This window comes from Pseudomonas sp. GW822-FHT07A10 (assembly GCF_058798795.1).
Genome location: NZ_JBXAKV010000010.1, coordinates 55522 through 110980, shown reverse-complemented (window position 1 = coordinate 110980; position 55459 = coordinate 55522). Strand labels below are relative to the sequence as shown.

The following is a 55459-nucleotide window of genomic DNA, read 5'->3' as shown; positions in this document are numbered from 1 at the left end:
CAGCACGTCGACCGCACCGTCGGTGTCGTTCCAGATTTCCGGGCCGGTGGTTTTTTCGTGGATGGCCGGGTTGGCCGGGTTTTCGAACTGCCCCGGCATGAAGTAGGTGGACGGATCACTGGCGAGGATTTCGGCGGCCTTCTCGATCGCGCCTTTCATGCCCTTGGCCGGTTCCGTCAACACCAGTTCGGCGCCAAGGGCCTTGAGCACCTTGCGTCGTTCGATGCTCATGGACGCGGGCATGGTCAACATCAACCGATAACCACGGGCGGCGGCAACGAATGCCAGGCCGATACCGGTATTGCCCGAGGTCGGTTCGATGATGGTCATGCCGGGCTTGAGTTTACCGCTGCTTTCAGCATCCCAGATCATGTTCGCGCCAATTCGGCACTTGACCGAATAACCAGGGTTGCGCCCTTCGATCTTGGCCAGAATGGTGACACCGCGCGGGGCGATACGGTTGATCTGCACCAGCGGCGTATTGCCGATGGAGTGGGCGTTGTCAGCATAGATACGGCTCATGGCTGGGTCCTTATACAGCGTTGAATTAGCCCACCAAGGTATGCCTGTTGCTCGTGGTCGTCCAGTCAGTCGAACGTCCGGCGGCCACAGCAGTCAACCGCTTTACATCGCCAGAGATTTACCGCCATGAAGCGTCGATACAGTTGGCCCCTGCTGACCCTCGCCGGCCTCCTCATGCTGCTGGTTGCCGCGCACATCGCCCTGCCCTATGTCGTGCGTGACTATCTGAACGAGCGATTGGCCAACATGGGCGACTATCGCGGGCAGATTACCGACGTGGACCTGGCCCTGTGGCGCGGCGCCTACAAAATCAACGGCCTGAAAATCGTCAAGGTCGAAGGCAAGGTCCCGGTGCCATTCGTCAACGCGCCATTGATCGACCTCTCCGTCAGCTGGCACTCGCTCTGGTACGACCACGCCGTGGTGGGCAAGGCCCGGTTCGACAGGCCCGAGGTGAACTTTGTCGACGGTGGTGCCAACAAGAAAAACTCCCAGACCGGTGAAGGCACCGATTGGCGGGCTCAATTGGAGAAACTGCTGCCGATCACCCTGAACGAAGTACGGATCAACGATGGCCGGATCACCTTTCGTAACTTCAATTCAAAACCGCCTGTCAATATGAATGCCACCCAGGTCAGTGCCACCATTTACAACCTGACCAACGTGGTCGACAAAAAAGGCAAACGCGACGCACGTTTCGACGGCAAGGCCCTGTTGCTCGGGGATGCGCCGCTGGAAACCACGGCAACTTTTGATCCATTGAGCGACTTCCAGAACTTCCAATTCCGCCTGCGCGTCAAGGACCTCGAACTCAAACGCATGAACGACTTCGCCGCGGCCTATGGCAAGTTCGACTTCAATGCCGGCCATGGCGATCTGGTCATCGAAGCCGAGGCCAACAAGGGTCAACTCACTGGCTACATCAAACCGCTATTGCACGACGTCGATGTGTTCAATTGGCAACAGGACGTGGAAAACAAAGATAAAGGGCTTTTCCGTTCCATCTGGGAAGCGCTCGTCGGAGGCACCGAGAACGTGCTGAAGAACCAGCAGAAAAACCAGTTCGCCACTCGCGTCGAGCTCAAGGGCAACGTGCATCAGCGAGATATCAGCGCGTTCGAGGCTTTTTTGCAGATTTTACGTAATGGTTTCATTGAAGCATTCAATGCCCAGTACGAACGATCCAAGCCGGATTCCGGCTAAGATTTTCGTGTAACGGTGTAACGACCGGTTTCTTCCGCCGCCCGCGCCGGGTTCGATTGCTGCTGCAAAAAGTCCCAACCCAGACAAGCCAACGCCAGCGACCGAGGCACTGCTTCACGACCGCTGCTGTAGCGACTAATACTGCGGGCACTGACTCCCAGCGCCTCGGCCGCCTGATTCAGCGACAACCCGGTGCGAGCACGCCAATCGATAAAAATACGAGTGTTTTCATCTGCCGCATTTTGCGCAAGGGCATCCAGATACAGCGTGTCAGCGCCAATCTGAATATCCAGCTCGGGCCACTCCACACTCCAGCCATCGTCACCCAGGGTTGCGCCTTCAAAAGCACCGCTCTCCAGCAATGGCTGCAACCCCGGGTATGAGCGCAGGTCGCGACTTAAATCGAGGCTCTGTTGCTGCCCATCGATAAACGTCAGCGCCAGACGGTAATCCGGCAACACCTGCACGGCCGACAACCGTGGTCGTTTCATGGGTAACATCGTTTCCAATCCTCCAGCAATTGCACCTGATGGGCTCTGACCCACTCCAGCGCTTCCTTGATAATCAGCGGCGGCGCCTTGCCCAACATTACTTCGACGGTTTCCAGGCTAAGCATCACATCCAGCCCGCCACCGGTCAGGTGGACATGGGGTGGCGGATGATCCTTCTCGCGCAACTGAATTCGATACGTATCGCGAAATCGGTATTTAGTAGACATGCCCCGCAAGCTATCGCCAAAATGGCGATATCTCAATACTGGCCAGCAGCCGAGACTGAGTCAAGATGTGACGCCCCATTCAGAGACTGAATAAGCCGTCTGCGTTCACAGTCGACCGACCTGCGCGTTATAGTCGAGCCTGACCATTTATTGCGCCCCGCCCTGCCTCGCTCAGGTCGGCGTTACCGTTCGAGGATTAGCAGATGAAGTTCGAAGGCACCCAGGCCTACGTCGCCACCGATGACCTGAAGCTGGCGGTCAACGCCGCTATCACCCTGGAGCGACCACTGCTGGTCAAGGGTGAGCCAGGCACCGGCAAGACCATGCTCGCCGAGCAACTGGCCGAGTCCTTCGGCGCCAAGTTGATTACCTGGCACATCAAGTCCACCACCAAGGCGCATCAAGGCCTGTACGAGTACGACGCGGTCAGCCGCCTGCGGGATTCGCAACTGGGCGTGGACAAGGTCCACGACGTCCGCAACTACCTGAAAAAGGGCAAGCTCTGGGAGGCGTTCGAGTCCGAAGAGCGGGTGATTCTGCTGATCGACGAAATCGACAAGGCCGACATCGAGTTCCCCAACGACTTGCTGCAAGAACTCGACAAGATGGAGTTCTACGTTTACGAGATCGACGAGACCATCAAGGCCAAGAAGCGTCCGATCATCATCATTACCTCCAACAACGAGAAAGAGCTGCCGGACGCTTTCCTGCGCCGCTGCTTCTTCCATTACATCTCGTTCCCCGATCGCGTGACGCTGCAGAAGATCGTCGACGTGCACTACCCGGACATCAAGAAAGACCTGGTCAGCGAAGCGCTGGATGTGTTCTTCGACGTGCGCAAGGTGCCGGGCCTGAAGAAGAAGCCCTCGACCTCCGAACTGGTGGACTGGCTGAAACTGCTGATGGCCGACAACATCGGCGAAGCGGTGCTGCGCGAACGCGATCCGACCAAGGCTATTCCGCCGCTGGCAGGCGCCTTGGTGAAGAACGAACAGGACGTGCAATTGCTTGAACGCCTGGCGTTCATGAGCCGTCGCGGCACTCGCTAAGTACCAATAAGGGCGATCGCCATGCTGCTCAATCTGTTCAACGAAATGCGCGCAGCCAAGGTGCCGGTCTCGGTGCGCGAGCTGCTGGACCTGATCAACGCGCTGAAACAGCGCGTGACCTTCGCCGACATGGACGAGTTTTATTACTTGTCGCGGGCGATCCTGGTGAAGGACGAACGGCATTTCGACAAGTTCGACCGGGCGTTCGGTGCCTACTTCAACGGTCTGGAAAAGCTCGACGATCACCTTCAGGCGTTGATCCCGGAAGACTGGCTGCGCAAGGAATTCGAACGCTCCCTGACCGACGAAGAGCGGGCCGCAATCCAGTCCCTCGGTGGCCTGGACAAGCTGATCGAAGAGTTCAAGAAACGCCTGGAAGAACAGAAAGAACGCCATGCCGGCGGCAACAAATGGATCGGCACCGGCGGCACCAGCCCGTTCGGTTCCGGCGGTTTCAACCCGGAAGGCATTCGGGTCGGCGATGCCGGTAAGCGCCAGGGCAAAGCGGTGAAAGTCTGGGATCAGCGCGAGTACAAGAACCTCGACGATTCGGTGGAACTGGGCACGCGCAACATCAAGGTCGCCCTGCGTCGCTTGCGTAAATTCGCCCGTCAGGGCGCGGCGGAAGAACTGGACATCGACGGCACCATCGACCACACCGCGCGCGATGCCGGGTTGCTGAATATCCAGATGCGTCCGGAGCGGCGCAACACCGTCAAGCTGTTGCTGCTGTTCGACATCGGCGGCTCGATGGACGCCCACGTGAAGATCTGCGAAGAGTTGTTCTCCGCCTGCAAGACCGAGTTCAAGCATCTGGAGTACTTCTACTTCCACAACTTCATTTATGAATCGGTGTGGAAGAACAACATGCGCCGCACCTCCGAGCGCACCGCCACTCAGGACTTGCTGCACAAGTACGGCGCCGACTACAAAGTGATCTTCATCGGCGATGCCGCCATGGCGCCCTATGAAATCACCCAGGCCGGCGGCAGCGTCGAGCACTGGAACGAAGAAGCCGGTTACGTGTGGATGCAGCGCTTCAAGGAAAAGTACAAGAAGCTCATCTGGATCAACCCATACCCGAAAGACACCTGGGGCTACACCTCGTCGACCAACATCGTGCGGGATTTGATCGATGATCAAATGTATCCGCTGACGTTGCGGGGGTTGGAGGAAGGGATGCGGTTTTTGTCCAAATAAAGCATTGCATCTGTGGCGAGGGGGCTTGCCCCCGTTGGGTTGCGAAGCGACCCCAAAATCTGCAATCGCGATGTATCAGACACACCGCATGCAATGGTTTTACGACTGCTGCGCAGCCGAACGGGGGCAAGCCCCCTCGCCACAGTTAAAACCGGCGCAAATACTCGACTTGTTCGCGATGCGCGACATCCTGCACCACCGGTTTCAACCGCACCTTCGCCCCCGGCAAACACTGCGCCAGCCGCGCCAACGCCAACGGCGTCAACGCCCCCAACCGCGGATAACCGCCAATGGTCTGCCGGTCATTGAGCAGCACAATCGGCTGCCCATCCGGCGGCACCTGGACCGCGCCCAGCGGGATGCCTTCGGAAATCATCGGCTTGCCCTGATACTGCAGTGCCGTTCCCAACAGACGAATGCCCATGCGATCGGCGCGACTGTCGAGGGTCCAGGCGCTGTTGAACGCGTCAAACAAACTCTGCCCGCTGAATTCACCGATTTGCGCACCAAGCACCAGGTCCAGCGGCGCATCGAGGTTGAAATCCGGAACGTGCTCGCGAGGCAGCTCCCGTACCAGCAGCGGCGCCTCGGTGGAGTACTTCAACGACGATCCCTTGGCCAACGCTCGGCCCATGCCGTCGAGGCCGCCGAGTTCCTCACGCACCACCGTTGCAGTGCTGCCCAGCACCTTCGGCGCATCAAACCCGCCTGGTGCCGCGAGGTACGCCCGAGCGCCTAGCAGCGGTTGCGTGAATTGCAATCGCTGACCTTTGCCCAGTTTGAAACTGCGCCACGGCGCCAGGGGCTGGCCATCAATCTGCGCCCCAAGATCGGCACCCGCCAATGCCAGCAAGCAATCGTCCTCGGCCACCACACTGAACCCGCCGAGGGTGATTTCGATCACTGATGCATCCAGCCCATTGCCCAGCAGCCAGTTGGCCCACGACATCGACCGCCAATCCAGCCCGCCGCCCTGGGTCACGCCCAGATGCCGCACACCAAATCGCCCGGCGTCCTGCAACAGGCAAAGCGGTGTACTTGCTTCAATCGTCATTCGGCTCATGCCAAGGTCTCCAACGGCGTGTCGTCACCGCCCAGGTTGATGAACTCGGCATGACTGACCGCCTCGAAGCGCACCGTGTCGCCCGGTTGCATCAAGCTGTAGCCGTCGCGTTCACGGTCGAACAATTTGGCCGGGGTGCGACCGATCAGGTTCCAGCCGCCGGGGGACACTACCGGATAAGCCGCCGTCTGGCGTTCGGCGATGCCGACACTGCCGGCGGCGACTTTTTTGCGCGGTGTACTCAGACGCGGTGCGGCCAACACTTCCTCCACCAACCCCATGAACGCGAACCCCGGCGCGAAGCCCAGCGCGAACACCTGATACTCGTGTTCGCTGTGACGGCGGATCACTTCATTCACCGCCAAGCCGCTACGCTGGGACAACAGGTTCAACTCCGGCCCAACGCTCAAGTCATACCAGACCGGCAGCACATGGCATTTCCCCTTGGCCCGAGCGTTGGGCGTCAGATCGATCAGGGCTTGAGCGATCAACTCCCGGGCCTGGGCCGGGTTCAATGCCATCAGATCGTAATGCACCATCAGCGTCGTGTAGGACGGCACCAGATCGATCAAATGGCTGGCGAATGCTTCTCGCAAACGCTCACTGGCAGCCAGCATCCACGGCATGTTGGCCTCGGTAATTTCATCGAACAGGCGCACCATCAGGCAATCGAGCGCCACCACTTCCACCCGTGGCTTCATGATGCGCTCTGCTGATTCAAGGCCTCGCGAATGCGTTGCACAGCGGCCACCGAACTGGCGTTGTCGCCGTGTACGCACAAGGTATTGGCCTGCAAGTGCAAGGCGCTGCCATCGCTGGCCGTGAGGTTGTCACCGCGGGCAATGATCAGCGCCTGTTCGATGATTTTCTCGGGATCGTGATGCACGGCCCCCGGCAGTTGCCGCGAGACCAGCATTCCGGCGCTGTCGTAAGCGCGATCGGCGAAGGCTTCAAACCACAGGGTCACGCCGTATTCGTCGCCCAACTGCTGGGCGGCGCTGTTGTCGCGAGTGGCCATCAGCATCAGCGGCAGTGTCCGGTCATAAGCCGCCACGGCCTGGATCACCGTACGCAATTGCGCCGGGTTGGCCATCATGTCGTTGTACATCGCGCCGTGGGGTTTGACGTAACTCACTCGCCCGCCCTGAGCCCGGCAAATGCCGTCGAGGGCACCGATCTGGTAATGCAACAGGTCCTGCAGTTCCTGGGCGGTATACGCCATGGAGCGGCGACCGAAACCGACCAGATCCTGATAGGCCGGATGCGCGCCGATCTGCACGCCGTTGCTCAGGGCCAGGCTGACGGTCTTGCGCATGATGCTCGGGTCGCCGGCATGGAAGCCGCAGGCGATGTTGGCGCAGTCGATGAAGGGCATGACCTCGGCGTCCAGACCCATGGTCCAGTTGCCGAAACTCTCGCCGATGTCGCAGTTCAATAGCAGGCGGTTCACGGTGAACACTCCTGTAGGCTTTTGTCTTTTTAGCTGAAGGGCATATGCCCCTCAGATTATCAGTTAGCGGACATCAGGTTATTCGGCGTCGAGTTGTTTGCCACGGGTTTCCGGCAAGCTGAGCGCCGCCAGGATCACCACCCCGTAGGACACCGCCGCGAAAGCCCCGATTCCCACGCTCAATGGCACCTTCTGACTGAGCAAGCCGATCAGCAGCGGAAACAACGCTGCCAACGCCCGACCGATGTTGTAGCAAAAACCCTGGCCCGAGCCGCGAATCCGCGTTGGAAACAACTCGGTCAGAAACGACCCCATGCCGCTGAAAATCCCCGAAGCGAAGAAGCCCAAGGGGAAGCCCAGCCAGAGCATCACTCCGTTGCTGACGGGCAATTGGGTGTACAGCAGAACAATGGTGAACGAGCCGACGGCAAACAGAATGAAGTTCTTTTTACGACCAAGGATGTCAGTCAGATACGCGCTGATTACATAACCGATGTAGGACCCGATGATCACCATCGCCAGATAACCACCCGTGCCAAGCACGCTCAAGCCCCGTTCGTTTTTCAGAAACGTCGGCAGCCAGGAGGTGATCGCGTAGTAACCGCCGAGTGCACCGGTGGTCAGTATCGAAGCGCGAATCGTGGTGAAGAGGATGCCAGGGGCGAAAATCTCGTAGAACTTCGCCGGGTTGCTTGGCTCTTGCTTGGCCTTGGCTTCGCGGTAGATTTCCGGATCCTTGACCAGGCGACGGACGAAGATCACGAAAATCGCCGGCACGATGCCGAGGATGAACAGTGCCCGCCAGGCGTCTTCGGGCGGCAACAGCGAGAACAGCAGCGCATACAGAATCGCTGTCAGCCCCCAACCCAACGCCCAGCCTGACTGCACCATGCCGACAGCTTTGCCACGGTCCTTGGCGCGGATCACTTCGCCCATCAGCACCGCGCCGGCGGTCCATTCACCACCGAAACCGAAGCCCATCAACGTGCGGCTGATCAACAGTTGCTCGTAGTTCTGGGCGAAGCCGCAAAGAAAGGTGAAGAAGGCGAACCACAACACCGTCAGTTGCAGGGTGCGCACCCGACCGATGCGGTCGGAGAGAATCCCCGCCACCCAACCACCAATAGCCGAGGCGATCAGGGTGCTGGTGTGGATCAGCCCGGCCTGGCCGGTGGTGATGCCCCACATGGCAATCAGGGTCGGTACCACGAAGCTGAGCATCTGGGTGTCCATGCCGTCCAGGCCATAGCCGATCTTGCAGCTCCAGAACGTGCGACGCTCCTGCTTGTTGATGTTGCGGTACCAGTCAAAAGGTCCCGGGCGAGCCGTGGCTTTGGGGATGTCGAGGGTGTCGGGCGCACTCATGGCAAAATCTCCGTGCATATTTTATTGGTATTGTTCTGAGCCCCGACGACGCCTATCGTGGGAACCGGATGGCCTGATTTTTGGGCGGTTGGCCCTGCTGCGTCCAACTAATAAAAACCCGCCCTAGACATAAGAAAAATTTTATCCACGAGCTGACCCCCATGAACCTGAAGTTTCTCGAGACGTTTGTCTGGGTCGCCCGACTCAAGAGTTTTCGCCTGACGGCGGACAAGCTCTTCACCACCCAGGCGTCGATTTCCAGCCGCATCGCCGTGCTCGAAAGCGAGCTTGGGGTGAAGCTGTTTCTGCGCGACTCCCGCGGCGTGAGCCTGACCCCCGAAGGCCTGAAAGTGCTCGATTATGCCGAGCAGATGATGGACACGATGCATGCGCTCAAGCAGGCGATCGAGACGCGTTCGAGCAAGGCCGGACGGGTGCGGATCGGCGTCATGGACACGGTGATCCACACTTGGCTCAGCCCGTTGGTGGCACAGATGATGGATCACTATCCGCTGGTGGAAATCGAGCTGGTGGCCGATACCGCGCTCAACCTCTGCGATCAGCTGCAAAAAGGCTTTCTCGATCTGATCCTGCAAACCGACCTGTTGCGCCAGGAAAGCGTGCGCAGCCTGGAATTGGTCAGTCATCCGATGGGCTGGATCGTGGCCAGCAGTTCCATCTACAACCGTGAGTATTCAGGTGTCGCCGACCTGGCGCGGGAGCGAATCATTACCTATTCGAAAAACTCCCGCCCGCACCAGGACATCGTGAGCCTGATGCAAGCCAACGGGGTCATGGCGCCACGACTGAACTGCGTGAACTCAGTGTCGGCGATTACTCGTTTACTACGCGACGGCTTCGGTATTGGCGCCCTGCCGCCGGTGCTGGTGGCCGAGGAACTGGCCCGAGGAGAGTTGACCTTGTTGGCCATCGATCAACGGCCGCCGAATTTGCAGGTGGTGGTGTCGTGGCGGGTTGGCGTGGAGTGGGTCGAAGAAATCGTGACGTTGTGTCAGCAAGTCGTGGAGTGCTATGCGCAGAAAATGGGCGAGCACTACATCGTCTTGAGCCAACCACCGGCCGGAATCTGATACACACCCTCCAAAATGTAAATATGAACCACTATCATTTGCATTATTTATTCAAAACGGTATTCTCAGCGCGCTTTCAGCTAATCAATTGTCCAGAAGGAGTCGGACCTGATGCGCGGCTACACGCAAAAACAGCAGCAATTGCTCGCTCACTGGAGCGAAGCGCTCGGCACTCAGGCTTTCCAGTCACACCGCATCACTCTCGATCATTTGAGCAATGCCCTGGAGCCCGCCGCCCAGCGCTGTTTCCAACGCCTGATCCAGGCGCTGTTTCGTGAAGAGCTGATCGACCCCGACACCTGCGAATACGACGACACCAGCCGTTGCTGGCTGCCACTTGGCGATGGCGCGCATCTTTGCTTCGAGCACTTGTCCAGCGGCAGAATGAACAGCTGGGACGTACGCGGCAGCATCGTCCTGCACACCCCGGACAAACTGCCGCAAAAAATCCAGTTGCCCAGCGAACTGCTCGCTCACCTCAGCACTCAGCTCAATCCGCCAGCCTCCCCGCAGGTCCTGGAACGTCTGGCCCGGGAGCTGGATGACAGCTTCAGCAACGACACCCTATGCCTGGCGTTCCACCATGGATGGACCGAACGCCTGAGAGAGCAGATCGACGGCGGGTACGATGACAATCTGCTCGCCTGGCTCAAAGCCAGCCCCAGCCACCAGAACCCTACGTCGCTGCTCGAACAGTGGGGGACTCTCGGCCATCCGTGGCACCCGAACTACAAGACCAAACTGGGCTTGAGCGCCGCTCAGGTCATCGCTTTCTCGCCAGAATTCGAAGCGAGTTTTCCGATTGTCCTGTGCGCCCTGCACCGCCAGTACGCACATGTTGAAGCGCTGGCGGGCACCACGGATTACTGGGATTGGTGGCAAGGTCACTTCCCACAGGCCGCCGAGCAATTGCAACGCCATTTGCAGCAAATGGGCCTGGACGCAAAGGACTACCTCCCGCTGCCGTCGCACCCATGGCAAGCCCATGAAGAGCTGCCACATTCGTTTGCCAACGAGATCGCCGACAACCTGCTGATCGTCACTGACATCGTGGCTTTTACCGGCCACCCGACCATGTCCTTCCGCACGGTCCTGCCGCAGGCCAGTCGCACGGCACCGATGGTCAAACTGCCGGTGGCTTTGCGCCTGACCAGCGTGCAGCGCACCGTGTCGCCGCGCTCGGCCCGGATGGGTCCGCGCATCAGCCAACTGATATTGGACATCCTCGATCAGGAACCGCAGATTCAGCGCCTGCTGAACATCGTTCCAGAGCGCATCGGCGTGCATTACGCACCACTACCGGCCGATGACGAACGCTCCCGGCATGCTGGCGTGCTGTATCGCGACAACCCGCTGACCCTGCTGCAAGCAGGCGAGTTGGCGGTGCCGGTCGGCAGCCTGTTCGCCGTCAACGAATTCGAACAACCGTTGCTGCGTGATTGGGTCAGACTGGCTCAAGGCCGGGACGACAGCGAAGCCATGCTGACGTTCTTCGATGATTACCTGTCGATTGCGGTACCAAGTCTGCTGGGCATCTATCTGATGTACGGCGTGGCGTTCGAAGCGCATCAGCAAAACAGTTTCATGGTGATGGGCGCTGACGGGCAGTTGAATCGGCTGCTGTTGCGTGATTTCGGCGACGTTCGTATCGATCGCAAAACCCTGCACGCCAAGGGTATGGATATCCAGCTGCACGATCCGAAAATGACCCTGTATGACGACGCCGGCTTTGTCCGCGACAAACTCCTGCACACCACTTTCATGTGCCACCTCGGTGAGCTGACCTTGCTTTGTGCCCGCCACTGGAATGTGCCGGAAAATATCCTGTGGGAGCGATTGGCAGCGCACGTTGCACAGTGCTTCGAGACCTTGCGCGAGCGCGTTGAACCGGCACGTTGGGAATGCGAGCGCCAGGCCTTGCTGGAACAGGATTGGCCCGCCAAATCGTTCATGCGCATGCGCTTGCTCGACAGTCATGCCGACATCGTCGGACGCCTGAGTAACCCGCTGCGACCCAACACCCATGCTCGCTGACAGTCGCGCCCTGCGACTGCTGATCGTCATCCAGTTTGTCTCCATGGGCGCAATGGAAATGAGCGGCCCGTTCTGGCCCTTGCAGATCCAGCATCTGCTCGGGCCCGAAGGCGCCGGCTACACCGCGCTGTTATCGGCGATGGTCTATGCCGGCCCGATGCTGGCGGCCATGCTCCTGACCCCCCTGTGGGGCCGGTTGGGGGATCGCACCGGACACAAACCGATGATTGTTCGGGCGTTGCTGGCCCTCGCACTGTGCCAAGGGTTGGCGGCTATCACCCTCGACCCGTGGCTGCTGGTGGGCATTCGCGTGATGCAAGGCGCATTGGCCGGTTTTCTCGCTGCTGCGCAAGCCTATGCCCTGGCCTGCTGCGACAGTGCCAGACGGGGTCACACCCTGGCTCGCCTGCAATCGGCAACGGCCGTCGGCTCGTTGATCGGCCCGGTGCTGGGTGGCTGGCTGATGGACGTCTCGGGGTTTGCCTTGCTGTGTTATGGCGCGACGGCGATTTGCCTGCTGTGCGCACTGGGGAGTTTTTTCCTGCCGGCCGACAAAGCGCGAACCACGAAGAAAAAACCGGTTGAGCCGGTTGCCCTGCCCAAAGGCTGGCTCAGTGGAATCCTGTTGGTGATCGTGTTGATTCAGGCGGCGAAGATGATGCCGCAGTCGTTCTACGCCCTGTACGTCGCGAACATCCTGCATGCCCCAAGCTGGCTGATCGGTGCCACCTACGCGGCGAGCGCCGCGACCCTGGCCATTTCCGCCCCGCTGTGGGGACGCCTGTTCGACCGCTGGCAGCCGGCCTACACCTTGCGCGTCATCGAAGGCGTGGCCTGGTTATGTGCCCTGACGCTGGCGGCCACGGCATTGGCCAATGAATGGCTGGGCTTTCTCGTCAGCCGACTCGTCTGGGGTATCTGGCAAGGCGCCCTGCTGCCCGTCGCCTATGCCCTGATCGCCAACACCGTTTCCATCACCCAGCAGGGCTTCGCGCTCGGCCTCGGCAACAGCGCGGCAAAGGCTGGTGCTCTGCTCGGTGTCGTCCTTGGCGGAATAGGCATGGGCCTGGTGGGCCTGGCCCACAGTTTCTGGCTGGTGGCGCTGACCTACGCCATAGCCGCCATCGGCATCCGCTGGGTGCGCTCGTTCAACGCCACGCCTGACCGCTCGACCTTATCGCCCCACACTTATCACAACTAAAAAAGACCACGTCATGACCCGAACCAAACTCTCCCTGCTGATCCCGCTACTTGGCACCTTCAGCGCCCAGGCCTGGGCCGAGGACACCGAGCAGCAGCCCGGTACATTGAACATGCAAGCCACCGTCGTCTCCGCGACTCGCAGCGAAGCGAGCATTGCTTCGATTCCGGGCTCGGTCCAGGTGATCGACGAGCAGCAAGTCCGTGAGCAGAGTGGTGCGGGTCGCCGGGTCTCCGACATCCTCGGGCAACTGGTCCCAGGTATTGCGCCATCCAGCGGCGGGATGAGTAACTTCGGCCAGACGCTGCGCGGGCGCAACATGCTGGTGTTGATCGACGGCGTATCGCAGAACGCCACGCGCGACAACTTCCGCCAGCTCAACAGCATCGCCCCGGCCAGCATCGAACGCATCGAAGTGATCTCCGGCGCCAGCAGCATTTACGGTGCCGGAGCTTCAGGCGGCATCATCAACATCATCACCAAGCGCAATCAGGGCCAGGACATTGCCTACAGCAGCAAACTGGGCCTGACCAGCGGTAACAACCTCAACAGAAAAGGCTTCGCCTACGAAGCTTTCCAGAGTGCCACCGGGCGCAAGGATGCGTTGGACTGGTATGTGTCTGCCGACCTGACCCAGCGCAACGATCAGTTCGATGGCAACGGCAACCGCATCCCCCAGGACACCTCCCAGGGCAGCAACATGGATACCGAAACCTATGACCTGCAAGGTCGTTTCGGTTATGAGCTGGATGCCGACAAGAAACTCAGCCTGTCGCTGCAGGACTACAAGGACCAGCAGGACACCGGCTACACCAAAGACCCGAAAAACTCGCAGCAAGCGGTGGCAGTCAAAGGTCTGAAACTCGACGACCAACCCTATACCCATAACCAGGCGGTCAACCTCAACTACACCGACAAGGACTTCTACGGTCAGGGCCTGCAACTGGAAAGCTACTGGCGCCGCGCCGATGCACTGTTCTTTCCGGACCTGTCGCGGGGCAAGGCCGGGATCTCCGACAACAACAGTGTGCAGGACGTCTACGGCCTGCGCGCGGCCATCGACACGCCGCTGCCATCGATCGGGAGCGCCACGGGCAATCTGGTCTGGGGGGCTGACTATGACAATGAGCGCTCCCGTCAACGAGGTGATCAATACACGCTGAAGGGCCTGACCTATACCAAGACCGGCACCACCTACGAGCTGGGCCCGGACATCGAAACCACCACCAAATCGCTGTTCGGGCAGATGTCCTGGGACATCGGTGACTGGACCTTGCGTGGCGGTGTACGCCGCGAATGGATCGAAAGCGACGTCTCCGACAGCATCGCCTACGGTCAGATCGTCCAGACCGGCATACGCGCAACGCTACCCGGCGACACCCTCAAATACGACGCCACGCTGTACAACCTGGGGGCGGTCTACCACCTGAGTGAAAACCAGGACGTCTTCGCCAATTACAGCCAGGGATTTTCGCTGCCGGATATCCAGCGCTTCATGCGTGACGTCAGCAGCACCTTCGATATCCAGAGTCTTAACGCCCAGGCCATCAAGGTCGACAGTTACGAGTTGGGCTGGCGTGGCAACTGGGACCAGTGGCAAGCCGACGTCACCGTGTACGAAAACACCTCAGACGTGACCCAGTTCTACGATGCCAATGATCGCGTATTGCGTCTGATCAATCAGAAAGAGCGAGTTCGCGGCATCGAAAACAGCCTGACCTACCGCGCGACCGATCACTGGTCGGTGGGTGGCACTTATGCCTGGGCCAAAGGCGAGACCGAGCAGAACGGCAAATGGATCGATCTGCCGGCCACGCGCATCTCACCTGCCAAGACCACATTGTTCGTCGGCTACACCGAAGACGATTACAGCCTGCGCCTGCAAGGCATGCGTTTGGCCAATTACGATGCCGCCGCCAAGGACAACAATGGACGCGACATCGAAGGCTATACGCTGGTGGACCTGCTCGGCTCCGTGCAACTGCCGGTCGGTCGTCTTGAAGGCGGCGTGTACAACCTGACCAACCGCACGTACCAGAACCTGTTCACCCAGGCCAACGCCAGAGCGCCGTATGCCAACGCTGAAGGCCGCACGCTGAGCATGAGCTACTCGATCGATTGGTAAAAACCGGAGCCGGCTTGCCAGCGATGCGATCTCGCGGCAATCGCCGGCAAGTCGGCTCCAGTGTTACAACCCGCGCAAATCCCGCTCTTCGATCGGCCGGCTCTGACGCAGGCGCTTGCCGCCCAGCACCACCCAGTCGATCAACCGGAACAGGCATTCAATGCCGAACGACAGCAGCAACGCGCCGCTCATGCCCCAGATCATCGCTTCAGGCGTCAGCAGGATCTGGTAGCTGTAGCCGTTCCAGGTTTCCTTGCGAATATCCGGGTCGGCCGCCAGCACCACTTGCAGGAAGCGGATGTACCACGGGCCCTGCATGGCCTGGAATTGCTTGTCCAAAGCCAATTGACGGGTGAGCAAGGTGCTCAGGCTGTCGGCATCGCTGCGAAAGATCGGGTCTTCGCTGGCACGGTAATGGGCCACCAGCGCCTGCATATCGCCCTTGAAAAACTGATTGGCAGTGCCCTGAAAACCGCTCAAACCGGTCTGCGCCTCGATCAGATGCGCCTCGACCCGCTTGGCATAGTCGCTGATGAACCCAGGCACCTGGACACCGATCAACAGGCCTGCCGCAAACAACACCAGCCGTAGATAACTGAGCAACATGGGGGGGGAGATCCTTATTCGGTCTTGCCCTGGCTGACGCATTCACCGCGTCGCCAGAGGCTCCATTGGCCCGGTTCGTAGCGGGTCCAGGTTTCGTTTTCGGTCAAGGGTTCGGTGGCGATCACCGTGACCACGTCGTTGGGCGTGGTTTCGGCCTGGAAGTCGACGATCACATCGACATCCTTCAAGCGTGCCGGGCCGAACGGGGCACGACGGGTGATCTGCGCCAGCTTGGTCGAGCAGTAGCAGAACAACCAGTCGCCATCGCTGAGCAAGCAGTTGAACACGCCTTTGCTGCGGTACTCGGCGCAAGCGGCCACCAGGTCTGGCAGCAGTTCTTCGATGTCCACCGGCTCGGGGAACGCAGCACGCACCCGGTTGAGCAAATCGCAGAATGCCGCTTCGCTGTCGGTATCGCCGACGGGGCGGTAGAAACTGGCGGTCGGGTTGAAGTCGGCCAACTGGCCATTGTGGGCGAAACACCAGTTGCGACCCCACAACTCGCGCACAAACGGGTGGGTGTTGGACAGGCAGACCTTGCCGACATTGGCCTGACGGATGTGGCCGATTACCACTTCGCTCTTGATCGGATAGCGCTGCACCAGGTTCGCCACTTCCGACTCGCTGCTCGCCGCCGGGTCCTGGAACAACCGCAGGCCACGGCCTTCATAGAAAGCGATGCCCCAACCGTCACGGTGCGGTCCGGTGCGGCCGCCGCGCTGCATCAGCCCGGTGAAGCTGAACACGATATCGGTCGGGACATTGGCGCTCATGCCCAATAACTCACACATGCTCGGACTCTCGATGAAAGGCAGGGGCACTGTTACAGACGCGGTTCAACCCGCAAACGCTGCGGGTTGCTCGGTACCGGTGGCCGGCCGTAACGATCATCACCGGCACCGCCAAACGGTTGATCGCCTTCAGGCTCGTCGGTCCGCGCCGCAGCCTTGGCGGCCTCCGCCCGCTCCTTGCGAGCCTTGGATGCGCGCTCGATCGGGAAACGGATCGCCACGAGCACCAGGTAAAGGCCGAAGGCAATCATGCCGTACATGAACAGATCGGAAATCGCCCGCCAGGCGTTGTTGCCGACCTTGAACAGTAGATCCAGTGCAGTAATGGCAATGGCTGGGGCAACCTTTTCCTTCACCGGGTCGATGATGGTCGGGCTAAACAGCAACACCGCCATCAGCAGCCGCAGCGGCTCACGCAGCCAGCGCCACATCCAGCGGGTGATGCGCATCCACACCAACAGGCAGCCTAAAGCGGCAAAGGCGTAGAGGCCCCAAGCGATCAGATAGTCGTTCTCGGTCATGGTGTCCATGGCAAGGCAGGCAAGTCGGGTGGAGACAGACCATTACTGGCCTGCCTCCCCCTAAGAACCGTACGTGCGCCTTTCAGCGCATACGGCTCAAGTCTTTAGTAAGCTCCTCGCGGAGCCGGCTTGTTCACTGTCAATCCACGGCTATGAAGCTGTTGGTGACAAACAGGATGCAATAGTACTCGGTTATCCAAGGTGTCTCCACCGCCTTGGGAGCGATGAACGATGTGATGGTCATGCCATCCCGTCTCCTTGTTAATCGGTTCCTTGCACAGCAGACACACTCCTTTTTGGCTCTGGAATAGGCTCAAAATCTGCTTGCGGTACTTCAGCTTGTTCAGCATCCGCGCCATACGCAGCTTCTCACCCATTTCTTCCATTGAAGGATCGAAGGGGTTGTACTCCCCACTCACCTTCTTGTGCCTCTCAATCGGCGTATCCGCTAGCGAATACAACGCGATCGTCCGTTTTGTCCCGCTTTCTTCCAGCACAACGGTGGAGAACACCCAGTTTTTACTTTCGTGACTTTGGAAATACTTCTTCCTGATCCACTCCAGCGATTTGTTAGGGTGCCGCCGTTTTGCCCAACGCCATAAAGCGTGGAATATTTGGTTATCCATGCGGCTATACGCCTGCTTGGCGACTACTGGCTGGTGATACAACGCCCAGCCTTTCAAGATCGGATTAAGCAGCCCTATCAGATAGTCCTGCGTCACCGTCTTGTTGGTGCTGATGACCTCCTTCACTTTGCAGTAAAACGCCTTGACGTTCTTCTTGCTCGGTTTGATCAGAAGCTTCCCATCGAACTTGCGGAAATTCCAACCAAGGAAGTCGAAGCCTTCTTCTATATGGATGACATGGGTTTTCTCGGGTGACAACTGCAATCCACGCGTCGCGAGGAATTGCTCTACCCAAGGTCTGACTTCAGTTTCCAGCACCTCTCGCGAGGTTCCAGTTATCACAAAGTCATCCGCATAACGCACCACATTGATTTTCAGCTTCTTGGCCTTTGTCACCCCCCAGTACAGCTTGAGTTGTGACTCCAGCCCATCCAGCACCAAATTTGCCAAGGTGGGCGAGATAATCCCGCCCTGTGGCGTACCGGCATCCGTTGCCTGTAGCTGGCCTTTATGAATCACACCAGCTTTCAACCATTTCCGGAGAACCACTTTGTCCGTTGGGACGTTGGCGATTAGCCAGTCATGATTGATATGGTCAAAACAGCCTTTGATGTCCGCCTCCAAAACCCATTGGGCCGAAACCTTCTTGGATAGGCAAACGAACAGCTGCCCCATCGCATCCGCAGTAGAGCGTTCGATCCTGAAGCCGTAGCTATTTGGATCACCCGTGGTTTCTGCAATAGGCGCCAGAGCCAGCAGATACAGCGCCTGCATAGCCCTGTCCGTCATGGTTGGAATGCCCAGAGGACGCTCCTTTCCATTTGACTTCGGAATAAACACACGTCGTAAAGGCCGCGGCTTATATCCATGGCGTTTCAACCCATTTGCCGCCTTCCATTTGGCATCGGGTGTATCCCAGAGCACGCGGTCGACTCCCGCCGTGCGCTTACCCTGGTTTTCAGTGACTCGCCGTACGGCCAAGTATCTGGCCGAGCGAGAGCGGGTCAGCATCCGCTGCAGGGTTTTCACCCTGCGCCAGTTGCCTTCCCGACAAGCCTTCGCAATCCGTATCTGCATCGCCCGGACATTCCGCTGGACACGCCACCAATCGATGTCATGCCAGTGCTGCGGAGCGCCGGAAGACGCAGACACGGCCATTTGGCTATGTTCTAACATGCTGCCTTCCTCTCAAGTTTCCCCAAGCGAAAGACGTACGCATCCCCTGACGGGAATGGACGCTCCCGTCAGGGCTAGATTAATAAAAGGTCCGTTACAGCTGGACCTCTACGTTCATTGAGACAGGTTTACTCAGAGTTCATGCGACGAAAGACCACGCAGAAGTCTGCCCGGTTTCCCGTGGGGTAATGTCCCAACCCCTATCCGAGCCATTACAGCCCGGCTTTCGCTTTCTCTGCGATCCCATACCCGCACAGCCAACAGTTCACCTTACGGTTCACCTGCCCGAAGGGCAGCCATACGGGCTTACCACGTTCCCTGCCTGTCACACGATTGGTTTAGGGTCTGCCTTTTCACCGATGGTCCTATGACGACGTACCTCAAGCCTCTACAGAGGTATCCGACCACGTGCCTTTTGGCTCAAGCCTGACAGCAGTTTTGGCTTGTTTATAATCACGGCGTTTATCAGCAGTTCACTTACGTTACCCATGCCAACCAGCCTAGCGTCTCAACCCGGCACTGCTCCGAGCATCTATGCTTTGCCTCGCGGCAAAAGCACACCCTGGACGGGGACTACATTGTGAGAAGAGCTTCACACCTCACCGTTACCAGTGACGCATGTCTTCCTAGGCTATCGTTGGTCGCACAACGAGTCCGCTGCCACTCCGAACAGGCAATGGCTGGACAATGACAGACAGAGCTTTCGCTCATGTCTCCGGTTTGATGTGAACAGGGACTGCCGAAGCAGCATGTCCAAAGAATTGTTACCTCCTGTTTCAAAAGCAGGAGGGAACCCCAGCGGGGATTCTCTCCCGCATGGGTTTAGCCCTGAATAGGGCTGATGTGTAGTAGGCACTCCAATACCGGAAAATCCAGTACTGCGGTCGAGCCACCGAGCGCTAATCGACCTTGAGTTTGCCACCGCCGCTGCGGCAAGTCCTTGAAGGCATTGGACTTCTGGGAGGGTTTTGTTTCTTGGGGTTGGGTACCCAAGCTCTTGGCTTCCTTTCGGAAGCCCTTCAAGATGACTCTACACCTCGAAGTCTTGGAGACACGCTACGCGTGTCGCACAGAGGCGCTTATAGTAACGACTTTTCGCACTTCAGGCTGCCCCGCCGTCTGCGATCCCCCAATTTCGTACAACGTTCGAGAGCTCTTCATGCCCCTATCCGCCAACGTTTCCGACGCGCCCATTGCCCACAAGGCCGACGGCGATGACCCGTATGCCTGGCTGCAGGAGCGCGACACCGACGCAGTGCTCGATTACTTGAAAGCCGAAAACCGCTATCAGGAGGCGCAAACCGCCGATCAGGCCGGGCTGCGCGAAACCCTGTTCGAAGAGATCAAGGGGCGGATTCTCGAAACCGATCTGTCGCTGCCCTCGCCCTGGGGCCCGTACCTGTATTACACCCGCACCACGGCCGGCGACGAATACGCCCGTCATTACCGCTGCCCACGTCCGACCGATGGCAGCCTGCGCATCGACGAAAGCCAGGAACTCCTGCTGCTCGATCCGAACGTGCTGGCCAAGGGCGGTTTCTTTTCCCTGGGTGCGTTCAGCGTCAGCCCGGACCACCAGCGCCTGGCCTACAGCATCGATTCCAGTGGCGAGGAGGTTTACACGCTGTTCGTGAAGGAATTGTCCAGCGGCCGCGTCAGCGAACTGGAATTCCAGGACTGCGACGGCAGCATGACCTGGGCCAATGACAGCCTGACGCTGTTCTTCGGTGAACTCGACGACACCCACCGCCCTCACAAACTGTTCCGCTATCGGCTGGACGGCACCGCCGCCGAAGAAGTGTTCCATGAACCAGACGGCCGATTCTTCCTGCATTGCTACCGCTCAAGTTCCGAACGGCAATTGCTGCTGTCGCTGGGCAGCAAGACCACCAGCGAAGTCTGGGCGCTCGACGCCTCGCTGCCGCACCAGGCCTTTACCTGCCTGGCGCCGCGGGTCGAAGACCATGAATACGACGTCGATCACGGCAAACTCGATGGCGAGTGGACGTGGTTGATCCGCACCAACCGTGACGGCATCAACTTCGCCCTGTACCAGGCCGCCGACACCGGCGTCGCGCCGACCGAAGCCGACTGGCAGAACCTGATTCCCCATAGCGACACGGTGATGATCGATGGCATGAGCCTGAACGCCGAGGCCATGACCTTGAGCCTGCGTGAAGGAGGCCTGCCGATCATCGAAGTCTACCCACGGGACTTGGTGCCGTATCGCGTGCAATTACCGGATGCGGCTTACAGCCTGCATGTGCAGAACAGCCTGGAATTTATCAGCGACAGAATCCGTCTGCGCTACGAGGCCTTGAACCGTCCGGCGCAAATCCGCCAACTGATCCTGGCCACCGGCGAGCAGAAAGTCCTCAAGGAAACCCCAGTGCTCGGCCCGTTCGACGCCGACGCGTACGTCAGCCAGCGGCTTTGGGCCACGGCCCCGGACGGTACGCAAGTGCCGATCAGCCTGGTGGTCAAACGCGAATTCCTCGGTAAGCCGACGCCACTTTATCTGTACGGATATGGCGCTTACGGCGAAAGCCTCGACCCGTGGTTCTCCCACGCCCGCCTGAGCCTGCTGGATCGCGGGATGGCGTTTGCCATCGCGCATGTTCGCGGCGGCGGTGAATTGGGCGAAGCCTGGTATCGCGCCGGCAAGCAGGAGCAGAAGCACAACACCTTCAGCGACTTCATCGCCTGCGCCGAACACCTGATCGCCAACGGCTTCACCACCTCATCGCAGCTGGCAATCAGTGGCGGCAGCGCCGGTGGCCTGCTGATCGGCGCGGTGCTCAATCAGCGGCCGGAGCTGTTCGGCGCGGCAATAGCCGAAGTGCCGTTCGTCGACGTGCTCAACACCATGCTCGACCCGGAGTTGCCGCTGACCGTCACCGAATACGACGAATGGGGCAACCCGCAAGAGCCAGACGTCTATGATCGGATCAAGGCCTACGCACCGTATGAAAACGTCACCGCGCAAGCCTATCCGGCAACGCTGGTGATCGCCGGCTACAACGACAGTCGCGTGCAGTACTGGGAAGCGGCCAAGTGGGTGGCGAAATTGCGCGCGACCAAAACCGACACCAATCCCCTGCTGCTCAAGACTGAATTGGGCGCCGGGCATGGCGGGATGAGCGGTCGCTACCAGGGATTACGTGACGTAGCCCTCGAATACGCATTTGTTTTGAAGGTTTTGGGCATTGCCTGAGGAACTTGGCCCGGCGTCCCGGTCTTAACACCAGACGCCGGACCCGACACAACCCACAGGGGATAATTGGTGACTGAAGGCCCGCCCCCGCAAAAGACCACAAGAAAAAGACCGTGACGACATGTCAGAACCGACCTTACTGAACAAAGAAATTCGCGACTGGCTGATGGACTGCGGCCTGTTCGATCAACTGCTGCCGGCCGACTTCGTGGCGGCTTCAGGTTACTTCAGCATCAGCACCATCGCCGAAGGCGAAGAGATTTTCCGTGAGGGCGATGCCGGCAGTTTCATGTGCATCATCCACACCGGCCAGGTCGCGGTGCAAAAGACCAACAGCGAAGGGCAACGGGTGACCATGGCCACCTTGCGCAGCGGGCGGGCGTTCGGCGAAATGGCCGTGCTCGACGGCGAACGGCGCTCAGCCAGTTGTGTGGCCGCGAGCAACTGCCAGTTGCTCAACCTGGGTAAGGACTCCCTGGAAAAGATGCTCAACGAGGCACCGAAAATCGCCGCCAAGATCATCCGCGCCCTCGCCGTCTCCCTCTCCAAACGCTTGCGCATGGCCGACGGACAACTGCTCTCGCATTAACCGCCCGGCGTTTTGATTTTGGTCGTGCTCGGCTCAAGGCCCGGCAAGGTCTGGTCCTTGGGCGGGTTGGGCATTTCGATCGGCGGCAACAACGGTGGCCCACCGTTGCCGGTCTTGGGCACAGTGGTCGGGGTAATCTGCGGGTACGGCGTCGGCGTGGCAGTGCCGGGTGAACCGGGTATCGGCGTGGGGCCGGTGGGGATGGTTTGCTGCTCCTGGGCCTGCACTGCAGTTATCGAGAGCGCGGCCAGGGCAATGGCCGTTAGAATGGTGCGCTTCATCAATGGCTCCGTTGGCCTTGTAGTCTTTTGCAGGCTACTCCCAACCGCGTTCGTTTGCCTTCTTCCGTCTGTCCATTTCTCCCCAAGAGAGCCCCATGAAACGTTTCGTTCTGCTCGACACCACCCCCATTCCTGAAAACGGCGGTGCCCTGTGCCTGTTCGAATACGGCGAGGACTTCGTCATCAAGATCCAGGGCGGCGACGGCGGGCAGTTGATGAATACCCGCATGCACGGCTCCGAAGATGCCCTGGCGGAAATCCCCTGCCGCAAGGTCGCCGGCCGGCCGAATTCGCGGGTATTGATCGGCGGCCTGGGCATGGGCTTCACCCTCGCCTCGGCGCTCAAGCATTTGGGCAAGACCGCTGAAGTGGTGGTCGCCGAACTGGTGCCCGGCGTGGTGGAGTGGAACCGTGGGCCGTTGGGCGAAAAAGCCGGCAACCCATTGCTCGACCCGCGTACGGTGATCCGCATGGAAGACGTGGCCAAGGTGCTGCAAGCCGAGCCGCAGGGTTTCGATGCAATCATGCTCGACGTCGACAACGGCCCCGAAGGCCTGACCCAGAAGGCCAACAGCTGGCTCTACTCCGCCGGCGGCCTGAGCGCCTGCGCCAAGGCCCTGCGCCCCAAGGGCGTGCTGGCGGTGTGGTCGGCCAGCGCTGACCGGCAGTTTTCCGACAAGCTGAAAAAAGCCGGCTTCAAGGCCGAAGAAGTACAGGTCTTCGCCCACGGCAACAAAGGCACCCGCCACACCATCTGGATTGCCGAGAAGCTCAAGGGCTAGGCTAAACTTCAACACATAACCGTCATTAGTCTTTTACAAAGGTGAACCCATGAGTTCGTCAACGCCTCCAACCAACACCTCAAAGTTGGACCGCATCCTCGCCGACAACCAGCGCGACAAGGAAATGGGTTACCGCGACAAGGCCCTGAAGATGTACCCGCACGTGTGCGGCCGCTGCGCCCGTGAGTTCTCCGGCAAACGCCTGAGCGAACTGACCGTGCACCACCGCGACCACAACCACGACAACAATCCGCAGGACGGTTCGAACTGGGAACTGTTGTGCCTGTATTGCCATGACAACGAGCATTCGCGTTATACCGATCAGCAGTATTTCGACGAAGGCTCGCTGAGTACGCCAAAGATTGCCAAGGCGACGCATAACCCGTTTGCGGCGTTGGCCGGACTGATGAAGAAAGAAGACTGAAGATCTTCGCCAGCCATGCTGGCCTCTTCGCGGGCAAGCCTCGCTCCTACAGGATTACGCGACTACCGCGTATGACATTGATCCGTAGGAGCGAGCGGTGCGGCGATCCGACTTGCCCGCGAAGGCTATATCCCTGACACCACCAATCTCCAAACTGAACACCCCTCCCCCAATCCCCGTATAATCGCGCTTTTTTCCCGAAGGCACCCCGCTCGTGGCAGACAAACGGTATAGCTGCATTGGTTTGTATAACCCCAAATCACCGGAGAACGTCGGTTCGGTGATGCGCGCCGCCGGTTGCTATGGCGTGGCGTCGGTGTTTTACACCGGCAAGCGCTATGAGCGCGCCGCCGACTTCGTCACCGACACCAAGAAAGTCCACTACGACATTCCGCTGATCGGCATCGATGACCTGAAAAAAATCCTGCCGCTGGGCTGTGTACCGGTCGCGGTGGAACTGGTCGACGGCGCCCGCTCGCTGCCGGAATACACGCACCCGGATCGCGCCCTCTACATCTTCGGCCCCGAAGACGGTTCGCTGGATAAAGAGATCCGCGACTGGTGCGAAGACGTGGTCTATATCCCGACCACCGGCTGCATGAACCTGGCGGCCACGGTCAACGTGGTGCTGTACGACCGCATGGCCAAGGGCAACAACACCCGATCGGGCCCGAAATTCCGCTGAATCACCGCACATCCGATGGAACGAGCCGACCGCCTCGACAGTCAGCTTAATTATCCATTCTTGAAGCCTGGAGACAGATCATGAGCGACCTCAAACGCGTAGAGCGCATCGAATCCACCCCGTTCCAGACTCAGCCCGCGCAGAACGTCCAGGGTTGGGAGCGCATCGGTTCCCTGGCCGGCGGTGTGGTGATGGTCGGCAAAGGCCTGCGGCGTGGTGGTGTGTTCGGGTTGCTTCAAGTGGCCATTGGCGGCGTAGCGATGGCGCGGGGTATTACCGGGCACAGTTCGGCGAAAAGCTTTCTGGAAAAGAGCCGTCAGGACATGGTTAACGCTCGGGCCAGGATTGAGCGTGCCGGGGAAGAGTTGAGTCGGTTGAAGGCCAATGCCAAGGCGGCGACCAAAACCGCCACCGTGACCGGGAATGATTCTTTGAAGTCGCCGAAAGCCGGGGTTTGATCCGGAATTTTCGGTGAGACTCAGGGCCTCTTCGCGGGCAAGCCTCGCTCCTACGGCCAATAACGCGATCGCCACAACCTGAGCGAGGCTTGCCCGCGAACGCGGTATTACTGAAGCAACCCGGTATCAAGCACCTTGGAAGACTCGCCAATAACGCTCTCACTGAGCTGAATGAACTCCTTGGTATCGACACTCTCCAAACGCATCGCCCCACGCAATACATCATCCAGCGAACGCTTGTTGCGGGTCTTCAGGCGAATCTCGCGATCCAGTTCCTGCAGCAACACCACCGCTTTGGCCACCTGCGCCGGGTTGATCTGCTCCCCGCGCAAGGTCGTGACCTTCTGGCTGGCCTTGGCCAACTTGCTCTGCAAGCCCTCATACCGCTCGTCACTCATGCCGCCCGCTCGGCGCACCAGTTCGATGGCGTAATACTCGGCAAACCCTTCGCTGATCCAGTCGCTGCGCTGGCTGTCGTTGATCCGCCCGAACACCTGAGCCAATTCACGCATCAAGGCACTGGTGCCGCTTTCGCTGACCAGCGGCAAGCGGCTATTGAGATAGATCGATTCCCGCGCGGCCAGGCTGCCACGCCACATCGGGTCATTGGCGCCGACGATCAGCAGTTTGCTGGGGTGACGCGGAAAAACTTCCTGCACTTGCGGCCACACGAACGTCAGCAGCGTCAGCACATCCATGCGGCGCATCCCCTGGCCTTGGGGCGAGGCCACGGTGACTTCGGTTTCCCCCAACCGAGTGCGACGGCTGCCGAGGTTACCGGCGAGCATCCAGCCAGTGGGACGGTCGAACAGACGCGAGACGTTATCGATGCGGAACTTGTTTTTGCCAATCCGCGGCCAGCCGGTTTCGACGCTTTTCCAACCGGTGGGCAATTCGAATTCCAGGCGTGACACCAACTCGATACCGTCCTGCTGATCGAGTTTGGCCGCGGGCACCAGGTCATCGCCACGCATCAGCGCCCACGTTGGTGTCATGCGCGTGTCGAAGCTACCGCTCTTGCGCCCGTGGCTGATGCGCACGCGGTAGGTCAGGCTGGCCTTGTCGGCGGCCGGGCGCCAGACACCACGGGCCTGCGTGCCCGGTGTGAGCTGCCATTGGCCATCGGCCTTGAAATCGCTGTAGTGACTGCCGTCGCCCAAGTCGAAATCCAGACTGCGCACCGCCGAGCCTTGGGCCAGGGTCAGGCGCACTTCGGCCTGATCGCTTTGCGGCAACAGGCGCACGTGATAATCCAGATCGACTTTCTTCGCCGCCCACACGGGCGAACTCAAGGCCAGCAGACCGACAGCCAACGCCCGCAGCACTCCCACCGCCATACACACTCCTATTGTGGCGAGCGAGCTTGCTCGCGCCGGGCTGCGTAGCGGCCCAAAATTCTCGTGATCACCGCCGATTTTGTGAGTGCTGCGCACTGGAGCGCCAGCCCGGTCAAGCGGGAGCAAGCTCCCTCGCCACAGACTAAATGGCATCGGGAATTAACCCGCGCGAAAAATCAGATGATCTTCCCAATCGTCTTCGGCCACGCTGCCTTCGGCGAGCATGCGCCCGGACTGGGAAATACGTTCGTGATGCACCGCATCACGATCACCGCACACCAGGTGATGCCAGAGCGGCAGGTCCTTGCCTTCGCTGACCAGTCGATAACCGCAGGTCGGCGGCAACCATTTGAACTCATCGGCCTTGCCCGGCGTAAGCTGGATGCAATCGGGGACAAAGTCGCGACGGTTGGGGTAATCGGTGCACTGACAGGTTTTGAGGTCCAACAGTTTGCAGGCGATGCGCGTGTAGTAGACGGCGTTGTCGTCTTCATCCTCGAGCTTTTGCAGGCAGCACAGGCCACAGCCGTCGCACAGCGATTCCCATTCCTCTTGATCGAGTTGATCGAGGGTTTTGCGTATCCAGAACGGTTCGACTTTGGCGGCCATGGCTCAAGCATCAACATCAGGTGGTGAAAAGGCCGCCAGTCTAGTGCCAAGGCACCGGCGGGCCAAGCATTGGCGACTGCCGGTACGACGGCACTTGTCAGTTTTTGCGCTACCCAGTAGCTTTGCCAGTCGCAAGGAGCCCTACCCAAGTGCCATTAACGCTCAACCGCGTTGCATTCAGGTGAACTGCTGGCTCAAGAAATCCTGGCGCTCAGCTCAACTGTACCCGCCGGTTTTTTACGACGACCCCCACTTTCAAACGTAAAGGAATCTCTTGATGAGTGCTAATCCACGCGTTGCCGATTACGCCATTCACCCTCAGTTCACCGATCGCTGGTCGCCCCGCGCCTTCACCGGCGAAACCATTCCCGAAGAGACCCTGCTGAGCTTCTTCGAAGCCGCTCGCTGGGCGCCATCGGCGTACAACTCGCAGCCTTGGCGGTTTCTCTATGCGCGTCGCGACACGCCGAACTGGGAGCGCTACCTGGGCCTGCTGAACGAGTTCAATCGCAGCTGGGCACAGCACGCCTCGGCGCTGGTAATCGTAATCTCGAAAACCACCTTCGTCGCACCTGGCGCCAGCGAAGAAACCCCGGCGCTGTGGCACACCTTCGACACCGGTTCCGCCTGGGGCCACCTGGCGCTGCAAGCGAGCATCAGCGGCTGGCACACCCACGGCATGGCCGGTTTCGATCAGGAGCTGACCCGCAAGGAGCTGAACATTCCTGAGGGTTATGCGCTGCACGCCGCCGTGGCGATCGGCAAGCTGGGCGACAAGGCGACACTGGCCGAGTACCTGCAAGCACGTGAAGAGCCAAGCCCGCGTCGTCCGCTGAGCGAGTTGGCGGCTGAAGGTAATTTCACCCTCTAAACGCGCCGGACCTGATCATTCCCACGCTCCGCGTGGGAATGCCGCCAGGGACGCTCCGCGTTCCGCTTCGGATGTGACGCAGAGCGTCACGGGATGCATTCCCACGCAGAGCGTGGGAACGATCAGCTGGGTGAACTCAATACCCGCGCGCGAAATCCACTTCCCCACGCAACGCTTCACCCGCCTGATACGCCCGCAGGTTCTCGACAAACAGCTTCACCATCGCAGGTGGCGAAGTCGGTGCCGAGCTGTGGCCGGTCAGCAGCAGTCCCCACGCGGTCCAGAACGGATGACGTTGCGGCAGTGGTTCCTGACGGCAGACGTCGATCACAGCCCCGGCCAGATGCCCTTCCTTCAAGGCTTCCACCAGATCCGCATCGACCACTGCAACGCCGCGCCCGACGTTGATGAACAACCCGGTTGCCTTGAACTGCTTGAACAGGGCAGCGTCATACAGGTCGTGCGTATTGGGGGTATTCGGCAGCAGATTGATCACGTAATCCACCTCACCGACCAGGCGCGGCAAATCGCTCAGCGCGCCGACTTCGACAAAAGGCGCCTGCTCCCGGGCGGTGCTGGCGATGCCGTATAACTCGACGCCAAACGGCAGCAGAAACTGCGCCACTGTCTGACCGATGTCACCGGTGCCGACAATCAGCACCTTTCGTCCAGCCAGGCTTTGACCCTGGCGATTGTCCCATTTGCGCTCGACCTGGCTGACCAGCCGCGCCAACACTTCGCGCTCGTGGCCGAGCATGTAAGTCAGCACGTATTCAGCCATGACCTGACCAAAAATCCCGACCGCGCGAGTCAGCCGATAGTGCCGTGGCAAGCCATCGGCCAGCAGCGGCGTGATACCGGCCCAGGTCGACTGCAACCATGCAGGCGTGTGGCCCTGACGCAACAGCGTCGCCAGCAGGTCCGGCTGACCGAGCCAGACTTGGCAGTCGGCGGCCTGACGGGCCAGTTCGGCGGAGTCGCCGCTGGTCAATACTTCCAGTTCAGGCGCTGCCTGACGCAACAGTTGGGCATACACAGGGTGGTCGTGTTCAGCAATCAGAACGCGCATGTTTCAAACCTTTCAAAAACAGTGCAGACGACCGCCGACGGAGGATCACTCCATCGTCACGGCCATCGCCAAAATCATTCCAGTGTTTCATAAGGCTCTGAACAGAGCCTGTCTGCCGATTACATCGGGTCGTTGCGGCGCAGCAATTCTTCCGGCAAGTGTTCGATGTATTCATCCTCGGCCGGTGGCATTTGCAGGTGGTAGCCCTGCTTGTCGAGGTTCTCCAGTACTACAGCAATGTCTTCGCGCGACAGCTTGCGCTCGGGGGTCAACACCAGGTCGAAAGCGTGGATGGCTTTGCCGAAAGCCGCCATCAGGGGTTCAGGCACGCGCTCCAGTGCATCGCTTTTGAGCACATAGAGGTACATCCCGCTTTTCTTCGAGCTTCGATAAATCGAGCAAATACGTTTCAAGGCTGTTCTCCGGCGGTGGCCAGGCTGTCGAGCAGCGCCTGGCCCATCAATTCGCGGCGCCAGCCACGCAGCGAATCAGGCAATTGGTAAGGACCATTGGGGAAGCCGCTCTTGAGCAGCGCTTCCAGGGTTTTCTTGCGCAGCATCAGCTCCGGCGCGATGTTCAGGCGCTCGGCTTCGGTCTGGCCGATGGCGCGCAGCTGTTTGACCAGCGCGGCGGCTTCCACCGGCAATGGCTCCGGCACCGCTGGCGGCCACTGATCAGGCGACACACTGCCAGAGCGCTTGATCAGATCAAGCAGAAATTCGCCGTCCTGACGCACGGTGCGCGGGTGCATGTCTTCGATTTTCGCCAGTGCGCCGAGGTTGTCCGGTTGGGTGCGTGCCAACGGCCACAGTGAATGTTCACGGATAATGCGGTTGCGCGGCAGATCACGGGCGCGGGCTTCACGCTCGCGCCAGGCGCAGAGTTCACGCAACACGGCGAGTTGGGCGCGGGACAGCTTCCAGGCCAGTTTGGCGTCGCGATAGACCTCGTACGGGTCGACCTCGCGCCGCAGATTGGCGACCAGCTCGGCTCCGTCTTCCAGGACCCACGCGTATTTTTCGTCAGAAAGCTTCGGACGCAGCTGTACGAAAACCTCTGCCAGATGCACAGCATCTTCGGCGGCGTAGCTGATCTGAGTCTCGGACAGTGGACGTTGCAGCCAGTCGGAACGGGTCTCGCCCTTCGGCAGGTCGATGCCGAGCACCTCCTGCACCAGCCGCGAATAACCCATGGAGAAACCCAGGTTCAGGTAAGCGGCGGCCAGTTGGGTGTCGAACAGCGGCGCCGGCAGGCTGCCGGTCAGGCGCAGCAGGACTTCGAGGTCTTCGCTGCACGCATGCACGACCTTGACCACGGCCTGGTTTTCCAGCAATGCGGCCAGAGGCTGCCAGTTGTCGATGGTCAGTGGGTCAATCAGGTAAGCGCGTACGCCATCGCCGATCTGCAGCAGGCCTGCGATCGGGTAAAAGGTGTCGACCCGCATGAATTCGGTGTCGAGGGCAACGAATGGCAGCTGCTGCCACTCGGTGCAAAACTGACCGAGGCTATCGTTGTCGCGAATCCAGTGAATATCGATGGCCACACGGCTCTCCCTTGAAGAATGGCGCGCAGTATATATCGCCCCCGGCGATTTCCGCGCATCCACTGAACAAGAGCTTTAGCGAAAATACCTGCCGAACAGCAAGAATTGTCTGACAGGTGAAGACTAGCTGTCCTTACGCAACACGTAGACCCGCATCCGCGTGCAACCCGGTACCAAGTCCTGGTGACTGAGCAAGCAGAAACCCGCCTGCCTGAACTCGGCCTCAAGCTCGGCCTTGCTGGCCTGTGGCTGGGCCTGTGCGCCCTCCACGTCCGAACGCTCGAGCTTGAAACGCCCATCAACCCGCACCGCCACAATCACCGTATCGCGACTGACCCGGTGGAATTCGCGCAACATGGCCAATCGATGCTCGGGACAGGCGATGCGTTGAAACAGTTGCAGGCAAAAAATGCAGTCAACCGCATTCGCCGACAAGCCGATGGTGAAGGCTGAACTCTGAAAGGTCTTGATCCGTTTCAGCAGGTTCTGCGGATGGTGGGTGCTAGCATGATCGAGCATGTCCTGAGATGGATCGGTCGCGAGGATCACCCGGTTCGCATGCTCGGCCAGCACCGGCCAGAAACGCCCGACCCCGCAGGCCACATCAAGAATCAATCCCGGTTCGCCAGCGACCTGCAGCGCGTTACGCACCAATTGCTCTTCGCGCCAGAACGTCAAACGCCCCGCCAGGCCGCGCGGTCGCGGCTGTTTACAGACGCGGGCGTGTTCCTGATCGTAGCGCCGGGCGAACTCAAGCTCGAAGGCGGATGGGGGCTGCGCGGACATGTGTAATGGCTCTTGTTGGATGTTCCAGGCGCCGCAGATTAGCGGTCGTTACGTGAAAAAAGGTCGAGTCGCTCATTTTTTGGCCAGCACACCGTCGCCCATTGCGCCGCGGCATCCGGCGAACATATCCAGCCCCGGGTTGTAGACCGTGCTGTTGACCTCCAGCAGACCGAGCATCGAATGGAACAGGTTGTCCTGGCTCAAGGGCTTTTCACGATTCTGCTGCAGGCAATGGGTGTCCACCGAGAACGACTTTTGATAGCTGTCGGAGAACCACGCCATCATCGCTACATGTTTCTGTTGTTCCGGTGCGAGCATGTAAGGCGTGCCATGCAGGAACAGGTTGTATTCGCCCAGCGACTCGCCGTGGTCCGACAGATATAGCATCGCGGTATCAACTTTGCCCTGGTTGCTGCGCAACAGATCGATCAGGGTCGACAGCACGTGGTCGGTATACACCAGCGTATTGTCGTAGCCATTGACGATGCTTTCGCGGCTGCAATTGTTCAGCGCATTGCTTTCACACACGGGCGTGAAGTGTTCGTACTCTTTCGGGTAGCGCTTGAAGTATTCCGGACCGTGACTGCCCATTTGGTGCAGGACCAGCACGGTGTCTTTATTCAGCGTGTCGATGAAGTGCTGCATGCCTTGCAGGAGAATTTCATCGCGGCACTCACTGTTGGCGCACAGCACCGGGTCTTTCAGGTTGCTCACGTCGTCGACAGTGACCCGATCGCAGGTTCCTTTGCAGCCTGACTGGTTATCGCGCCAGATCACCTCGAGACCGGCGTGCTTGAGCACGTCCAGCAGACCTTCCTGATTCTTCGCCTTGCTGGCGTCGTAATCCTTGCGGCCCATGTTGGAGAACATGCAGGGCACCGACACTGCCGTTTCCGTGCCGCACGAATGCACATCGGTGAAGGCGATCAGGCCGGATTCCTTACTCAGTTTCGGCGTGGTGTCGCGGTCATAACCCAGGATGCCGAAGTTCTCGGCCCGGGCACTTTCGCCCACCACCAGTACCGTCAGGGATTTACGGTCATGGGCCTGCCAGGCCGGTTTTTTCTGGGCATCTTCACCCAGTTTGGCGAATGGTTGCCGTGCAGACACCACTTGCTCACGCAGATAACCGAACGAGGCACCGATGTAGTTGCTCGGCACCACCATCAGGCGCAATTCATGGTGATTGCGAAACAACGACGACAGGCCTTGATAGTTGACCAATGCGACACCGCCGATCACTGCAACCGAGGCGACGCTCACCAGCACTTTACTTAATAACTCACGGTGCCAGCGACGGTAATTAACCGGGATTTTCCACAACAACCACGACGGCAAGACGCCGAGCAACACGATATAAACAAACAGTTTTAGCGAGAGTAAGTCGCGTACTTCCGTGGCATTGGTTTCGGCGAAGTTACGCAACATACCGGCGTCGATCAGCACGCCATATTGGCTCATGAAGTACGCCACACCGGCACTGATCAGAAAGATCAGCGTCAACACGGGTTTCATCACGGGCCGGAATGCCAGCAAGGTCAGCACAATGTTGAAGGCCGCCAGGATCATCAGCCCGAACGCGACACGCATGACGATGCCTTGACCGTCTGCTGCGGTGATATCGAAGAGGTGTTGCCAGAGAACTAAATTGAACCCTGCCAATAGAAAGGCACTGGAAACCAACGTCACCCATTCGGGGCGCACGGCTTTGAACTTCAACATGTGATCGGCTGTTCCTGAAAAGAAGTGCCCGCGGCAAATGTGAAAATTTCATTGACCGAGAGGCCACAAATCTTAAGCAGTCAACCATCAATATTTCGTGAAAAAGAAGCCAACGAATAGTTGGCTTCTGGCATTAGGCCAAAACGTCCAACACTGGCGACCCGTTTCAAGCCTGATGCAGATACCAGCGCCAGTCCTGCTCACCGACTTCGCCCATGAATTGCCGGTATTCGGCTCGTTTTACTGCCAGATAGACGCCAAGAAACTCACTGCCGAACGCTTCCCTGGCCCAATTCGAGCCTTCCAGCGCTCGCAACGTGGTCAACCAGTCGGTCGGCAACAATTGCGCAGCCTGGGCGTAACCGTTGCCCTCCACCGGCGCCCCGGGGTCAAGTTGCTCGCGGATGCCGCGATGAATACCGGCCAGGATCGCCGCCGCTGCCAGATACGGGTTGGCGTCGGCACCACAGATGCGATGCTCGATATGCCGGGAGAATGCCGGCCCGCCGGGCACCCGCAAACTCACGGTGCGGTTGTCCACGCCCCAAGTGGCCGCCAGGGGTGCGTAGCTGTTGGTCTGGAAACGACGGTACGAGTTGGCGTTCGGACAGAACAACAGCAACGCATCGAGCAATGTGGCGAGCATCCCCCCGACCGCGTGTTTGAGCAGCGGCGTGCCGTCCGGGGCCTCGCTGGCGAACAGGTTATTACCGTCCTTGTCCGCCAGGCTGACATGCATGTGCATGCCGGTGCCGGCCAGGTCATCGAACGGCTTGGCCATGAAACAAGCCGTCATCCCGTGCTTGTGCGCCACGCCCTTGACCAGCCGCTTGTAGCGCACGGCTTCGTCCATCGCCTGCAAAGCGTCGGTGCGGTGTTCGAGGGTGATTTCCACCTGCCCCGGCGCGTATTCAGAAATCGCCGTGCGCGCCGGAATGCCCTGGAGCTTGCAGGCGCTGTAGAGGTCGGCCAGAAATGGCTCGATCTGTTCCAGTTCACGCAAGCCGTAGACCTGAGTCCCGCGTGGCCGCCCGCCATCGACATCCCGCGCCGGTTGCGGCCGACCGTTGCCGTCGCGCTGCTGATCCAGCAGATAGAACTCCAGCTCCGCCGCCATCACCGGGTAATAACCGTCGGCCTGCAAGCCTTCGATGACCTTGGCCAGCAGGTGCCGTGGGTCGGCGATGGTCGCGGGCATGCCCTCTTGCGGATGCATGCTGACCTGCACCGCCGCCGTGGGAATCAATCGCCACGGCATGCGCTGCAAACTGCCGCTGACGGGATAAGCGCGGCAATCGATATCACCGACGTCCCAGACCAGACCGGAGTTTTCCACGTCATCGCCATTGATGGTCAGGCCGAGGATGGTACTCGGCAGTGGCCGACCGCTTTCATACACCGCCAGCAACTCATCGCGATGCAGCAATTTGCCGCGTGGCACACCGTTATTGTCGAGGATGAACAGCTCGAACATCTCGATATCCGGGTTCTGTTCAAGAAACGTCAGGGCTTGTTCTTTGGTAGCGAAGGATGTCGTGGCACAGCTCATGGGAATTCTCGTCTATCCGCGTCAGGCAAACGCACAGGCGCCGCCGGTTTGATCCCGGCGCACAGCGCGGGACCTATCAGAACAATCAGCGGGAGATGCAGGAATCCGGCGGGCGCGCGTGACGGCAGTGCCACAGCGCCCAGAAGGCCAGTTCGGAAGGGAGTGCGACTGGACAACCGTCCATAGAGAAGACCGCAGTAAACAGATGCGCAGCAGCGTCACACGGGCGGTTAAGCCGTTAAATCGGGATTTGAAGAACCTTGGGTGTGGATTGGCTAAACAATTGATTATTCGCTAAAGGGGATTAGCCGAGCGGGACGTTATTTAATTTCTAAATACTGCTCCGGACTTTCTGATTTGCCGCCTCCAGGGCTCGCGCGCCTAATCGGCTCCTTGTTCCTGAAGGTCCGATTATGGAAAACGTTCGCGCAACCTCCCGCCCTGCCCTCTGGCTGATGTTCAGCATCATTCTTGTCGCCCTGAATCTGCGTCCTTCCATGGCCGCTGTCGGCCCGTTGCTGTCTGCCATTCGCGGTGACATCCCGCTGAATTTCAGCATGGCCTCGCTGTTGACCATGTTGCCAGTCATGGCCATGGGACTGGCGATGTTCTTTGGTATCGGTATCAGTCAGCGCTTGGGCGAGCAGCGCACCGTAGTGCTGTCGCTGCTGATCATCGGCCTGGCCACGGTGTCGCGGTTGTTCCTTGATTCGGCGGCGGAACTGATCCTGAGCGCCGTACTGGCCGGTGTCGGCATTGCGCTGATTCAGGCGCTGATGCCCACCCTGATCAAGTCCCGTTTCAGCGACAACGTTTCCGTGTGCATGGGTCTCTACGTGACGTCGATCATGGCCGGCGCAGCAATTGCGGCGTCATTCGCGCCGTTGGTGATGACCCGCACCGGCAGCTGGCGAGTGGGGTTGGCGATCTGGGCGGCACTGGCGCTGGCGGCGTTGCTGTTCTGGTGCGTTCAACGCACGGGAATGCCGACATTGGGGGAAAAGTCGTCCCGCAAAGAATCCTTTTTCCGCAATTCCCGCGCCTGGCTACTCGCAATCTTCTTCGGCCTGGGCACGGCGTCCTACACCTGTGTGCTGGCCTGGCTGGCGCCGTACTACGTGGAAAAAGGCTGGAGCGAACAACAGGCCGGCTTGTTGCTGGGCTTTTTGACGGCCATGGAAGTGTTGTCGGGGCTGCTGACACCCGCCATCGCAAACCGCAGCCGTGATCGGCGCCTGGTGCTGGTGGCGTTACTGGCACTGATCATGGCCGGTTTTTGCGGGCTGATTCTGAGCCCACGACACCTGAGCCTGCTGTGGCCGTGCCTGCTGGGACTGGGCATCGGCGGGCTGTTCCCGATGAGCCTGATCGTGTCGCTGGATCATCTGGACAATCCCCAACGCGCGGGCGGGTTGACCGCCTTCGTGCAAGGCATCGGTTACCTGATCGCCGGCCTCTCGCCGCTGATCGCCGGGATGATTCGCGATCAACTGGGCAGTTTCGAATGGGCCTGGTGGTCACTGATGGGCGTCATGGCACTGATGATCCTGATGGTCCTGCGCTTCGATCCGCGGCATTACGCCAAACACATTCATTAACCCGGAACCCCCATCATGAAACGCACAGGTTTTGCTGCCGCTCACGTCGGCATGTTGCTCTGGGCGCTGTTGATTGCCGTCTCGTTTTCCGCGGCAGCCCAGGTCAGCCAGGCCATCGACCCGATTCTGCTGACCGGGTTGCGCCTGTTGTGTTGCGCCCTGGTGTTTTTGCCCTTGTTGCTGTTCAAGGGCGATACCGCCATGACCGCCCGCGGCCTGCTCGGTCATGCCGTGCTCGGCATGTTGCTGGCACTGTACTTCGGCTCGTTGTTCGAAGCACTGCGTTACACCTCGGCGGTGAACACCGGGACGATGTTCACTCTGGTGCCGTTGCTGACGCTGCTGTTCGAAGCCATCCTGACACCCGACAGCCGCCTGAAACAACGCGTGTTGCCCATGCTGGTTGCCGCGGCCGGCGCCGTGCTGCTGGTATTGAAAGGCGCAGGTCCCGGCGAACTGCCGTCGCTGTACGCGATATCGGTGTATGCGGTCGGTTGCCTGGCAATGGCGCTCTACTCGCCCCTGAGTCAACGGCTCAAGGCCAACAGTCTCAAGGGGCGCGGCCCGGTGGGCATGACTTTCTGGAACATGCTGTTCGGCGCACTGTTTCTATTGGTGTTCTGTGGGTTCAGCGGCGGCTGGCGCTCGGCGTTGTTGCTGAGCGGGAGCGATATCTGGTGGTTGATCTACCTGGCACTGTTCGCCACCCTGACAACTTTCTGGCTGCTGCATCGAGCCATTGGCGTGATCGCTCCTTCTTCAGTCATTTCCTACATCTACCTAAGCACCCTGTTCATCACACTGTTCCACTGGTTGTGGTTACGCCAGTCGCCACGCGCACTGGAAATCTTCGGCGCGTTGCTGGTGGGCGTAGGCATGTTGGCGCTGTTAATATCCAGCCGCGATGCGATGCCTGCACAGCAATCAGCGCTGAAGGCCTCTGGCCATGTTTCGGGTGATTGAACTCACAAGTCGTGTTCATAACACTATCTGTCCCACAACCGACCATGAAACATCCTACAAGGCATTCTCTTGGCACTATCGTTCCGTTAGGATCGTTCGCACACGTTTGCGCACAGTCGGCGCAAGGAGCACAGCGGGACAGAACGGATGCTGAACAGTAACTTGCTTAGAAAGCTCGATATGCAAGACCTCATGGTGTTTGTCGCCGTGTATGAGCAAAGCAGCGTCACAGGTGTGTCGGAGGCACTTTGCGTCAGCCAGTCCACCGTGAGTTACTGCCTGAAAAAACTGCGCACAAGTTTCGAAGACGAGTTATTCATCAATACCCGCACGGGTATGCGCCCCACCTACAAAGCCAGCACCATGTATGCCCATGTGCTGAAGATTCTCGAAAGCATCAACCTGTGTCACGCCGGGACACCGACGTTCGATCCGTCTCTGCAACCGGTCACCTTCAATATCTGTGCGCCGGAATACTTCGAGCAACTGATCCTGCCGCGCCTGTTGAAGAGCTTCGATTTCGCCGACCTGCCGGTGATGGTCAACATGCACAAGTTCGAAACCGACATCCCGGCCGAAGAACTGCGCGACGGCAGCCTCGACCTGGTGATCTGTTTCGGCCCGAACTTTCATCGAAGCCACACCGACTTCAACTCCAGACGGCTACTGGAGGACGATCTGGTCTGCGTCTTCGACAAACGCGCCACGCCGCTGGAGCCGCGCTTGAGCCTGCAAGCGTTCACTGAACGTCGGCATGTGTTCCCGACGCCCTGGACGTCCACCACCAACATGGTTGACGGCTGGCTGGCTCAACAGGCCCACAAACGCCAGATTGTCGCGCGCTCCAACAGCTACAGCGCGGCACTGAAGATGATCACCGGCACCGACTTCATCTTGACCTTGCCCCGGCGCATCCAGCAATTGCTGGCCAATGAGGCGATCTTCAATCACTGCGAAGCGCCCAATGGTTTGCCGGGCTTCACCCTGGACATGCAGTGGAGTCAAAGCGTCGACCAGGACAGCGCCAACACCTGGCTGCGTGAGCAAGTGATCAAGGCCTGCGCCGAGCAGGAAATGGCCTGAAATTCAGAGGCCGATGGCAGTCTTGGTGTAGGACTCTCGATCGATGTCGATGATTTCCACACATAGCTGGACCTCAACACCGACCGGCCATTCGCACACATCCTGCACCACCGCCAGCAGGCTGTCTGATAACTGCTTCTTGATCTGCGGCGAGCGACCGCTCAACAACGCCAGTTTCACATGCACGAACGCCCGCTCACCCGGTGCAGTGCCCACCCTGAAAGTCTCGACCTTCACCGCACGAGCCTTGATGTCGAACTCTTCAAACTGCCCCGAAGCGACCAGCGCGTTGTTGAGTCGCATCAATGCCACATCGGCATTCAGTTCGGACAGGTTGGCGGTGTATTCCATGTGCAGGTGGGGCATGACAGGGTTCCTGAGGATTGGCAGAAAGGTCGTAGATATAACACCGCCCTGCTCACTCTGTCAGCGGAAGGATCGGACGTTCACTCATGAACGCCTCCAGGCGCGAGCGCAGCCAGCGTTCAGCCGGATCGCTGTCGACATGGCTGAGCCAGACCATGGACAGGTCCAGGGTCGGCGTCTTGAACGGAAACGGCTCCTTGAACAGTTGGCCTGACGCGGCCATCGCCTCCGCCGTGTAGTCCGGCAGGCTGGCGATCAGATCGGTGCCGGCGAGCAAGGCCGGCAATGAGCTGTATTGCGGAACGGACAGCACGACGTGGCGTGTTCGACCGATCTCCGCCAGCCATTCATCGGCGTAGCCACTGACATTGGCGGTGTGGGACACCAACACATGCGGCCGCGCGCAGTATTCATCGAGGGTCAACGGCGTGTCCGACGCATCTGCACGCAAGATGCTGGGCTGGATATGTCGCAACAACTTGCGTTTGGCGTTGGCCGGCAGGCCGCGGGTCTGGCTGATACCAACGGTGATATCGCCAGACGCCAGCAAGTCGGGAATGCGCCAGTAGTCGACGTGCTGGACCACGAACACCACCTTCGGCGCTTCCTGGCGCAAAGAACGCAGCAGTGGCGGTAACAGACCGAACTCGACATCGTCCGACAGACCGATGCGAAACGTCATGGTGCTGCTGAGCGGATCGAAATCGTGGGTCAGGCTCAAGGCCACCGACAGCGAATCCAGTGCCGGCGACAGGTGCTGAATAATCTCCTCGGCCCGCGCTGTCGGCTCCATGCGATGGCCGACCCGAATGAACAGCGGATCGTTGAACATCGTCCGCAAGCGGTTCAGCGCCGCACTGATGGTCGGCTGACCGAGGAACAGCTTCTCCGCCACCCGCGTGACGTTGCGTTCGAGCATCAATGTCTCGAACACCACCATCAGGTTGATGTCGGCCTTGCGTAGTTCGTTGCGATTCATCCGTTGCACCCCGGTCCCCAAGACTGGATGACAGTTTAGGGAGGTGTCGCGATCGGCGTCTATGCAGGTTGGCAAACGACCCGATCCATAAAAACCGGGGGCACTCACCACTCAAGAGCGCCCGGCTGAAACGAAGCTGCCCTGACTGAGCAGCTTCAGCGCCCGGAGCCTATATCTCCCTGACCGGCGTCTGCTCTTGAGTCCCTTTGATCAAACCAATGGCATGCACGCAATCAGACTTATTGACGTAAGCCTCCCCACTGGCAATCGTTTCATGATTCCCCGCCCGCAAACGCCAGCGCCATTGGCCCTTGCCGGTCTGTGAGGTGCCACGGGTTTGCCTGTAAATCTCAAAGTACATTGATCGCTCCTTGCGATGGCTGATTACGACAGATCAGAGACCTGCGAAACCAGAGTAGATGAGGAATTTTTGCGGCAACGTCTTTCAATGTCAGGGGATATTTCGAAGGAAAAACCTTGATTGCCGAAACGATCAATGAATACGGGGGACGGTAATTAGAACGACTGGGCGGAGTAACTTTTCCTGTGGGGGGACATATCTTTCTTACGCTGTTGTGCTGATTTTTCCGACACCAAAAACTTGGGGAAAAAGCGGGACGGACGCGAAAGTGGCCCGATGAAAAAAACTGCGCAAACGAAAAAGCCCCGTAGATTTTCATCTACGGGGCTTTTCTATGTATGGCGGAGAGATAGGGATTCGAACCCTAGGTACCGGTGAAGGTACAACGGATTTCGAATCCGTCCCATTCGGCCACTCTGGCATCTCTCCAACGGCGCGCATCATAACAGCACAATCGCCGGAAGCGAACCCCCTTTAGCGATTTTTTTCCGTGCTATCAGATGCTTGCGTCGATTAAAGCGGTACGCCCAGACGGTTGGCGACTTCTTCGTAGGCTTCGATGACATCACCGAGGCCCTGACGGAAGCGGTCCTTGTCCATTTTCTTCTTGGTGGCCTTGTCCCACAGACGGCAGCCGTCCGGGCTGAATTCGTCGCCCAGAACGATGGAGCCGTCGGAGAACACGCCAAATTCGAGTTTGAAGTCGACCAGCAGCAGGCCGGCGTCGTCGAACAGTTTGCTCAGGACTTCGTTGACCTTGAGCGACAGTTCTTTCATGCGAACCAGTTGCTCGGCGGTGCCCCAACCGAATGCCACGACGTGGGATTCGTTGATGAACGGGTCGCCCTTGGCGTCGTCCTTCAGGAACAGTTCGAAGGTGTAAGGGTTGAGTTTCATACCCTCTTCAACACCCAGGCGCTTGACCAGGCTGCCGGCGGCGTAGTTACGCACGACACATTCGACCGGGATCATGTCGAGTTTTTTCACTAGGCATTCGTTGTCGCCCAGCAGTTTGTCGAATTGAGTCGGCACGCCGGCTGCTTCGAGTTTCTGCATGATGAAGGCGTTGAACTTGTTGTTCACCATGCCTTTGCGGTCGAGCTGCTCGATACGCTTGCCGTCGAACGCCGAGGTGTCGTTGCGAAACAGCAGGATCAAGCGGTCAGCGTCATCGGTCTTGTAAACCGATTTGGCTTTGCCGCGGTAGAGTTCTTCACGTTTTTCCATGATGGGCTCCGCTTGCTAAGTAGGTGGGCTAGGCGATGTGTCGCCAGTCGAGCCCTGAATCTTGATCGGCCAGTTGCAGCCAGTCCGGGTCGCACCCGAGGGTGTCGACAAAACATTGCCGGGCCAGCTGCGGCAGGTTGTTCTTGCTGCTCAGATGGGCCAGGACCAGGTGTTGCAGGTGTTGCAGGCCTTGCCAGCCCAACTCGGCCACCAGGAATGCCGCCTGATGGTTGTTCAAATGTCCCAATTCACCGCCCACCCGCTGCTTGAGAAAGTACGGGTAGTGACCGCGAGCCAGCATGTCACGGCAATGGTTGGCCTCGATCATTAACGCATCGAGGTCCCGATAGCCGTCCAGCACCTTGTTGCAGTATGAGCCCAGGTCGGTCAACAGGCCGAAACGCCGCTGACCGTCGCTGAAAACATACTGCGTCGGCTCCTGTGCATCATGGGCCACGGCAATGACGCCGATGCTCAGAGGGCCGATTTGCAGTTGCTCGCCGCCAGCCAGAAAGCCTGCGGGTTCAATCGGTTTGCGCATCCCGCGCAGGGTCCCGCGACTGAGGTAGACAGGCAGATTGTAACGCCGAGACAGCAAACCCACGCCATGCACGTGATCGGCATGTTCGTGGGTCACAAGTATCGCGCTCAACTGCGCAGGGTTTACCCCAAGGCGCAGCAGGCGTTTTTCGGTTTCCCGCAAGGAGAAACCACAATCCACCAGCACATACGTGTCATCGCTGGCTACCAGCGTGCCGTTCCCTTGGCTACCGCTGCCGAGAACGGCAAAACGCATGCGATCAGCCCAGGTTGTCCTGAATCACGGTCAACACTTTGCGCGCCACGTCTGCTGGCGCCACGGTGTTGATGTTTTTCTCGACGGTAACTTGTACGTTCTCGCCGACCTTGCTCAGGCGAACCTGATAACGCTCGGCGCGGGCTTCAACTTCTTCTTTGTTCGGCTTGCTGCCGAACAGGCTACCGAAGAAACCTGGTTGCTCATCCTTCTTCTCGGCCTTTTCGGCGAGGTTGATGTAGTACAGGCCCAGGCTGCGGTTGATGTCTTCAACACGCCATTCGCCCTGTTCCAGCGCACGACCGACGCTCGACCAGGCACGATCCAGGTCGGTACCGACGTTGAGCACCGGGTTGCCGCTGCCATCCTCGGTCAGGCTGACACGGCTTGGCGTATCGTAATCACGCGAGGCCAGCATGGAGACCGAACCGCCCTTCTCCGAAGTGCGGCTCATGCTCGCGAGCATGTCGTCGACCAATGCTGCATCCAGGCCGGTGTTGACCGAACGATTGGTGAAGTCGACGTTGGCGGTGCTGCCGGCAGGACGCTCGGCGCTGACCACATAGACTTCACTGGTGTTGCGCTGCACGCCTGGCTCGATACGCACCCGTACGCGGGTTTCGCTGTCGGCGCCGACACCGGCTGCGCTCAGGCGCTTGGCCATGGCTGCGGACAGTTCGTCGGAATGCTGCCAGGTGGTAGTGAACTCACCGGTTTGCGGGCGCTGTTCGTCCAAACGGAAACCGTTGTCCTGGAAGAACTGCACGGCCACTGGCCAGACTTCGGCCGGTGGGTTCTGAGCCATGATCCAACGCGAATCGCCGCTCTTCTGCAAGGAGTAGGCGCTGATATCAGCCGCTGCCGACAGCGGCTGCGGACGAGGCACGACATATTCGCCCTTGGCTGTATCGTCAGCCACATTGCGCGGGATCGGCAACAGTGGATCCAGACGCTTGGAGGTGCTGACGTTTGGTGGCAGTTGCATCGGTGCAGTCTGTTGCGCTTCCAGGTAATCGCTACCACGGTCACGGAAGTAACCTTCCGGGCCCCAGATCCATCCGCAGCCACTGGTGCTGGAGATAATCAAGGCAAGTGCGGAAAGTCCGGCCATTCGCTTCATGCGTAGTACTTCCTCAATTAAACCAGGACGCCGGACTGGCGCATGGCCTGCCGCAGCGGTTCGTGACAGGCAGCACTGAGCCAGGTGAGCGGCAGACGGATACCGTCCGGCATCAGGCCCATTTCATGCAGCGCCCATTTCACGGGGATAGGGTTGGATTCGATAAACAGGGTTTTATTGAGCGGCATCAGCTTTTCGTGGATCGCCCGGGCTTTGACGGCATCACCGGCCATCGCAGCGGCGCATAGCTCGCTCATGGCGCGCGGTGCAACGTTGGCGGTCACCGAAATGTTGCCCTTGCCACCGAGCAGCATCAGCTCGACCGCGGTCGCATCGTCACCGGAATAGACCAGGAAGTCGCTGCTCACGCCGGCCAGGATGTCCTTGGCGCGCTGCAGGTCGCCCGTGGCTTCCTTGATGCCGATGATGTTCTTCACGGTCGACAGGCGGATTACCGTCTCGGCCTGCATGTCGCACGCGGTACGACCCGGCACATTGTAAAGAATCTGCGGGATATCGACCGCTTCGGCGATGGCGCGGAAGTGCAGGTACAGGCCTTCTTGCGTCGGCTTGTTGTAATAAGGGGTTACCAGCAGGCACGCGTCGGCGCCAGCGTTCTTCGCATTGGTCGTCAGTTCGATCGCTTCACGCGTCGAATTGGCGCCCGTACCGGCGATCACCGGAATACGCCCTGCAACCTGGGCAACCACGCGACGAATCACTTCGATGTGCTCGTTCACGTCCAGCGTGGCCGACTCACCCGTAGTGCCGACCGCCACGATGGCGTTGGTGCCCTCTTGCAGGTGGAAGTCCACCAGTTTGCTCAGGCTGTCCCAGTCGAGACGACCCTGTGCATCCATGGGTGTGACCAGTGCCACCATACTGCCCGCAATCATGCAACCGCTCCTGCCGGAAAAAGAGAGCGGTAATGGTACTGGCGCCAAGATGCTTGTACAAGCGAAGTACTGCGCTGCCGCCATTCCCCTTGGCGCTGCTTTTCGCTACCCTTCAGACTTTGATCGGTACTGATAAGCTCGTACGCCGGGTTCCAGCCTCCATTTTCGGCATCACAAGCCCCGATCCAGCGTTGCCACCCCTCGCTCTTGCCATACTGGAGCACGTTGCAACCTTCGGCTGGGGGTTTGTGAATTCGCATCCGCAGGCTCGTTCCCGGTAAAAAAGCCCATAAACAGTATCGACCGCTCATCGCTTTAGGAATGCTGCATGTCCACCCCCACAGTTCGCGAACAATTCCTTGTCATCAGTGCCCTCGGCGCCAACCCCATGGAGCTGACTAACGTCCTGTGCCGCGCCAGCCATGAAAACCGCTGCGCCGTGGTCACCTCTCGCCTGACGCGTCATGGCGAATGCAGCGCGCTGATCCTCGAGATCTCCGGCAGCTGGGACGCCCTGGCGCGCCTCGAAGGCAGTCTGCCGGTGCTGGCCAAACGGCATGCTTTCACTGTCAACGTGGTGCGCAGCGCAGCCCTGGAGAACCGTCCCCAGGCCCTGCCGTACGTCGCCTACGTCAGCTCAGCCTACCGCCCGGACATTATCAACGAGCTGTGCCAGTTCTTCATGGACCACAACGTCGAGCTGGAGAACCTGACCTGCGACACCTATCAGGCTCCGCAGACCGGCGGCACCATGCTCAACGCCACATTCACCGTGACCCTGCCGGCCGGCACCCAGATCAGCTGGCTGCGTGACCAGTTCCTGGATTTCGCCGACGCCATGAACCTGGACGCACTGATTGAACCGTGGCGCCCACAAAACCCAATGTAAGGAAGCTTTCATGGCCGTAGCCATCGACCAACCGGTTGCCGACTTCGAAGCACCCGCCACCAGCGGGCAGACCGTCAGCCTCGCGGCCCTCAAAGGCAAGCAAGTGGTGATTTACTTCTACCCGAAGGACAGCACGCCGGGCTGCACCACCGAAGGCCAGGGTTTTCGCGACCAGTACGCGGCGTTCAAGGCGGCCAACACCGAGGTGTTCGGCCTATCTCGCGACAGCCTGAAGTCTCACGAAAACTTCAAGTGCAAGCAGGAGTTCCCCTTCGAGCTGATCAGCGACAAGGACGAAGCCATCTGTCAGCTGTTCGACGTGATCAAACTGAAAAAGCTCTACGGCAAGGAATATATGGGTGTTGATCGCAGCACGTTCCTGATCGACAAGAACGGCGTGCTACGTCAGGAATGGCGCGGCGTGAAGGTGCCGGGGCATGTGGATGCGGTTTTGGCGGCTGCTCAGGCGCTGAACAAGGCCTGATTTTTTGGGCGTCTATTCGGACGCCTTCGCGGGAAAGCCCGCTTCCACTGGGATGGTATGAACCCTGTGGGAACGGGGCTTGCCCGCGAAGAGACCCTCAAGTCGACGATCAAAGCAGCGGCGCCACCTCCGGCTCCTTGCGCGGCCAGGCATCCAGCACGGCTTTGAACAGCGTTGCCAGGGGAATCGCAAAGAATACGCCCCAGAAGCCCCACAACCCGCCAAACAGCAGCACCGCGCAGATGATCGCCACCGGGTGCAAGTTGACCGCTTCCGAGAACAGCAGCGGCACCAGCACGTTACCGTCCAGCGTCTGAATAATCCCGTAGACCGCCATCAAATAGATGAACTGATCGCTCCAGCCCCATTGGAACAGTGCAATCAGCAGCACCGGCACGGTCACCACCACCGCCCCGACATAGGGCACCACTACCGACACACCCACCAACAACGCCAGCAGCGCAGCATAGTTGAGCCCCAGCGCCACGAAAGCGATGTAGGTCACGCCCCCGCAAATGAAGATTTCGATGACCTTGCCGCGAATGTAATTGGCAATCTGCCGGTTCATTTCCTGAGCGACCCGGGTGATCAGCGCTCGCTCCCGCGGCAGGTAACCGCGCACCCACTGGCCGATCATTTCCCGGTCCTTGAGGAAGAAGAACACCAGGATCGGCACCAGCACCAGGTAGATCATGATGTTCACCAGCAGCGGCAAGCTCGACAACGAGAACGTCAGCGCCCACTGGCCGAATTTACCGATCTCGCCCCGCGCCACTTCGATTGCCTGTAGCACTTGCTCGTCCGACACCAGATGCGGATAACGCTCGGGCAGCAGCAATAGCAGTGATTGCCACTTGGCGAGCATGCCGGGCAATTCGTTGAACAGCGTGATCAACTGATGCCAGAGCAATGGCACCACGACGATGATGAATACCAGCAGCCCCCCCATGAACAACGCGAAGACCAGCCCCACCGCCGCGGCACCCGGCAGGCGCAGACGCTCAAGGATCACCACCAACCCCTGCATCAAATACGCCAGCACCATCCCGGCCAGCACTGGCGCAAGCATCCCACCCAGAGTGAGAACGGCGGTAAATGCCAGAAACAGCAGCACCGCCAGCACCACGGCCTCTTCATCCGAGAAATAACGCTGAATCCAGTCGCGTAACACTTTGAACATCAATAATCCTTAGGAACGAACGCAGCAGGTTTCAGGCTTTTTTCAACCAATAGCGGTAAACGCCCGCCTCATCTTCTTCACGAAGCAGCGTATGACCGGCCAATCGGGCAAAGGTGCGAAAATCGCGCTGAGAGCCCGCATCCGTGGCAATCACCTTGAGCACCGCTCCACTGGCCAGTCGGTTGAGTTCCATCTTGGCCTTGAGCAACGGCAGCGGACAATTCAGACCGCTGGCGTCCAGCTCGGCGTCGTGGGTTACAGCGTCAGTCATCGAATCACTCCTGGGCAGGGGTTAAGCCGCTTAGAATATCTGGTCCCAAGCGTAGTGTCCGGCTACAGTAAGGTCTTTGTCGACTAAGGCTTTGTGCATGACTTTTTTGCGCCCTACCCTGCTGACGCTCGCTTGCCTGCTCGCCTCACCGGGCTTCGCCGACGACTTGCCGTCACTCGGTGACGCCAGTTCTGCCATCGTCTCGCCGCAACAGGAATACCAACTGGGCCGTGCGTGGCTGGCGATGCTGCGCAGCCAGGTGTCGCAACTCAACGATCCGCAACTCAAGGATTATGTCGAGTCCAGCGTCTACCGGCTTGTGGAGACCAGCCAGGTCAATGACCGGCGCCTGGAGTTCATCCTGATCAACAGCCCACAGCTCAACGCTTTTGCCGCGCCGGGCGGGATCGTCGGCGTCAACGGCGGCTTGTTCCTCAATGCCCAGACCGAAGGCGAATATGCCTCGGTTCTGGCCCACGAACTGGCCCACTTGTCGCAGCGTCACTTCGCCCGTGGCGTCGAAGCCTCGCAACGCATGCAAGTGCCCATGATGGCGGCGCTGCTGGCCGGGATCGTGATCGCCGCTGCCGGTGCAGGCGATGCCGGGATCGCAACCATTGCCGGCACCCAGGCGGCGGCAATGCAGGAACAACGACGCTTCTCGCGCCAGAACGAACAGGAAGCCGACCGTATCGGCATCATGAATCTGGAGAAGGCCGGTTACGATCCGCGCTCGATGCCGACCATGTTCGAACGACTGATGCGCCAGTACCGCTACGATGCCAAGCCGCCGGAATTCCTGCTCACTCACCCGGTGACCGAATCGCGTATCGCCGACACCCGCAACCGCGCCGAACAGGCCAAGCCGGGCGGTATCGAAGACAGTATGCGTTATCAGCTGATTCGTGCACGTGTGCAGCTGATCTATGAAGAAACCCCAGGCTTGGGTGCCAAGCGCTTCCGCGCCCAACTCGATGAAAACCCGAAAAACGACGTCGCGCGCTATGGCCTGGCAATCGCCCAGATCAAGGGCGGCCAGCTGAATGAAGCTCGCGAGAACCTCAAGCAGCTGCTGGCCAAATCGCCGAACGAGATCATCTACAACCTGGCGCAGGTCGATCTGGACATCACCAATAATCGTCTGCCCGATGCTCAGTCACGGGTTGACCGGATGCTGACTCAGTATCCGGGCAACTACCCGCTGAATCAGGTGCGTGTTGACCTGCTGCTCAAGCAGAATCGAGCAGCCGATGCGGAAAAGGCGCTGGAGAACCTGCTCAAGACCCGTCCCGAAGATCCGGACGTCTGGTACCTGGTGGCCGAGACTCGTGGTCTGTCTGGCAACATCATCGGCCTGCATCAGGCTCGTGCAGAGTACTTCGCACTAGTCGGCGATTATCGCCAGGCGATCCAGCAACTGGACTTCGCCAAGCGCAAGGCGGGCAGCAACTTCCCGCTGTCATCGCGGATAGACGCACGGCAACGCGAGCTGATGGAACAGGAACGCATGATCAAGGACATGATGGGCTGACTGCTTCAGGGACAAAATTCAGATACAAAAAAAACCGCCTCTTTCGAGGCGGTTTTTTATTCAGCCGACAACCGGTTTATTCAGCCAGTTTGAAGGTGATGAAGCTGGCGCGCCCCTGGCGCAGAACCCGCATCGACACCGAGCGGTTCTTCGGCAACGCCTTGGCAATCTCGGTGAACTCCTTCGTGGAGCCGATCGCCTGGTTGTTCAGGTGAGTGATCACATCACCAGGCTGCAAGCCGATCAGAGCAGCAGGACCGTCCTGCACGTCCTTGATTACCACACCACCTTTAAGGTCGTAGGCTTTCTTCTGCTCATCGGTCAATTCGGCCACGGAAACACCCAGGCGATTGCTGCTGCGCTCTGCGCCAGATTTAGGCTGGGCGTCCAGCTCTTTGCCTTCTTCAGGGATAGCGCCGACGGTCAGCTCGACATTCTTGCGTTTGCCTTCGCGGATCACCTCAAGATTGGCTTTCGAGCCGGCCTTCAGCGCACCCACCAAGTGCGGCAGATCGGCGGACATGACGATCGGTTGACCGTTCATGCTCAGGATCACGTCGCCCACTTGCAGGCCCCCCTTGGCAGCCGGACCGTCATCCTGGATCTGAGCCACCAACGCACCGGCCGGTTTCTCAAGACCGAACGACTCGGCCAGATCCTTGCTCACTTCCTGGATCACCACACCCAACCAGCCACGGCTGACTTTACCGCCGCTTTTCAGCTGATTGGAAACGTCCATCGCCACATCGATAGGGATCGCGAACGACACGCCCATGAAGCCGCCAGAGCGGGTGTAGATCTGCGAGTTGATGCCGACCACTTCACCGGCCAGGTTGAACAGCGGACCACCGGAATTACCCGGGTTGATCGGCACGTCGGTCTGGATGAACGGAACATAGTTTTCGTTCGGCAGGCTGCGACCGATGGCACTGACGATGCCTTGGGTCACTGTGTGATCAAAGCCGAACGGCGAGCCGATGGCCACGACCCACTGACCGGCTTTCAGGTCCTGCGATTTGCCGAGCTTCAGAACCGGCAGGTTCTTGCCTTCGATTTTCAGCAAGGCGACGTCGGAACGCGGATCGGTACCGATCAACTTGGCTTTCAACTCACTGCGATCGGCGAGGCGCACGAGAATCTCATCGGCATCGGCGATCACATGGTTGTTTGTCAGGATGTAGCCGTCAGACGAAATGATGAAACCCGACCCCAGGGACTGCGCTTCGCGCTGGCGATCGCCACGAGGTGAGCGTGGCTGCTGTGGCATACCACGCTCAAAGAACTCACGCAGCATCGGCGGCAAGCCTTCAAGGTCAGGCATTTGCTCGCTGGACACTTTGCGTTCCGGCAACTTCTGGGTAGTACTGATATTCACCACCGCGGGCGAGGCCTGCTCGACCAGTTGCGTGAAGTCAGGCAAGTCGGCCGCTTGCGCAGTGACCGCCTGACCGAGCACCAGCACGGTGGCAAAAATGGAGAGATAAGACTTCAAGCGTGGTATCGACATACGGCTCCCGTTACGACGAGCATGGTTAAGCGATATGGAGCAAGGAACACCGGAAACGATACGCCGGTATCTTTGTTCCGGGAACAACAAACAAGGCCAGAGCCGAGGGGCTCTGACCTATAAAAAATTTTCGGGATATTTGCAAATGAAAATGCTCGGCAAAACATTTCGAAGCCTCAGCGACGGGGCAGCTATTGCCGACCTCCCGCACCCTACAGCCCCAATTGACGAGCATGGCTGATCAGCTCACTGCTTGTTGGTAGCCGCGGCATCGTTGCGCATGGACAGCGCAATCCGTTCGGCGGTGCCTATCGGTATTTCACCGACCACGGTCACCATTATTTCGCCTTGCGGAGTGGTCAAGCGACGGGACACAGCGACTGTTGGCCCCAGTTGGGTACGGGTGTCGGTGACTGTTGCCCCATTCAATGGCTCAAGGAACACCGAGAATCGGGCCAGACCGTCGTCGAACATCAAACTGTTGACCTGGACTTTGGTATCCGGATCCTTGTGAGAGGTACTGCTGGTCAGTTCGAAACCTGGCGGCAACCAGTCCGAATGCCAGACCTGCGCAGTCTTGACGGCGGACGCCTTGTCACTATCCAGGTTAATGGGCTTGCACTCGGAACCTGCCTGCAAATCGCTGTCGGAAGGCACCTCGGCAGTATCCAGCCGGGTGAACTGGAACCGTTCCAGCAGTTGCCCTTTGTCATTGAGCAACAATGACTTCAACGGCAAGCCTGTTTCCTTGTCCAGATGCAGCTCAAAACCATAGCGGTGCTGATCGCGAGGCGTCAACGAGACGATCACCGCCGAACGCCCGGCCACGCGCGACTTGCCGATGACGGCAAGGTCATACCAATTCTTTAGCTTTTGTGGATCGAGTGCACGAGCAGCGGAGTTGGGTGAGTCCCCCAGCCCTGCTATCAGGGTGCCGCTGACGCATTGAGTATGCCCATCAATGCGCACGACTTCCTGGGCCGAACCGTCGAGCTGAAGTAAACGCTCTTGGACTTTGCCATCCTGGACGCGATGCCAGATGTTATGGGTAGAAAAACTACCGTTACGCTCGTAGACGAAAGTACCGTGAAAGCTCTGCGTTTGCTCCGCCTGTCCCAGACGCTTCAGCCAGTCCTGGGCTTCATCGGCGTGGGCTGGAACAATAAACCAGCCACTGAGCAGAAGCGTAAGTAGAGGTATGGCGCGCATGATCCTCCTTAACGGTTTTCCAGGCTTGCTGCACGAGCGTAAGGCAGAGCGCTCTCAGTACCTTTCAGTGCAGCCTGTTGAGCATGTTGGCGCAAGTAACCTGGCAGACGCTGATCGTGCCAGCCTGGCTGACCTTGCAATACGCCGTTGGCCATAGGGCCAGTGGCATCCGAACTCTCATTGTAGCCTGCCAATACAGCGGGGCCCTTGACCTGAGGAGTGGTCAGACCTGGCTGATTAGAATGCTGAGCCAGTTCGACACCTGCGATCTCGTCCTGGTTGTACAGACGTACACCTGCCAGCACGGCAATGGTCACCGAAGCAGCGACTGCCAAACGACCCAGGCTGCGCCATGGACCGCGGGAGGCTTTTGCCGGTACGGCTTCGTCAGCCAGCGCAGCAGAGACTGCCGCAGCGATGTCCAGACGAGGAAGCAGCAGGTCCTTATGCATGACCGCCCGAGCGATCTGGTAACGAGCCCAGGTATCGCGGGTTTCAACATCGTCAAAGGCATTCAATACCCGACGCAATTCCAGTTCGTCCGCTTCGTTATCCATCACTGCGGACAGCGATTCCTGCAGGGCTTCACGACTCATGGCGTTCCTCTCTTGGCTGTCGCCGCTGTCTCAGTTTTCCTGCAACAACGGCTGCAGGGCTTTATCGATGGCCTCCCGGGCGCGGAAAATCCGGGAGCGCACGGTACCCACCGGACACTGCATGACGCTGGCAATGTCCTCGTAACTCAGACCATCGAATTCACGTAAAGTTAAAGCCGTACGCAAATCTTCTGGCAGTTGCTGAATGGTTCGATGGACGGTGCCTTCGATCTCATCCCGCAGCAATGCACGTTCTGGCGACTCGAGATCCTTGAGGCCATGATCGCCATCGTAGAACTCTGCATCCTCGGAACTGACATCGCTATCCGGCGGCCGACGGCCGCGTGAAACCAGATAGTTTTTCGCCGTGTTGATGGCGATACGGTAAAGCCACGTATAAAACGCGCTGTCTCCGCGAAAATTACCAAGTGCACGGTATGCCTTGATAAAGGCTTCCTGTGCGACATCCTGGGCTTCATGGGTGTCGTGCACGAAACGCACGATCAACCCGAGAATTTTGTGCTGGTATTTCAGCACTAGCAGATCGAAAGCTCGCTTGTCGCCGCGTTGAACGCGCTCGACCAGCTGCTGATCCTCTTCCTGGGTTAGCATGAACACTCCTCGATAAGCTCGAAGGAGGCTTGCATTACTGAACGACCAGACTTGCAAACATAGACTCGGGCTTTTCGCAAAAGTTCTCCCCCTTCAAGCAAGTTTCCTGCGGGCTCTGATTTGGCACGCACGAAAAACGCAGCGCGGGAAACCCAGGCTGCGCGAATAATCTTGTCATCGGATTCGTCAGCAAGGACCTAACCGCAAGTCCCGCACCGAAACCGACACTGTTCCTTGTTTCAGGCAACCTTCTATTGATCTTGAGCCTTTGGCAAAAGTTCCATATTTATAGCCGCCTGACACCGACATTGTGCAACCGTGAAGCGAAAAAGACTGTTAAATCCACGATACAGTCGCCTTGTCGCCAAAGCATGCAAAAAAACTTCCGACGAAGCGTCCAGTCTTTTCCGTCACAGTAGTTTCACAATGCCATGTGGGCTCGACTATTGTGCCGCTCCCCCCCTCTATATACTAGAGGGCTGTGCGGTTGTCTGACCTCGCCTGTCCAGATGTCCAGCGCCACCCCGAACCGGGTCGCTTTGAGCGGAATCCTGAAATGAGCCAACAGTTTCAACACGATGTTCTGGTAATTGGCAGCGGTGCTGCCGGCTTGAGCCTTGCACTGACCTTGCCCGGTCATTTGCGCATCGCGGTATTGAGCAAAGGCGACCTCGCCAATGGCTCGACCTTCTGGGCCCAGGGAGGTGTCGCCGCCGTCCTGGATGACACCGATACTGTCGAGTCCCACGTCGACGATACCCTCAACGCCGGGGGTGGCCTGTGCCATGAAGACGCCGTGCGCTTTACCGTCGAGCACAGCAGAGAAGCGATTCAATGGCTGATCGACCAAGGCGTACCCTTTACCCGTGACGAACAATCCGGCACCGAAGACGGCGGTTTCGAGTTTCACCTGACCCGCGAAGGCGGTCACAGCCATCGACGCATCATCCACGCCGCCGATGCGACGGGTGCGGCGATCTTCAGAACCCTGCTCGATCAGGCCATACAGCGGCCCAACATCGAGCTGCTGGAACAGCGGGTCGCGATCGATCTGATCACCGAAAAGCGCCTGGGCCTTGAAGGCGACCGCTGCCTCGGCGCCTACGTCCTCAACCGCAGCACGGGTGAAGTCGACACTTACGGTGCGCGCTTCGTGATCCTTGCGTCGGGCGGCGCGGCGAAGGTCTACCTCTATACCAGCAACCCTGATGGCGCCTGCGGTGATGGCATCGCCATGGCCTGGCGTTCAGGCTGCCGGGTGGCGAACCTGGAGTTCAACCAGTTCCACCCGACCTGCCTTTATCACCCGCAAGCCAAGAGTTTCCTGATCACCGAAGCCCTGCGCGGCGAAGGCGGACACTTGAAGCTGCCCAACGGCGAACGCTTCATGCAGCGCTTCGATCCACGGGCCGAACTGGCACCACGGGACATCGTCGCCCGCGCCATCGACCATGAGATGAAGCGCCTGGGTATCGACTGCGTTTACCTGGATATCAGCCACAAGCCTGAAGACTTCATCAAGACGCACTTCCCGACGGTCTATGAGCGCTGCCTGGAATTCTCCATCGACATCACCAAACAACCGATTCCGGTGGTGCCGGCGGCGCACTACACCTGCGGCGGCGTGATGGTCGATCAGCGGGGCCGCACCGACGTGCCGGGCCTGTATGCGATTGGTGAAACCAGCTTCACCGGCCTGCATGGCGCCAACCGCATGGCCAGCAACTCGCTGCTGGAGTGTTTCGTTTATGCCCGTTCGGCGGCGGCGGACATTCTTGAGCAGTTGCCAGAGGTGTCGATTCCGACCGCCCTGCCCGTCTGGGATGCCAGCCAGGTCACCGACTCTGACGAAGACGTGATCATCGCGCACAACTGGGACGAACTGCGGCGATTCATGTGGGACTATGTGGGCATCGTGCGCACCAACAAACGCCTGCAACGAGCCCAGCACCGAGTGCAGTTGTTGCTGGACGAAATCGACGAGTTCTACAGCAACTATAAAGTGAGCCGAGACCTGATCGAGCTGAGGAACCTGGCTCAGGTAGCAGACCTGATGATCCGGTCGGCCATGGAACGCAAGGAAAGTCGCGGCCTGCATTACACCCTCGACTACCCGAACCTGCTGCCGGTCGCCCTGGACACTATTCTGGTGCCGCCCACCTACGCCGACTGAACTTGAGCCGAACCCGCAGGCGTCGGTGCACATCCGCCGCCTGCGAATCCCGCGGCACGCATATCGCCCTGACGCCTCGCTCGCCCCGCAGGCGAAAGCGCAGCACCACAACCAACGGCAGCGCCAGGCTGTCCGGCCGTAGCTGTACGGGTTGCCAACCTTGCGCCTCACTCCACAACTGCCAACCATCGGCATCGCGACGCAAGCCGCGAAAGGCCTGTGGGTGTGTCAGCAGAATCTGTCGCGGCAATACCCACATGCTGTGAGCCACGCACAACGCTACGCCGAGCAGATTGGCCCAGAGTGGTATCGAGAGAAGAAACAGCGAGCTGAATGCGAACAGCTGGGCGAGAAGATAGGCCACCAGCAATTGCCGTGAGGCATGCCAGCGGCATTCGAACGCATTACTTGGGCTGGACACGATCCAGGATCATGCGAACCATGCGCTGCAGCTCCGGATCTTCCGATTCGGCGCGTTCCATGAACCAGCCGAACATGTCCTGATCCTCGCACTCCAGCAGGCGGACATACAGCGCGCGATCTACCTCGTTCAGATTCGCGTAAACCTCTTTCACGAACGGCACCAGAAGCACGTCAAGTTCCAGCATGCCGCGACGGCTGTGCCAAAAGAGGCGGTTCAGTTCAACGTTATCGACCATGGAGCGCTCCTCAAATAGGCCGCAAGTATACAGCCCCGAGGCGAGTCGAACAGTCGGCTTTGGTCGGCACTGACGATCCTTTGTGAACTACCCATTTCAAGGGCGCCCCCTTATGATGTCCCTCAGACTCTTTACCCTGCGATGACCCATGGCCGATTCTGCTTTTTTCTGCACCCTGTCTCACGAAGGCGTTCTCGCGGTACGCGGCTCGGATGCCAGCAAATTCCTGCAAGGCCAATTGACTTGCAACCTCAATTACCTGAGCGACACCCAGGCAAGCCTTGGCGCGCGTTGCACGC

At 59.3% G+C, this 55459-nt stretch carries 57 protein-coding genes and 1 tRNA gene (2 of these 58 running past the window's edge); 22 read left to right on the top strand and 36 right to left on the bottom strand.

The features are described 5' to 3' along the window. Positions 1–522: the 5' portion of a cysteine synthase A gene (gene cysK / locus AC1RL4_RS18085; RefSeq protein ID WP_007934098.1), read on the bottom strand. It extends 453 nt beyond the left edge of the window; only the first 522 of its 975 coding nucleotides appear in the window; the start codon lies at positions 520–522; the stop codon falls past the left edge of the window. Positions 523–648: 126 nt separating this feature from the next. On the opposite strand from cysK, the gene AC1RL4_RS18080 reads away from it, so the two are divergent. Beyond that, positions 649–1725, top strand: coding sequence for a DUF748 domain-containing protein (locus tag AC1RL4_RS18080; protein WP_019580800.1), 1077 nt, complete (start codon positions 649–651; stop codon positions 1723–1725). Here the strand turns inward: AC1RL4_RS18080 and AC1RL4_RS18075 are convergent. Further along, a complete protein-coding gene (locus AC1RL4_RS18075) occupies positions 1722–2225 on the bottom strand; it encodes a DUF2442 domain-containing protein (RefSeq protein WP_204124938.1) in 504 nt (167 codons plus the stop codon). The genes AC1RL4_RS18080 and AC1RL4_RS18075 overlap by 4 nt on opposite strands. After that, positions 2213–2443: a DUF4160 domain-containing protein gene (locus tag AC1RL4_RS18070; protein ID WP_019580802.1), complete on the bottom strand. Its 231-nt coding sequence runs from the start codon at positions 2441–2443 to the stop codon at positions 2213–2215. Before AC1RL4_RS18070 ends, AC1RL4_RS18075 begins: the two co-directional genes overlap by 13 nt. Positions 2444–2646: 203 nt before the next feature. Here AC1RL4_RS18070 and AC1RL4_RS18065 point away from each other — a divergent pair, with 203 nt between their 5' ends. Together AC1RL4_RS18065 and AC1RL4_RS18060 are read left to right on the top strand one after the other, a co-directional pair. Further along, positions 2647–3492: an AAA family ATPase gene (locus tag AC1RL4_RS18065; RefSeq protein WP_230175596.1), complete on the top strand. Its 846-nt coding sequence runs from the start codon at positions 2647–2649 to the stop codon at positions 3490–3492. Positions 3493–3513: 21 nt separating this feature from the next. Then, entirely contained in the window at positions 3514–4692 is a 1179-nt protein-coding gene (locus AC1RL4_RS18060; protein WP_007934103.1) for a vWA domain-containing protein, read from the top strand. A 145-nt stretch (positions 4693–4837) separates the two neighbouring features. Here AC1RL4_RS18060 and AC1RL4_RS18055 read toward each other — a convergent pair whose 3' ends face one another. The 4 genes from AC1RL4_RS18055 to AC1RL4_RS18040 form a co-directional block, all read right to left on the bottom strand. Next, on the bottom strand, positions 4838–5755 hold the full coding sequence (locus AC1RL4_RS18055; RefSeq protein WP_096479676.1) for a 5-oxoprolinase subunit C family protein: 918 nt from the start codon (positions 5753–5755) through the stop codon (positions 4838–4840). Further along, positions 5752–6456, bottom strand: a complete 705-nt coding sequence (gene pxpB / locus AC1RL4_RS18050) for a 5-oxoprolinase subunit PxpB (RefSeq protein ID WP_230175597.1) — start codon at positions 6454–6456, stop codon at positions 5752–5754. Before pxpB ends, AC1RL4_RS18055 begins: the two co-directional genes overlap by 4 nt. Further along, positions 6453–7205, bottom strand: a complete 753-nt coding sequence (locus AC1RL4_RS18045; protein WP_096479674.1) for a 5-oxoprolinase subunit PxpA — start codon at positions 7203–7205, stop codon at positions 6453–6455. Before AC1RL4_RS18045 ends, pxpB begins: the two co-directional genes overlap by 4 nt. Positions 7206–7283: 78 nt before the next feature. Then, positions 7284–8570 (bottom strand): MFS transporter, encoded by a 1287-nt coding sequence (locus AC1RL4_RS18040; protein WP_019580808.1) that lies wholly within the window; start codon positions 8568–8570, stop codon positions 7284–7286. 161 nt (positions 8571–8731) lie between these two features. On the opposite strand from AC1RL4_RS18040, the gene AC1RL4_RS18035 reads away from it, so the two are divergent. The 4 genes from AC1RL4_RS18035 (at position 8732) to AC1RL4_RS18020 (ending at position 15021) form a co-directional block, all read left to right on the top strand. Further along, on the top strand, positions 8732–9661 hold the full coding sequence (locus AC1RL4_RS18035) for a LysR family transcriptional regulator (RefSeq protein WP_019580809.1): 930 nt from the start codon (positions 8732–8734) through the stop codon (positions 9659–9661). A gap of 111 nt (positions 9662–9772) precedes the next feature. Beyond that, a complete protein-coding gene (locus AC1RL4_RS18030; RefSeq protein WP_230175598.1) occupies positions 9773–11695 on the top strand; it encodes an IucA/IucC family protein in 1923 nt (640 codons plus the stop codon). Continuing rightward, a complete protein-coding gene (locus AC1RL4_RS18025; RefSeq protein ID WP_230175599.1) occupies positions 11685–12896 on the top strand; it encodes an MFS transporter in 1212 nt (403 codons plus the stop codon). Before AC1RL4_RS18030 ends, AC1RL4_RS18025 begins: the two co-directional genes overlap by 11 nt. A gap of 13 nt (positions 12897–12909) precedes the next feature. Next, entirely contained in the window at positions 12910–15021 is a 2112-nt protein-coding gene (locus AC1RL4_RS18020; RefSeq protein WP_019580812.1) for a TonB-dependent receptor, read from the top strand. A 63-nt stretch (positions 15022–15084) separates the two neighbouring features. On the opposite strand, the gene AC1RL4_RS18015 is transcribed toward AC1RL4_RS18020, so the two are convergent. From AC1RL4_RS18015 to ltrA, 4 genes are all read right to left on the bottom strand, one after another. Then, a complete protein-coding gene (locus AC1RL4_RS18015) occupies positions 15085–15627 on the bottom strand; it encodes a DUF2937 family protein (RefSeq protein ID WP_096479670.1) in 543 nt (180 codons plus the stop codon). Positions 15628–15641: 14 nt separating this feature from the next. Then, positions 15642–16418 carry a class II glutamine amidotransferase gene (locus AC1RL4_RS18010; RefSeq protein ID WP_019580814.1) on the bottom strand — a complete coding sequence of 259 codons (777 nt, stop codon included), beginning with the start codon at positions 16416–16418 and terminating at the stop codon, positions 15642–15644. Positions 16419–16450: 32 nt separating this feature from the next. Then, positions 16451–16948, bottom strand: coding sequence for an MFS transporter (locus tag AC1RL4_RS18005; RefSeq protein WP_096479669.1), 498 nt, complete (start codon positions 16946–16948; stop codon positions 16451–16453). Between the two features lie 95 nt (positions 16949–17043). Further along, positions 17044–18741, bottom strand: a complete 1698-nt coding sequence (gene ltrA / locus AC1RL4_RS18000) for a group II intron reverse transcriptase/maturase (protein WP_461771670.1) — start codon at positions 18739–18741, stop codon at positions 17044–17046. A 1159-nt stretch (positions 18742–19900) separates the two neighbouring features. Between ltrA and AC1RL4_RS17995 the strand changes: the two genes are divergently transcribed. Continuing rightward, the gene (locus AC1RL4_RS17995; protein WP_019580816.1) at positions 19901–21955 is read left to right on the top strand and encodes a S9 family peptidase; all 2055 of its coding nucleotides are present in this window, start codon (positions 19901–19903) and stop codon (positions 21953–21955) included. 121 nt (positions 21956–22076) lie between these two features. Continuing rightward, on the top strand, positions 22077–22544 hold the full coding sequence (locus AC1RL4_RS17990; RefSeq protein ID WP_019580817.1) for a cyclic nucleotide-binding domain-containing protein: 468 nt from the start codon (positions 22077–22079) through the stop codon (positions 22542–22544). Here the strand turns inward: AC1RL4_RS17990 and AC1RL4_RS17985 are convergent. Next, positions 22541–22825: a hypothetical protein gene (locus tag AC1RL4_RS17985; protein ID WP_019580818.1), complete on the bottom strand. Its 285-nt coding sequence runs from the start codon at positions 22823–22825 to the stop codon at positions 22541–22543. The genes AC1RL4_RS17990 and AC1RL4_RS17985 overlap by 4 nt on opposite strands. 95 nt (positions 22826–22920) lie before the next feature. Between AC1RL4_RS17985 and AC1RL4_RS17980 the strand changes: the two genes are divergently transcribed. From AC1RL4_RS17980 to AC1RL4_RS17965, 4 genes are all read left to right on the top strand, one after another. Continuing rightward, positions 22921–23607 carry a spermidine synthase gene (locus AC1RL4_RS17980; protein ID WP_007898703.1) on the top strand — a complete coding sequence of 229 codons (687 nt, stop codon included), beginning with the start codon at positions 22921–22923 and terminating at the stop codon, positions 23605–23607. A 49-nt stretch (positions 23608–23656) separates the two neighbouring features. After that, complete coding sequence (locus tag AC1RL4_RS17975; RefSeq protein WP_007942195.1) at positions 23657–24031, top strand: YajD family HNH nuclease; 375 nt, start codon at positions 23657–23659, stop codon at positions 24029–24031. A gap of 214 nt (positions 24032–24245) precedes the next feature. Further along, the gene (locus AC1RL4_RS17970; RefSeq protein WP_007942196.1) at positions 24246–24716 is read left to right on the top strand and encodes an RNA methyltransferase; all 471 of its coding nucleotides are present in this window, start codon (positions 24246–24248) and stop codon (positions 24714–24716) included. Between the two features lie 80 nt (positions 24717–24796). After that, a complete protein-coding gene (locus AC1RL4_RS17965) occupies positions 24797–25174 on the top strand; it encodes a YgaP family membrane protein (RefSeq protein WP_019580820.1) in 378 nt (125 codons plus the stop codon). A gap of 107 nt (positions 25175–25281) precedes the next feature. Here AC1RL4_RS17965 and AC1RL4_RS17960 read toward each other — a convergent pair whose 3' ends face one another. Both AC1RL4_RS17960 and AC1RL4_RS17955 read right to left on the bottom strand, forming a co-directional pair. Beyond that, positions 25282–26511, bottom strand: a complete 1230-nt coding sequence (locus AC1RL4_RS17960; protein WP_019580821.1) for a hypothetical protein — start codon at positions 26509–26511, stop codon at positions 25282–25284. A 159-nt stretch (positions 26512–26670) separates the two neighbouring features. Then, positions 26671–27120, bottom strand: coding sequence for a YcgN family cysteine cluster protein (locus AC1RL4_RS17955; protein ID WP_007942199.1), 450 nt, complete (start codon positions 27118–27120; stop codon positions 26671–26673). Between the two features lie 277 nt (positions 27121–27397). On the opposite strand from AC1RL4_RS17955, the gene AC1RL4_RS17950 reads away from it, so the two are divergent. Next, on the top strand, positions 27398–27991 hold the full coding sequence (locus AC1RL4_RS17950) for a nitroreductase family protein (protein ID WP_007942200.1): 594 nt from the start codon (positions 27398–27400) through the stop codon (positions 27989–27991). Between the two features lie 136 nt (positions 27992–28127). Here the strand turns inward: AC1RL4_RS17950 and AC1RL4_RS17945 are convergent, their stop codons facing one another. The 6 genes from AC1RL4_RS17945 to AC1RL4_RS17920 all read right to left on the bottom strand — a co-directional run bounded on the left by AC1RL4_RS17945 (position 28128) and on the right by AC1RL4_RS17920 (position 34585). Then, positions 28128–29060, bottom strand: coding sequence for a D-2-hydroxyacid dehydrogenase (locus AC1RL4_RS17945; RefSeq protein ID WP_019580823.1), 933 nt, complete (start codon positions 29058–29060; stop codon positions 28128–28130). 119 nt (positions 29061–29179) lie between these two features. Beyond that, a complete protein-coding gene (locus AC1RL4_RS17940; protein ID WP_019580824.1) occupies positions 29180–29473 on the bottom strand; it encodes a YcgL domain-containing protein in 294 nt (97 codons plus the stop codon). Then, a complete protein-coding gene (gene rnd / locus AC1RL4_RS17935) occupies positions 29470–30603 on the bottom strand; it encodes a ribonuclease D (RefSeq protein ID WP_230175540.1) in 1134 nt (377 codons plus the stop codon). The genes AC1RL4_RS17940 and rnd overlap by 4 nt, the downstream gene beginning before the upstream one ends. A 123-nt stretch (positions 30604–30726) precedes the next feature. Beyond that, complete coding sequence (locus AC1RL4_RS17930) at positions 30727–31389, bottom strand: class I SAM-dependent methyltransferase (RefSeq protein ID WP_019580826.1); 663 nt, start codon at positions 31387–31389, stop codon at positions 30727–30729. Positions 31390–31461: 72 nt separating this feature from the next. Further along, positions 31462–33111 (bottom strand): phosphoethanolamine transferase, encoded by a 1650-nt coding sequence (locus AC1RL4_RS17925; protein ID WP_019580827.1) that lies wholly within the window; start codon positions 33109–33111, stop codon positions 31462–31464. A gap of 166 nt (positions 33112–33277) precedes the next feature. After that, positions 33278–34585 (bottom strand): glutamine synthetase family protein, encoded by a 1308-nt coding sequence (locus AC1RL4_RS17920; RefSeq protein ID WP_371929204.1) that lies wholly within the window; start codon positions 34583–34585, stop codon positions 33278–33280. Positions 34586–35073: 488 nt separating this feature from the next. On the opposite strand from AC1RL4_RS17920, the gene AC1RL4_RS17915 reads away from it, so the two are divergent. From AC1RL4_RS17915 to AC1RL4_RS17905, 3 genes are all read left to right on the top strand, one after another. After that, positions 35074–36258, top strand: a complete 1185-nt coding sequence (locus AC1RL4_RS17915; protein ID WP_493119826.1) for a cyanate transporter — start codon at positions 35074–35076, stop codon at positions 36256–36258. A gap of 15 nt (positions 36259–36273) precedes the next feature. Next, on the top strand, positions 36274–37221 hold the full coding sequence (locus tag AC1RL4_RS17910; RefSeq protein WP_230175538.1) for a DMT family transporter: 948 nt from the start codon (positions 36274–36276) through the stop codon (positions 37219–37221). Positions 37222–37368: 147 nt separating this feature from the next. Next, complete coding sequence (locus AC1RL4_RS17905) at positions 37369–38304, top strand: LysR family transcriptional regulator (protein WP_019580831.1); 936 nt, start codon at positions 37369–37371, stop codon at positions 38302–38304. 3 nt (positions 38305–38307) lie between these two features. On the opposite strand, the gene AC1RL4_RS17900 is transcribed toward AC1RL4_RS17905, so the two are convergent. The 8 genes from AC1RL4_RS17900 to dapA all read right to left on the bottom strand — a co-directional run bounded on the left by AC1RL4_RS17900 (position 38308) and on the right by dapA (position 44049). Continuing rightward, entirely contained in the window at positions 38308–38670 is a 363-nt protein-coding gene (locus tag AC1RL4_RS17900; RefSeq protein WP_019580832.1) for a 5-carboxymethyl-2-hydroxymuconate Delta-isomerase, read from the bottom strand. Between the two features lie 52 nt (positions 38671–38722). Then, positions 38723–39649 (bottom strand): LysR substrate-binding domain-containing protein, encoded by a 927-nt coding sequence (locus tag AC1RL4_RS17895; RefSeq protein WP_018926773.1) that lies wholly within the window; start codon positions 39647–39649, stop codon positions 38723–38725. A 169-nt stretch (positions 39650–39818) separates the two neighbouring features. Beyond that, positions 39819–40010, bottom strand: coding sequence for a YegP family protein (locus AC1RL4_RS17890; RefSeq protein WP_019580833.1), 192 nt, complete (start codon positions 40008–40010; stop codon positions 39819–39821). A 339-nt stretch (positions 40011–40349) separates the two neighbouring features. Further along, positions 40350–40439, bottom strand: a tRNA-Ser gene (locus tag AC1RL4_RS17885). Between the two features lie 84 nt (positions 40440–40523). Beyond that, positions 40524–41237: a phosphoribosylaminoimidazolesuccinocarboxamide synthase gene (gene purC, locus AC1RL4_RS17880; protein WP_018926775.1), complete on the bottom strand. Its 714-nt coding sequence runs from the start codon at positions 41235–41237 to the stop codon at positions 40524–40526. 28 nt (positions 41238–41265) lie between these two features. Beyond that, complete coding sequence (locus tag AC1RL4_RS17875) at positions 41266–42033, bottom strand: MBL fold metallo-hydrolase (protein ID WP_230175537.1); 768 nt, start codon at positions 42031–42033, stop codon at positions 41266–41268. A gap of 4 nt (positions 42034–42037) precedes the next feature. After that, positions 42038–43153 carry an NlpB/DapX family lipoprotein gene (gene bamC / locus AC1RL4_RS17870; RefSeq protein ID WP_019580835.1) on the bottom strand — a complete coding sequence of 372 codons (1116 nt, stop codon included), beginning with the start codon at positions 43151–43153 and terminating at the stop codon, positions 42038–42040. 17 nt (positions 43154–43170) lie between these two features. Beyond that, on the bottom strand, positions 43171–44049 hold the full coding sequence (dapA, locus tag AC1RL4_RS17865) for a 4-hydroxy-tetrahydrodipicolinate synthase (RefSeq protein ID WP_007941448.1): 879 nt from the start codon (positions 44047–44049) through the stop codon (positions 43171–43173). A 328-nt stretch (positions 44050–44377) separates the two neighbouring features. Here dapA and AC1RL4_RS17860 point away from each other — a divergent pair, with 328 nt between their 5' ends. Continuing rightward, positions 44378–44938, top strand: coding sequence for a glycine cleavage system transcriptional repressor (locus AC1RL4_RS17860; protein ID WP_007898662.1), 561 nt, complete (start codon positions 44378–44380; stop codon positions 44936–44938). A gap of 10 nt (positions 44939–44948) precedes the next feature. Then, positions 44949–45422: a peroxiredoxin gene (locus tag AC1RL4_RS17855; RefSeq protein ID WP_230175536.1), complete on the top strand. Its 474-nt coding sequence runs from the start codon at positions 44949–44951 to the stop codon at positions 45420–45422. Positions 45423–45531: 109 nt separating this feature from the next. On the opposite strand, the gene AC1RL4_RS17850 is transcribed toward AC1RL4_RS17855, so the two are convergent. After that, entirely contained in the window at positions 45532–46602 is a 1071-nt protein-coding gene (locus tag AC1RL4_RS17850; RefSeq protein WP_007941446.1) for an AI-2E family transporter, read from the bottom strand. Between the two features lie 31 nt (positions 46603–46633). Continuing rightward, a complete protein-coding gene (locus AC1RL4_RS17845; RefSeq protein WP_007941445.1) occupies positions 46634–46873 on the bottom strand; it encodes a sulfurtransferase TusA family protein in 240 nt (79 codons plus the stop codon). Positions 46874–46970: 97 nt separating this feature from the next. Here AC1RL4_RS17845 and AC1RL4_RS17840 point away from each other — a divergent pair, with 97 nt between their 5' ends. Next, entirely contained in the window at positions 46971–48404 is a 1434-nt protein-coding gene (locus AC1RL4_RS17840; protein WP_019580839.1) for a M48 family metalloprotease, read from the top strand. Positions 48405–48480: 76 nt separating this feature from the next. Here AC1RL4_RS17840 and AC1RL4_RS17835 read toward each other — a convergent pair whose 3' ends face one another. The 4 genes from AC1RL4_RS17835 to rpoE all read right to left on the bottom strand — a co-directional run bounded on the left by AC1RL4_RS17835 (position 48481) and on the right by rpoE (position 52328). Continuing rightward, positions 48481–49911, bottom strand: a complete 1431-nt coding sequence (locus AC1RL4_RS17835; protein ID WP_019580840.1) for a DegQ family serine endoprotease — start codon at positions 49909–49911, stop codon at positions 48481–48483. Positions 49912–50157: 246 nt separating this feature from the next. Further along, positions 50158–51120, bottom strand: coding sequence for a MucB/RseB C-terminal domain-containing protein (locus AC1RL4_RS17830; RefSeq protein WP_019580841.1), 963 nt, complete (start codon positions 51118–51120; stop codon positions 50158–50160). A gap of 8 nt (positions 51121–51128) precedes the next feature. Next, positions 51129–51716 carry a sigma-E factor negative regulatory protein gene (locus tag AC1RL4_RS17825; protein ID WP_019580842.1) on the bottom strand — a complete coding sequence of 196 codons (588 nt, stop codon included), beginning with the start codon at positions 51714–51716 and terminating at the stop codon, positions 51129–51131. Between the two features lie 30 nt (positions 51717–51746). Beyond that, complete coding sequence (rpoE, locus tag AC1RL4_RS17820) at positions 51747–52328, bottom strand: RNA polymerase sigma factor RpoE/AlgU (protein WP_003172477.1); 582 nt, start codon at positions 52326–52328, stop codon at positions 51747–51749. Between the two features lie 556 nt (positions 52329–52884). On the opposite strand from rpoE, the gene nadB reads away from it, so the two are divergent. Further along, positions 52885–54501, top strand: coding sequence for an L-aspartate oxidase (gene nadB, locus AC1RL4_RS17815; protein ID WP_019580843.1), 1617 nt, complete (start codon positions 52885–52887; stop codon positions 54499–54501). On the opposite strand, the gene AC1RL4_RS17810 is transcribed toward nadB, so the two are convergent. Continuing rightward, positions 54470–54922: a protein YgfX gene (locus tag AC1RL4_RS17810; protein WP_230175535.1), complete on the bottom strand. Its 453-nt coding sequence runs from the start codon at positions 54920–54922 to the stop codon at positions 54470–54472. The genes nadB and AC1RL4_RS17810 overlap by 32 nt on opposite strands. Continuing rightward, a complete protein-coding gene (locus AC1RL4_RS17805) occupies positions 54906–55160 on the bottom strand; it encodes an FAD assembly factor SdhE (protein WP_007941436.1) in 255 nt (84 codons plus the stop codon). Before AC1RL4_RS17805 ends, AC1RL4_RS17810 begins: the two co-directional genes overlap by 17 nt. A gap of 148 nt (positions 55161–55308) precedes the next feature. Here AC1RL4_RS17805 and ygfZ point away from each other — a divergent pair, with 148 nt between their 5' ends. Beyond that, on the top strand, positions 55309–55459 hold the beginning of the coding sequence (ygfZ, locus tag AC1RL4_RS17800; protein WP_230175534.1) for a CAF17-like 4Fe-4S cluster assembly/insertion protein YgfZ. Its footprint extends 791 nt past the window's final position; 151 of the gene's 942 nt are visible here — the first part of the coding sequence; the start codon lies at positions 55309–55311; its stop codon lies off the right edge, out of view.

Coding starts and splice junctions, on each gene's coding strand:
- AC1RL4_RS18030 (WP_230175598.1), top strand. CDS start 9,773: ATGCGCGGCTACACGCAAAAACAGCAGCAATTGCTCGCTCACTGGAGC.
- AC1RL4_RS17895 (WP_018926773.1), bottom strand. CDS start 39,649: ATGAATCGCAACGAACTACGCAAGGCCGACATCAACCTGATGGTGGTG.
- AC1RL4_RS17850 (WP_007941446.1), bottom strand. CDS start 46,602: ATGTTCAAAGTGTTACGCGACTGGATTCAGCGTTATTTCTCGGATGAA.
- AC1RL4_RS17900 (WP_019580832.1), bottom strand. CDS start 38,670: ATGCCCCACCTGCACATGGAATACACCGCCAACCTGTCCGAACTGAAT.
- AC1RL4_RS18035 (WP_019580809.1), top strand. CDS start 8,732: ATGAACCTGAAGTTTCTCGAGACGTTTGTCTGGGTCGCCCGACTCAAG.
- ltrA (WP_461771670.1), bottom strand. CDS start 18,741: ATGTTAGAACATAGCCAAATGGCCGTGTCTGCGTCTTCCGGCGCTCCG.
- AC1RL4_RS17965 (WP_019580820.1), top strand. CDS start 24,797: ATGAGCGACCTCAAACGCGTAGAGCGCATCGAATCCACCCCGTTCCAG.
- AC1RL4_RS17830 (WP_019580841.1), bottom strand. CDS start 51,120: ATGCGCGCCATACCTCTACTTACGCTTCTGCTCAGTGGCTGGTTTATT.
- AC1RL4_RS18055 (WP_096479676.1), bottom strand. CDS start 5,755: ATGAGCCGAATGACGATTGAAGCAAGTACACCGCTTTGCCTGTTGCAG.
- AC1RL4_RS17980 (WP_007898703.1), top strand. CDS start 22,921: ATGAAACGTTTCGTTCTGCTCGACACCACCCCCATTCCTGAAAACGGC.
- AC1RL4_RS18015 (WP_096479670.1), bottom strand. CDS start 15,627: ATGTTGCTCAGTTATCTACGGCTGGTGTTGTTTGCGGCAGGCCTGTTG.
- AC1RL4_RS18070 (WP_019580802.1), bottom strand. CDS start 2,443: ATGTCTACTAAATACCGATTTCGCGATACGTATCGAATTCAGTTGCGC.
- AC1RL4_RS18040 (WP_019580808.1), bottom strand. CDS start 8,570: ATGAGTGCGCCCGACACCCTCGACATCCCCAAAGCCACGGCTCGCCCG.
- AC1RL4_RS17990 (WP_019580817.1), top strand. CDS start 22,077: ATGTCAGAACCGACCTTACTGAACAAAGAAATTCGCGACTGGCTGATG.
- bamC (WP_019580835.1), bottom strand. CDS start 43,153: ATGAAGCGAATGGCCGGACTTTCCGCACTTGCCTTGATTATCTCCAGC.
- AC1RL4_RS17915 (WP_493119826.1), top strand. CDS start 35,074: ATGGAAAACGTTCGCGCAACCTCCCGCCCTGCCCTCTGGCTGATGTTC.
- AC1RL4_RS17840 (WP_019580839.1), top strand. CDS start 46,971: ATGACTTTTTTGCGCCCTACCCTGCTGACGCTCGCTTGCCTGCTCGCC.
- AC1RL4_RS18065 (WP_230175596.1), top strand. CDS start 2,647: ATGAAGTTCGAAGGCACCCAGGCCTACGTCGCCACCGATGACCTGAAG.
- nadB (WP_019580843.1), top strand. CDS start 52,885: ATGAGCCAACAGTTTCAACACGATGTTCTGGTAATTGGCAGCGGTGCT.
- dapA (WP_007941448.1), bottom strand. CDS start 44,049: ATGATTGCGGGCAGTATGGTGGCACTGGTCACACCCATGGATGCACAG.
- AC1RL4_RS17875 (WP_230175537.1), bottom strand. CDS start 42,033: ATGCGTTTTGCCGTTCTCGGCAGCGGTAGCCAAGGGAACGGCACGCTG.
- pxpB (WP_230175597.1), bottom strand. CDS start 6,456: ATGAAGCCACGGGTGGAAGTGGTGGCGCTCGATTGCCTGATGGTGCGC.
- AC1RL4_RS18010 (WP_019580814.1), bottom strand. CDS start 16,418: ATGTGTGAGTTATTGGGCATGAGCGCCAATGTCCCGACCGATATCGTG.
- AC1RL4_RS17905 (WP_019580831.1), top strand. CDS start 37,369: ATGCTGAACAGTAACTTGCTTAGAAAGCTCGATATGCAAGACCTCATG.
- AC1RL4_RS18005 (WP_096479669.1), bottom strand. CDS start 16,948: ATGGACACCATGACCGAGAACGACTATCTGATCGCTTGGGGCCTCTAC.
- AC1RL4_RS18075 (WP_204124938.1), bottom strand. CDS start 2,225: ATGTTACCCATGAAACGACCACGGTTGTCGGCCGTGCAGGTGTTGCCG.
- AC1RL4_RS17955 (WP_007942199.1), bottom strand. CDS start 27,120: ATGGCCGCCAAAGTCGAACCGTTCTGGATACGCAAAACCCTCGATCAA.
- AC1RL4_RS18080 (WP_019580800.1), top strand. CDS start 649: ATGAAGCGTCGATACAGTTGGCCCCTGCTGACCCTCGCCGGCCTCCTC.
- AC1RL4_RS17860 (WP_007898662.1), top strand. CDS start 44,378: ATGTCCACCCCCACAGTTCGCGAACAATTCCTTGTCATCAGTGCCCTC.
- AC1RL4_RS17835 (WP_019580840.1), bottom strand. CDS start 49,911: ATGTCGATACCACGCTTGAAGTCTTATCTCTCCATTTTTGCCACCGTG.
- AC1RL4_RS17930 (WP_019580826.1), bottom strand. CDS start 31,389: ATGTCCGCGCAGCCCCCATCCGCCTTCGAGCTTGAGTTCGCCCGGCGC.
- AC1RL4_RS18020 (WP_019580812.1), top strand. CDS start 12,910: ATGACCCGAACCAAACTCTCCCTGCTGATCCCGCTACTTGGCACCTTC.
- AC1RL4_RS17950 (WP_007942200.1), top strand. CDS start 27,398: ATGAGTGCTAATCCACGCGTTGCCGATTACGCCATTCACCCTCAGTTC.
- rpoE (WP_003172477.1), bottom strand. CDS start 52,328: ATGCTAACCCAGGAAGAGGATCAGCAGCTGGTCGAGCGCGTTCAACGC.
- AC1RL4_RS17805 (WP_007941436.1), bottom strand. CDS start 55,160: ATGGTCGATAACGTTGAACTGAACCGCCTCTTTTGGCACAGCCGTCGC.
- AC1RL4_RS17845 (WP_007941445.1), bottom strand. CDS start 46,873: ATGACTGACGCTGTAACCCACGACGCCGAGCTGGACGCCAGCGGTCTG.
- AC1RL4_RS18060 (WP_007934103.1), top strand. CDS start 3,514: ATGCTGCTCAATCTGTTCAACGAAATGCGCGCAGCCAAGGTGCCGGTC.
- AC1RL4_RS17910 (WP_230175538.1), top strand. CDS start 36,274: ATGAAACGCACAGGTTTTGCTGCCGCTCACGTCGGCATGTTGCTCTGG.
- AC1RL4_RS17960 (WP_019580821.1), bottom strand. CDS start 26,511: ATGGCGGTGGGAGTGCTGCGGGCGTTGGCTGTCGGTCTGCTGGCCTTG.
- AC1RL4_RS17995 (WP_019580816.1), top strand. CDS start 19,901: ATGCCCCTATCCGCCAACGTTTCCGACGCGCCCATTGCCCACAAGGCC.
- AC1RL4_RS17925 (WP_019580827.1), bottom strand. CDS start 33,111: ATGTTGAAGTTCAAAGCCGTGCGCCCCGAATGGGTGACGTTGGTTTCC.
- AC1RL4_RS18025 (WP_230175599.1), top strand. CDS start 11,685: ATGCTCGCTGACAGTCGCGCCCTGCGACTGCTGATCGTCATCCAGTTT.
- purC (WP_018926775.1), bottom strand. CDS start 41,237: ATGGAAAAACGTGAAGAACTCTACCGCGGCAAAGCCAAATCGGTTTAC.
- AC1RL4_RS17855 (WP_230175536.1), top strand. CDS start 44,949: ATGGCCGTAGCCATCGACCAACCGGTTGCCGACTTCGAAGCACCCGCC.
- AC1RL4_RS17890 (WP_019580833.1), bottom strand. CDS start 40,010: ATGTACTTTGAGATTTACAGGCAAACCCGTGGCACCTCACAGACCGGC.
- AC1RL4_RS17975 (WP_007942195.1), top strand. CDS start 23,657: ATGAGTTCGTCAACGCCTCCAACCAACACCTCAAAGTTGGACCGCATC.
- AC1RL4_RS17945 (WP_019580823.1), bottom strand. CDS start 29,060: ATGCGCGTTCTGATTGCTGAACACGACCACCCTGTGTATGCCCAACTG.
- AC1RL4_RS17920 (WP_371929204.1), bottom strand. CDS start 34,585: ATGTTCGAGCTGTTCATCCTCGACAATAACGGTGTGCCACGCGGCAAA.
- AC1RL4_RS17985 (WP_019580818.1), bottom strand. CDS start 22,825: ATGAAGCGCACCATTCTAACGGCCATTGCCCTGGCCGCGCTCTCGATA.
- AC1RL4_RS17825 (WP_019580842.1), bottom strand. CDS start 51,716: ATGAGTCGTGAAGCCCTGCAGGAATCGCTGTCCGCAGTGATGGATAAC.